The sequence below is a fragment of the Pseudogracilibacillus auburnensis genome, from assembly GCF_003201975.1.
In the GTDB taxonomy this organism is placed as follows: Bacteria; Bacillota; Bacilli; order Bacillales; family Amphibacillaceae; genus Pseudogracilibacillus; species Pseudogracilibacillus auburnensis.
The window spans coordinates 576,715-634,385 of sequence record NZ_QJJQ01000001.1 but is presented as its reverse complement, the minus strand read 5'-3'; the positions used below and the strand labels follow the sequence as shown (position 1 = coordinate 634,385).

Sequence of the window (57,671 nt, the reverse complement as noted above, 5' to 3'; positions counted from 1 at the left end):
ATCAAGAAGTTCCACTGGCTAAAAACGCCACGTCCTCGGACTGCGCTAAATGCTCATCCCATCGAAAAGCATTGGGACTCCGCTAAATGCTCGTCCCATCAAAGACATTGGGACTCCGCTAAATGCTCGTCCCATCGAAGACACTGCTCCTGCGAATACTCGTCGCAATAAACATTGCTCGTCGAAGGCGGCGTAGCTATGAGGAACGGAGCGTATGCTTTTACATACGTGAGTACCTAAAAAAGCAAGCTTAGAAAACTTGGCATTCGCAACGCCTTTACTGCGAATACCTTAGTTGCACTTATGCGAGTCAAGAAAGGATGTATCCTTTCCTAACTGCCAACGCAGAAATTCGATGCGTCATTTTTTTTGGACTTTTTGAACATCCTCTAAAAGCACAATGACCGTCTCGTCACTGTGCTTTCATTTCATTATCTTTTAATTGGGATCCATATCTCACTATAGTAGTCCTCTGATGAAGGATCGGCATCACTTAGATAAACTTCCATCTCAGGGCCACCAGCATGTTCATAACCTGTTGCTGGAAACCATTCAGAAAAAATTCGCTCCCAAACTTTTGGCATTGCATCTGGCATTGCACCATGCACTGGAAACACTGCCCAACTCGCAGCAGGAATCTCCTTTTCCTCCCAATCAGATGGCACATTTTCCATCTGTTTTTCAGCACAAATTAAATATGTTAAATTTTCTTGTTGTTTGTCAAAGTCCATGCAAATACCAATCAATCCTAAAGAACCACAGTTTTTAGCGAGCTCTTCTGTAAATCCATTCTCATGCGATTCATTCCAAAAAGCAGCTATCCTCTTGTTGTTTTCTCCTTCTAAAGTGGTTGTCCGAATACTTTTCCCTACCACAGTAAAAGTTTTTTTCTCGACAATCTTGTAATCCATTTCTACATCTCCCTTTAACTGAATTTGAAAAGAAAGCTTTGGATAGGCTTTTAACGATTGGCTATTTTTCTTAGCAACCGTCGGATTAATACCATGAATTTTCCGAAATGCTTTTGTAAAAGCTTCTGGACTTTCATATCCATACTTCATCGCAACATCAATCACTTTAGAGTTAGAATAAACTAATTCCTGTGCTGCGACTGTAATACGACGATTTCGGATATATTCGCTCACAGTATAGCTCGTTAACATATGGAACATTCTTTGGAAATGAAATTTAGACATGCAAGCACTTCTAGCAATATCTTCAATAAATAGATCATTATCTAAATTTTTTTCCACAAATTCGATTGCATGTAACATTCTTTGCAGCCCTTCCATGTAAAACGCTCCTTTCACTATTCAGTCTATCAACCTCATATAGAACAATCCTGTTAATCTGTGCTCTCTTTTGACAGATGTTTTTTGTATCGTACTCACTCTATAAACCATAATACCATGTATTTCTGATGCTTTACTGTTTAAGTATTTTAATATTTATGTAAATTAAGCTGTTAATTTTCAATTCCACTTGAAAATTTTATTTTACCCTTGAATCACACGTTACGTTATGTTTTATACTGTAAATGAAAGGAGGTAAAAAAAGTGTATTCCATTGGTCAGCTTTCTAAAAAAACCGGCGTGACAGTCCGCACCCTCGATTATTATGATGAAATTGGTCTTATCACCCCCTCTTCCAAAACAGAAGGTGGTCATCGATTATATAGTGACGACGATGTTATGCGACTGGAGCAAGTTTTAGCCTTAAAGTTTATGGGTTTTTCACTTCAACAAATACAAGAAGTTTTAGATCGCCCTACCGCAACATGGGAAGATTCTTTGGAAAAACAATTAAAAATGATCCGTCAACAACAAAAACAATTAAAAGAATTAGAACGAGCGGTGCAAAGTGTCCTTTATTCTGTTCAGTTTGAGGATGCAATAAATTGGGCTATTATTTTTGAGATCATTCAAATGTTTAAACAAAGCAAAGAATCTGTACAGGATTTATTTGAACATTACTTCAATCCCAATGAATATAAAGAAATTCAGGATATGGGAAAGCGGATGGATGAACAAGATCTTCAAGAGTGGCAAGATATCTATCATGATGTTCGGGCAAATATACATGTACATCCGGGATCCGATACAGCACAACGTTTAGCCCGAAGATGGATGGATAAAGTGGATGAAATGTTTGCAGGGAACAAAGAGATCGAAGCTAAAATGTGGCATGCAATGAAGGATCACAAAGACGATATCACGTTTTATCCAATCGATAAAGATATGGTTAACTTTATAGATAGTGCCGTTACTATTATGTATCAAGAAAACGATCAGAACAATAATCGTTCCAAGAGGGAGGCAGAAGATGAATAACGTACACCAAACAAAATGTGCGAAAGAACCGGTAGCGATTAAAGTTGAAAATCTAGTCAAGACATATGGCAATGACGTTAAAGCGCTCGATGGATTAACGTTTTCAGTGAAAGCAGGGGCGATTTTTGGTTTCCTGGGACCAAATGGTGCGGGAAAATCAACTGCTGTTCACATTATGACTACTCTTGTAAACCCCGATCATGGAAAAGTAACAATAGCTGGAATGGATATCATTTCCAACCAAGCGGTCATACGGCAAACCATTGGGTGTGTTGCTCAGAAATCAGGTGTAGACCTGCTAAGTACAGGACGTGAAAACCTTACACTTCAAGGTCAGCTCTATGGTCTTCGCGGTTCACAGCTTCGAACAAGAGTCTCAGACTTACTAGAACGTTTTCATTTGACTAAAGTGGCCAAACGCCCAGCTAATACGTATTCAGGTGGAATGCAACGTAAATTAGACATAGCCATGGGTCTGATCCACCGTCCGCGGATTTTATTTCTTGATGAGCCGACAACAGGTCTTGACCCTGAATCTCGAACTGCCTTATGGGAGTCGATTAGAGAGTTAGCAAAAGAGGAAGGTTTAACCGTTTTAATCACAACCCATTATCTTGAAGAAGCAGATCAGCTTGCAGACGAAGTGGCGATCATCGATCATGGAAAGATAATTATTAAAGGAAATCCTGAAAAGTTAAAAGAAGAACTGCATGGTGATATTCTACAATTAGAATTATCTGAGACGAACAGTTTTGAAAATATAGAGCATATTATTAGTGATTTACCTGAAATTCAAGAAATTATGATCGAAAACGATTCGGTATATATACGAACAGATAGTAGCGCTAAAATTGTTGCTGTTGTCTTAGGTATTTTGGAAAAGGCAGGAGTTAACATCAAATCAACGACAATATCACGCCCTACACTTGATGATGTCTATATGAAATATACAGGGAAAACATTGAGTAAATCAGAAGGGGAGGTTGATTCATAATGAATATGCTTACTCATTCGTGGTATATGACTCTTCGTCATCTACGGAACACTTTACGTATGCCATTTGTGATCTTCATGAACCTTATTCAACCGATTATTTGGCTGTTTCTTTTCAGTTCACTTTTTAGCAGTATTATTCATATCCCTGGTTTTAACAGCAATTCTTATATTAATTATCTTGCTCCAGGCATTGTCATCATGAGTACCTTCATGGCAGGAAGTTATGCAGGTATGAGTATGATAGCAGACCATAATCATGGTGTTTTGAATCGTTTTCTTACTTCTCCTGTCAAACGTAGTGCATTAATTCTTGGCCCTTTAATTCAAAACGCTGTCACCATGATCATTCAAGCAACTATCATGATTCTTCTTTCGTTCATGCTTGGTGCTAATTTTGCTGGTGGGCTAGTAGGTATTTTCATTTTAATTATTTGTGGGGTAATGGTTGGCATTGGTTTTGGTGCTTTATCTCTATCGATCGCTTTACTTGTTAGAAATGAACAAGCATTAATGGCATTCGTCGGCTTTATTTCTATGCCTGTCATGTTTTTATCCAGTCTTTTTATGCCGTTACAGCTTGTACCAGATTGGATTCACAATATTGCTCGCTTTAATCCTGTTAATTGGGCAGGAGAGGCAGGGCGTGAAGCAATTAAGACAAATATCGATTGGGGAATAGTTCTGACTTATTCCGGATACTTACTTATCTTTTCGATTTTGTCCATTTTGCTTGCAACATTGAGTTTTCGTAAATATCAAAAAACAATATAAGTAAATTTAAAGAAGGAAGGCATTAAACGAACTGGTTTTACTGAAAAGAAGAAGAATTTTTCATGCTGATTTCTAATTGGAAGCAGGACAGGAATTAGTTTTCCCTGCTTCTCTTTCGATTTCTTACTCGAAATACAAAGGGATGAGATTTATGATAAGTAGTTTTGAAATACACTTAATTCTTATTTTTACACGTCTGCGTTTAACAACTCATAATAATCATCAAAATAAGCATGTATTCTATGTCCCCCAAATAAGTCTCCATCATCAAATTCACAATAAATATCATTTACTCTAATTACAATATCATATAAAGTAATTACTTCTGCAAATTTCTCCTTCGTTACATCATATTCACCTGCATCTACAACATCCCAATTTAAATTTTCATCATTCTCATCATATTCAGGCCAAGAGTCATTTTTATAATCAATCAATTTCTCTGCTATAGCTACTTTTGCCTTTTTATCAAAGTCTTCCATAAACAAAAATAGTTCTTCCGCTTTTTTTAACAACTTGTTAACATTAACACCTTCATTTCTGATGTCCAATGACCAGTGTATTTTCCCGTCATTTTGTTCATATGTTTTACAAATCTCATTATATGTAAATAGTCCAATTAACTCACTTTGTATTGTTTTTTCCATCTCTCATTTCCTTTCTATAAAGGTAATTCTATTGATTACATCACCATTCCCTATTCAAACATATGCAAATTCCTTTGTACAAGATGAATTGAAACAATCTTATCAGAAAATCGATCCTATCTTCCATACTTCTTTCGTTCCAATTTTTCGCTTCACCTTTCTATTACAAGTTTAACGAGAACATAGCTTAAGGTAAAGATATAGTATTGAGTCTTATGCATGAATGGAATTATCGATAGCAAGCATGCAATTACTTCCTGAAAAGGTATAGACATTCCTTATTAAACAAAGTCTTATAGAGAATCTTTTAGTAACAGCATATGCTATAAAAGAGAGGGGAATAAATAATGTAAAACAAAAAATATGACATTTATCTCAAGACCTAGATATTCATATTATGTTTTAAACGAATCATCTTGTGAAAAAATAAAGTTTAGTTTAGATGCCCAGAATATTAGCTCTCGCTATAATATCAGCGGAAGTACAATGCAATATGATTCTACACTAATTTAGAGGAAATGGAGAGCGGATCGAGATCACCGCGTGACCTTTTCGGTGTTTTTCCATTGTGAAGGGAACGAGGCGAGACTACCACGTGACCTTCATGACGATTTTCGACTGCGATGGGAACGCGGTGAGGCTACCACGTGACAAAAGATGAGAAACAATGGAACTTTTTAAGGTAGAATAGATGATAGGAACAAAAAGTAAACAGTGAGTAATTAAAAAAGTCATTCACAAAACGTTTTATAATATGTTAAGGAGATATCCCATGCTATATCCAATACTTCAACAATTTCTACCTGCAATTAAATCATTAAATACTAAAAAGCCTCTCACAAAAAATGATTTGCTAAATGAATCATTTTTATTAAATAATGATGGAGATATAAAGATATACTACGCCCCTCACAATGAATATATCAACAAGGAAGCGAAAATAATTATTGTTGGGATTACCCCTGGATGGCATCAAATGAAAACTGCTTTTGAGCAATTTGTAAAAGATCTTTCATCTAACAACAGTATAGAAGCAAGTTTGATTCAAGCAAAAATATCAGCAGGATTTGCTGGTTCAATGAGAACCAATCTTGTTGACATGCTTGACCAATGTTATATTCCAGAAGCTCTTCATATACAGAATTCATCCTCTTTATTTGGTGAAAATAGACAGCTTATTCATACAACATCAGTAATCAAATACCCGGTATTTTTTAAAGAAAAAAACTACACTGGATTTCAACCACCTATCGATCGTTCTCCTTTATTAAGGGATTATCCTTACAAGGTTTTTCCAAAGGAGTTAGCTCAAATTTCTCCAACTGCATTGGTAATTCCTCTAGGCAGAACAGTTGAGAATGTCATCTTTAAGCTAGGGAAAGAACGAAAGCTGCCCAACCATACCTATTTAATCGGTTTTCCACATCCATCTGGGGCAAATGGACATCGTATAGACCAATTCCACCAACAAAAGGATTATCTTCGTGAAAAAGTGAAAATATGGGCTGATCGGAGTTAAGTCTCATAAGTGAACCCTTAGATTTTCAGGCTTCAAAAACAAATAAAAACTCGGACACTGAGCTAATTGAGCAATGCACAGATGGGTTAATTCAATTGGATAAAGGACAATTAAAAGGAATCTATCAGTTATCACACTAATCCTGTAACAAAATGCCAGTTTAGCTTTGTCCAACTGGCATCTTATTTGGTTTAAAACTCATTTTTTACCAAGAAGCATCTATTTAGATAATGGGCTTCCTCCCATCTCCTTAAGTTTCATGCCAACTATTGACGTAATTCTTACTACATTTTTGGTTTCGAAAGATGATTATCTTATCGTTATACATTCCATATGTAGTAAAAAAATTAGGCTTCCCCACTTCTTCAAAATGTTTATTCCATTTGAACATATTCAAAAACACCTGGAATGTAGGTTTATAATTTGCATACTCTAACCGCATTTTTTGCTTTAAAAACCGCATGATAATACGATACGTTCTTATCGAATATTTTGTATCTAAAAAGATAATTAAATCTGCATGAAGAAAACTATTGGCAACCCATTCTTCGCTATGAACACCCTCAACAATCCAGCTATCAGATTGAATGATAGTATGTAAACATTCTTCTTTTTCATGTTCCGTTCTTCTTATATCCCCAGACTTATGTCTTACCCAAACAACGTTATCTAGTTCGTAAAATGGTATATCAAATTTTAATGACAGTTGTTTTGCGAGAGTAGTTTTTCCGCTTCCTACAGATCCAATAATATGTATTCTTTTAGGTATTTGCTTCAATTAATCACCCCATTAAAACCGCTCTATAATATTCCAAGTTTCATTTACAATAATCTTAACATAGACATTTGGCGAAAAACATTTTTCTGGAAATATGCTAACATACATTGAGGGGTGAATGTATTGTGATACATCAAATGGGTTTATACGAAGCATATTTTAATGCTATTAAAGAAGGAAAAAAGAAGGTTGAGGTTCGGCTGAACGATAAAAAAAGAAGAAAAATAAAAGTTGGGGATACGATCGAATTTATTAAACATCCTGAACAAAATGATACATTGCAAGTAAAAGTAACAGAGCTTAGAACATATGATACATTTAAAGATATGTATGAACATATACCTTTTGGTGATTTTGATTGTGAAGGCTGGACAATGAAAGAGATGATAGATGGGACATATGAAATATACAGTCTAGAACAGGAAAAGAAGTGGGGAACATTGGCGATTACAATAGAGTATTAAAAATGGATTCATCCACTAACTAGCGAATTGGTTGCCGAAGTCCCCCATGTTGATCAAAGCTGTAGTTGGAAAAAGTTGAAATAAACGACGCATCCTCTAGCTATTTATCCCGATACATATTTTGAAGTGTTTTTTCAAAATGTGCTTAGTCTTGAATAATCTGTTTTATTTCAATCCAAAAATTTCATCTCATTTTTCGATAGGTTCCTTAGGATACGTTTTAACATGTGTATAATCAATTACCTTACCATCAGTGCTTACAACAATGATATCTTCACCATAAGTAATATGAGCGTGATAATAGGGTGTAATTTTAAACGTAATTTCATACTCCCCACCTACACCGTATAACTGCTTGATTTTTAACATTTCTGTATCATATGAAGCCCATGTGAGATCGCTTGGTGCATTCGGGTCATTTTTATAAATTTCATTTATGGCCTTATCAATTGGCTCTCGAAGGCTATTTATTAATGCATATTTGACTGTTTCACATAATTCAGTATCCGCTTCATTTATTGTTTGAGCATGAAGTAGGGAAGTAGACCTCGTAATTCCTAACGCAAAAATAAATATCATAACTACGATTTTTTTCTGCAAAATGATCACCTCATTCTAGCTTTTGACACTAAACTGAACTTATTCATTTACGTTACAATGGATATATGCTAACAATAGAATCAATCCCCATTGATATTTATAGAACATGCCTCATCTTTTAGGATATTCTATTAATAAGAAGCCTGATATTGTAGTTTTATTGGTTGATTTTTTTCCATGGTGGCCTTGTATAAACGAATATTTCCTACTTTGTCTTCCAAAGCATCTGAATGAACGACAAAATTGTCATCTAAGGATATAGTCCAGGCGGCTTCGTTATTCTTTTTTAAAACAATAGCCAGTGTGCCAAACTGATGAATGTTTTCCCATTCAAATAATTCAGATCTACCATTTTCAGTTACAGTAATCCCGTCTGGATCACTAATCACCTCAACATTCTCTCCTTGCCATACCCCTTGCATCTCCGCTCCGACATAATAGTAAGCAATGCCACCACCCCGATCTCCATATGTCGCAATAAATTGCTGAATTGTATTTTCAGCTGTCTCATACGTAAATGCTGCAACATCTTTGGCTAACCATTCCACTTTATAGTCTTCCGCTATCTCATATGGCAAACTTTCTTTTGGTCGGGCTAAAATACCGTAATAGGATCTATAGTAAAAAGACTCGCCGCTATCTCTATTTTCTTTGATCGAGAAAACATGTTTGAAATTAGGGGATACACTTGTAATATTATTTATTTTTCTATCGCTATCAACAAGTAGTACTATTTGAATGATCATAAATATACCCACGACAATTGTCCCTATTAATTTAAATCTTTTTGTTAGCTTAAGTAGAAGTAAGATTGCTAGAGATAAACAGATGACACAAAAAATATTTATGATGTAAAATAAGCGATTGTCAATATACTCAACTTGATATCTATCCTGTATAAGTAAATATCCCATCTGCAAGCCAAAAAAGCCAATCGCACAAAGAAATAGAATCCATCCAATTCGTTTCATTAATCTATTTTTATTCCGTTTCATTTGGCTGTACCTCCGCTGAAAAGTTCCATGTTAAGCCATTATCTTCAGAGATAAATTCTCCTTTTACTAGCCCACCTTTATAATCACCATTTGGCCCTTGGTTCACTAAAACCACTAAATGATCTTCTTCTTTTACTGGAACCTCCGCTTGAACAAATACTCTATTATATTTTACTGGCATATTAAAAACTGCTTCATTCCATGTTTCTCCACTATCTTGAGTAACGTAAACGTCAGGTTCTTCTGGATTAATTGTCCCATAGGATAAAAATCCTGTCGTTTCATCTACAAAACCACCAAATGCAATTAGCCTCGTTGTGGGCGATTCAGCTGTAGCCTCCCAAGTCTCTCCACCATCATGAGTTATAAAGGCTCGCGAATACTCCTGCGACATCGTGCGATCACCTGAGATAATGGCATAACCAAACTGATCATTTAAGAAATCAACTTTTCTAAACCGCATGGGTGGAAATGGTTCAATAACAACTGATTCCTTCCACGTTATACCTTGATCACTTGAATAGATTAATCGTATTCTTTTTCCTTCCAAGTCAACTCCGTCCGAATATATAAATGCAACTCTGTTTTCTGTAAGCATATAGCTATTTTCGATCAATTCTTGTTTGTTTCCATTATATTCCCCTTCAAACAATTGATCCTTTTCAATCGGAACCTTTACCCAATCATTCCCATTATTGAATGTGATATTTAGTTCATCATTTTGTAATGTATACGTAATCGTGTCATTATTTACTGGTTGTAAAGGTTCTGGCTGTGGTTGTTCTTGTTCATCCGGTAAGGTAGTATTTTCTTGTAGATCATTGGGCTGGTTCGGTTGTGGAAGAGTAGCCGAAGCTTGATTATGGTAAAAGTACGTACCTATGATTAAACCCGCTATCATAAAACCGGACAGTACGAGAATTACATTTTTCATGAAGAAAGACTCCTTAATGTAAAAGTTGTTTTTTGGTTAGTTAAATGAATGGTAATGACCTTATACACTATACAATCAACACTTTTTTCACCTAAATTGTATCGTGATAATTCAATATCCTAACTATTTCATAATTTAAAATGTTACCTAGCTCTTTTTCGCTTTTATTGTATCAAAAAAAATGAGGTGTATCTTATTGATTTTTTCAAAAAAATTATCTTCTTAGTGAGCATGGGAGGATTGTCGTATTTAGAGCTCTATAAAACCATGTTCATAATGTTAAACCATAAATGTCCCATACCTATTCTCGGCATGAGCTATTTATTAAGCTGAACTTAGAGAAAATTGAAAACACATTTAAATGAACAAGACTTGGGTCTTGTTGCTTGTTCTTCTAAACAATTATTTAATTCTTCGAGACAACACGAATGCGATCATGGAAGTTCCACAAATAATGGATATAGGTACACCATACCCTAATAGATAATCTGGATGATAATCCGAAGTTAGAACAAAAACCAATGATCCTATGCTGATTATAAAAACGAATAAAATGAGGAGTGTTATTCTATTATTCATTTGATCCTCCTGACTTAGTTTCTATCTAAAGAGTTGCTTTTTATTGCTGGTACACCAACAGAATCATAATGAGTTTTAGTATCATAACCTTTTCGCTCTTTCTACAAACTTTTACAACTGTCTTTATGTTATGAATATCTTTTTCTTTTTTTTCATATGAAGCCTCTTGAACTATACCCTTTTTCAGACCTTGTTAATTGGTTTGAACACGACAAACAAGTACCAAACAAAAATAAATGATAAAGATACTGCGTAGCTCCCATCAAAACAAAAATTCATATCCAACGTAATTAAAGAGTCTAAAAAATCCTACATTTTCGGCAACTGCTATAGAAGGTTTATTCCCATCCATACAATCCCAATACGCAACCATATTATTCTCATAACAATCCTTTATAAAATGATGCGCTAATCTTTGAGCCAATTTTTTACCTTGATGGATTTCTAAAGTTTCAATATCTATACAATGAATATGATCAACAACAAAACCCGAAAAACAGACACTAACAATTTCGTTATCATGCACAATACAATAACCTATGCCCTTACGAAAAAAACAATCAGGTGAAGACCAAAATGCTAAGATTTTTGAATGTAGAAATTCTATGTTCTTAATTGAGTTATTTTTGTTCTCATAGAGAGGCTTGTTGATTTGATGAATCGTATACCTCTCTTCTATTTTAGGCACACTTTGATCTTTATAATTTTCCTTTTTAAACAGATAAACCCTTTGAAGCCAAATACCTAATGTACGATGTTCAAACAACATTTCGATCGTTTTATTCCATTGTTCATGATTGCCAATTCCCTCAAAATACGTTAACCCTATTTCCTTTGCTTCCGGTGCAATTACATGGTCAATAAATGGATTCAGCGCGTTATTAAATTGGTCATTTTTTTCATTTCCGATAAATATAAAACCATCATTATTACCTAACCAAATAAGCCCGGATTTAGGTGTTTCAACATTATCAACAAATATACGCCCAGGATTGATCCCTGTCACGATAGCTTTAGCTTCTAACTGTCCTTGTTCATTGAGTATTCCTAAACATTTATGAAAATCATCTTTATGTAATTCAGCAATCATTCTTTTCCCTCCTTTCAAGATCATTATTTCTATTATTCTTATTTAGCTCCATCCCAAATTCACTCGTTTAATATACTACATTTTAACAAACAGTTTAATCCAATTCTAGGGACTTTTAAAAACTTCTACTAAACTATGTAATCTAATTCATCTTAATTAGACATATTGTGTACCTAGTTTAGTTTCTTCTAAACGACACTTTTTATTTTTGAATTTAGTTTTCACAAATATTATTGGCCTTTGGACAGTTGTTACATTTGATACTTCTTCGCAAAAAAAAGACCCTTAAATTCTTTGATAGAACACAGGGTTGAACTAGTAAATATTAAATAAAAAATTTTCAAGTTACAATTTGTTTTATGCCTTGAAATTTTCTGATATTCCACTTTTAAATATATTTAACTATTTCTCTCCTTTCTAATGTCTCTGATTAGGATTTAAATGAAGATACCGTTTTAATAATTTTTGTCATGGCTCTAAAAGCTAAGTTGTGCCCCATTCCACTAGCTTGATTGACTGTGCCCGTAAAATATAATTCCTGTTTAGGGTGATAAAAAGCAAAAGCACCTGATTGCCCCCAAAAGCCTATAATATCTCCAATAGGTTTAAAGGGTGAAACGATTCGAGGCACCCATAACTTCTCCAACCCGATCCCATAATAGAATTGTGAGGGCCAAAAAATGAAATGCCACTTTTTCAAACCCTCGATTTCCTCTTTCGGAAAAAAGTACCCTGTGAAAAAAGCTTTAAGAAAGATCATCGTTTCATGAGCCGTGGATACGATGCCTCCTTCAGGTGTAAAGGAAGGACATGAAATAAATTTGGGAACATGAAGAGGTTGAGACTTATAGTAAAGTGAAATGGGCTTCGTATCGTTTTCATCTTTATAAACATATGTTTTAGTCAAATTTAATTTGTCAAAAATGTAAGATTTAAAGACTTCTTTTATTGGCATGTCTGTAAGATTTTCTATGATTCTACCTAGGAGCTGATAATTTGTTCCACAATAGCTAGCTTTTTGCCCTGGTTTAAATTGAGGTTTGATTTTCTTGATGCTTGCAAGTGTTTTCTCTAAAGGCCAGGCTTCATCCCGACCGTTAAAAAGATCCGATCCTCCCGCTTCACCATTAGCTTGCTTTTGCTTGAAATAATCGGCAATGCCTGATGTATTGGAAATTAGATGCTGAATCGTGATGTCGTATGAATAATCAACCCCATTCAATACGTGTAAGCCATCCATCATATCATCTGCAAGATATTTTGATATTTTATCCTCCAAATGCAAACGATTGTCTGCTTTTAATTTTAAAATGACAGCTGTTACATACAATTTTGTTACACTCGTCATAAAATACTGATTATCGAATTGAAGATTCCCTGCCGAACCGATCCAGGAAAAGTCATCGTTCCCTTGTTCTACACACAACACAGCACCAAAGTTTTTTCCCTTTTTCACCATTTGATTCACCGTATCGTTCAAAAACGATTGATCTAACATTGACTTCCCTAACGTCACCATAGTAATTCCTCCTATTTATAAAAAAATGACTAGTTTCTTTTTCTTTCTTCTTTTCTCGAACGAGTTCCTAAGACGATATCTCCAGCAACACTATCTGACAATTCAAGCATTTTATCTAAATCAAATTCCTTAGGAAGCAACCCATTGGCTACCATAAGGGTGAGTCCTGTTTGGAAAATCCTCATTTTTAATAAGATGGTCATCAATTCATCATCCGTAAAACCTTTAAGTTCAGGATCTTGTTTCATGAGTTCGGTAAAATTCCCACCCATTTCTTGGTCATACTCTTTCAAATATTCATTTGGTTTCAAAACAAAATCTCGTATCAAAACAGGATATTCCGTTGCCATTTTAAGACTAGCGATCCCTATATCTGCAAATGGGTTTCCTGTATTTTGTTCCTTGATCATCCGTTGACTTAGCTCAACTATTTTATTTATAACTGCTTGTTTGAGCTCTTCTACATCATTAAAATTCACATAAATAGGTGCACTAGAACTACCCAGATGGGCAGCTACTTTTCTGATGGTAATCCGATCGATCCCTTCTGATTTGGCAATAAAAAAAGCTGAATCGATAATTTGTTCCTTAGAAAATTTCGTTCGTGGTGCCATTGTACAGTCTCCCCCCTTATAAAACACACGTTATATAACCAATGTTATATAACTGATTATATACATCATACTAATGTTTGTAAAGTCTATTTTCAGAATTAAAATGTGCGCATACTATTCTTGCGTGAAATTTTTTCTCTACTGAACATCTCAGTTTACTGAAATGGACTTTTTCCAGAGGGAAAACTTCCTATGTTTTGATGGAATTGAGATGGTGATACACCTACACACTGTTAGGGGCTATTATCATGGGAAAAAGAATGTTTAATAGTGAAGTGAATTATTTGGGGAGATCATGCTACTTTCCATATGCCGGTTTTTGTATTCGCACATAAAAAAATAGAAAACTAATAAAGCAGGGGGTACAACGTTTGTTTTTGTCAATGATGGAATTGAAAGCGCACTTCATCATCCAAAAGCAGCTGCAAATGGAAAGGTGTCTCAATTGCAGTTGAAGCATATGGGGATTCATAGTTTTTTAAATGTATCGATGAAATTACAGATTCATCTTAGTCCTTTAAATGGAAAGAAAATAGGGTTACTTACAACCAGATTGAAAAGGTACAAATCAAGGATAATTGTGTCCTTGTAGTAGATTTTTTCACTTTATAAAACGATGATCCACTTAAATATAAATGGCGCGTTCCTATATAGACGCGCCAAAAATTACAGCTTTACGGTAAATCCATTCAGAAATACAATTTAGTTGTCTATGCAAAATTTAAACCGTTAGTGAGCCACGGAAACCCCTGGCAGCATAGTAGGATTCTGCTCCATTATGGTACACAAAGACAGTGTCATAGCGCCGATCACAAAAGATGGCTCCACCGAGTTTTCGAATATTTGCAGGTGTTTGCACCCAGCTCGATGTTTTCATATCGAAATTTTCAAGCTTCTGCAGCTCCTGATATTGGTCTTCCGTTAAAAGTTCAATGCCCATGGAAGTTGCCATATCAATAGCACTATTTTCTGGTTTGTGTTTTTTTCTTGACTCCAGTGCTTCCCGATCGTAACAAACGCTTCTACGCCCTTTAGGACTTTCCGTAGAACAATCATAAAAAATGTATTCGTCCTTCTCTTTAACATAACCGACAACATCCGGTTCACCGCCAGTTCTTTCCATTTCACTGAGCGACCACAATTTTTCAGTATTAGCTTCTAGTTTTTCTTGGACTCTAGCCCATTCAAGCCCTTCATGGCGGTGCATATTTTTTTCAAAACGGGCTTTCAATGCTCCTAGTAATTCTTCACATTGCTCTTGTGCCAGTGCCTTATTATTATTTTCATTTGCCATATTTATTTTCTCCCTTATTGTTTTATTTATCATGGTCTAAATAGAATATAAATAGTTATCATCTTATGTAATTCAGTTTACAACAGATTATCCGATTAAGTAAATCCATTTCTTCACAATCTAGCTCTTAAGAAAGTGAATCTCCCCTTTAACAATTTGGAGGTAAAAAGAATAGGAAATGATAAAATACATCAATCACTTCTCTCACCTTTTCTTCTGTCCATGTCTCTTTTTCATTATTTTCTTCAACGGCTCGCTTAAATCAATTTTGGTTCCAGTAAAAAATGAGTCCGCTTTATAAAAACCTTCAACATTCTAATCGCCACGTCTAATGTAAAAACGAAAACCAAGCAGGACGCTAAAACGTTCGAATTCTGCTTTTACCGTAGAAACTACAGGTAGATCCTACTTAGATAACTAAACGTTAATCGGGTGTTCGTAGAAATCCCCACTTCTAGTAGTGGAGGTAGTTCAAATTTGGTATACTACCTCAAAGTCTTCAAAAACCACTGGCATATCATTTCTAAACTCATAACCAAGTGCCTTCCCTTCTTCCTTAAAGAAACGAATATGACCATCACGCCAGGATTCCAATGTGTCGTCCTCTCCCTCACGTTTACAAATATCATATGTAATATCTGAAAACGGAAGAATTGTTATCGCGATTGTTTGAATAACACACCGTGGTACACCTTCCCAATCAGTAACAATACTAAAATCACCAATCTCAGGCATATGCTCATCTTCAAGTCCATAACTCCATAAACTACTTGCTGTTGCTTTCTTTTGTCCAATGAGTACTAATCGTAATAATTCATTGGCCCACTTTTCAGTTAATTCAAAATGAAAGACTTCTAAATATTTTGTTGTTTTAGGTCTGCCAGTTTCCTTTAAAAATGTTTTCCAAAATATATCAACTTTTTCCTCTGAATGTTTTTGTTTTTCCATTTCCCTATCTAACTCCTATCACATCATATTTCGATAAAATTCAGTGATGAATAACTTTATTCCAAATGCGTTTCATTCTTGAGCGTTTGAATGATTCATGGTAAAGATCAACGTCTTTAGCAAAGGAGGAACTGTTTTATTTCACAATCACATCGTAAAGTAGTAAATGAATTTATCTATGCCCATCTTTACGTGCTTGTATATACCCGTAATACGCACAGGTGCCATTTTTAGATCGATCTTTTACTTCGAACCCACACCTTTCATAGAAATTAAAATTGTCAGTAGAGGTATGAGCAAACCAATCTCCGTGCGGGAGCTTTTGAACACAAAGTTCTACAAGCTTTTTTCCTATTCCTTTTCCACGATATTCCGATAAAACAACCAAATCCATCACGTTAGCTACCATTATTTTATCTGAGATAACCCTAACCATACCAATCATATTGTTATGATCCCAAACAGTAAACGCCCAAGTTGAGTTCTTAAATATTAAGGAAAACTTTTCTTTCTGCCAAGCTGGAGTATTTTTCGCCCATCCAGCGTCTTCAAAAAGAGCCTCAACATAGTCGGCCGGAACTCCCTCAGTGCCTTCTCTAATTACTAAGCCATTATAATATTGATACACAATAAACTCCTCCTTTTTAATACTTGCACCCGTTAACGAAAGAATAGAGTATATGCCGCGTTAGCTTAATAATTCTTTCTTTTAATCTCTGCACCTTTAAACATATATCTAATACCTTTACCAGCAAGTGGTTCATCTTCATATCTCGGTAATACATGAAAATGAGAGTGAAATATATGTTGTCCCCCTATTTCACCACAATTCCATCCAAGGTTATATCCTTGAGGTTTATATTTCTCATCTAAGTATTTTTTCACATCTTGAAGAAGTGTATATGTTGCATTCCATTCTTCGAGCGTTAAATCAAATGCTGTTTCTCTATGTAGGATTGGTATGATTAGCCCCGCACCTTCAAGTTGATTACCTTTTATTTGAGCTTGCTCTAACTGTAAAAACATACAGTGATCGTTACTTAAAATGATATTTTGATTTGGTTCTAATTCAAGATTACAAAATATACAATCCTTCACTATCAACTCCTCCTCTACTAACACAACCTAATCTCTAACATCTCGCAAATATTTTAAGAAACTTACTAAGCCAATAACGACTAAAGCTGTCATAGCGACACCATAAAAAATTGACTTAAGAGTGTAACTAAGCGAACCAAGACTACTTACTATTGCAGAGCCTAAAACAAAGAATAATACTACTAACAACAATCTATCTTTCATTTTCTTTCTCCTTACAAAATTATTGAATTCCAAAGAAATTCCTATTAAAACATCCATCACTTCCTAGCAAGAAAACAAGACTACCTTAAATGGTTTGTACAATTATAAAGTTTACAGTCCCATACTCCTTTTATATTATGAAGAATTGTTATAGCCGTATTATCAATATAGGTAGTTGGAAACCTTTCAGGTAACAAACGTTGTAAGGTAAGACCAATCAAAGCACCATGGCTTACCACTAAAATCCTTTTGTCCTTATGTAAATGTACTATTTCTTCTATAAATTTAATTCCTCTTTTTGCTACATCTTCAAACCTTTCCATTCCAAGATCCAAATCACGCCAATTCCTTCCCCATTTGATTAGCCTTTCTTCCTCCGTTGTTCCTTCAATTTCTCCACAGTCTATCTCACGAATTCTATCATCAAAAGAACTAATAGGTATATCTATTAGAGTGCCAATAATTTCTGCAGTTTCACTGGCTCTTGATAAATCACTTGTGATAATCATATCCCAATCTTGATGTGAAAGCCTATGGCCAAGTTCCAAAGCTTGTTTTCTACCTACTTCATTTAACGGAATATCAGATCTACCTTGTGCCTTCTTCAGTTCATTCCACTCAGTAATTCCATGTCTTATAAAACCTATGGTTGTCAATACTTCTCCCCTCACTCCAAATCTGTTTGAGGATGCAAAACAGCTCTGCAAAATCTACTACAGCTGTTTATCAAGCTTAGTTTTGATATCGTATCTAATTCTTTCTAATCCTTCTCTGTAATCTCTGATTAAACCGATTAATTCGTTAAAAATGACTTATCCTAAAACCATTTTAAATCTTCACAAAAGGAAAATAACCTCTGGAATAGCTTTGTAATTATTTCACAACTGGGTGAATAAATATCGTGTCCTAGTTGAAGTAGTTTTTAAAAATTTAAAGGATTACACCTGAAAAATCCCCTTTTAATACATCTTTTTCATGCTGATTTTTACATAAAAAAGATGCTATTATTGCTATTCTATTATTTTTATTTTCTTGTTTTTCGTATTTTTCAATTTTAACTTCACAAATTATCGTATCCCCCGTAAATACAGGTCTTAAAAACTCAAAATTCATCGTACGGGCTAGCACGTTATTATCTCCACCTACTTTTGTTGGGAGAGTTGCCGTTAATAACCCTTGAACGACAAGCCTTCCCTGTTCATCTGGAGTTAGATGATGAATCCCTTCATCTCCTGAAATTTTAGTAAACAATTCAACATCTTCTACTGTGAAAGTTCGTTCAAATACAATAATATCTCCTGTTTTTAAAGACAATTCTTATTTCTCCTTTTTAAAGTGACAAATATTCAATTGCTGTTGCTCCATATATCCCTTTTAAAGGTTCTTTTTAAATGGGTTAAATCAACAATGAATATAGTATATTATTGCAGGATTATATAATGCTATGAATATGTTAGAAATCACTGACCAATGGTTGATAACGTTTCTTTCAAATAGTTCATTGTCATAATCCTTTCTTGCTCATTTTGTTCGTCAAACAAAAGTTGTTCAAGAAACTCCCATAAATCTTCTAATTTGCGCCGACCTAGATAAAACTGTAAAGCATCAGGGTTAATGGAAAAATTGCTATGGGTTTTCTGATAGATGTTGATAAATTGATTAAAGTATGGCTTGTCAACTAAAAACATTAAGTCGGCTTCAACAGGTGCTAATTTCAACCCTTCCCAGTCTATCAACATCAGTTGTTTTCCAGATTCCATTAGATTCCAATAGTGCAAATCTGTATGGCATAAAACCATTCTTACTTCACTATTTTTTAAGCGTACGGATAACTTTTCGATTGTATGAATCAAATCATTGATTTGGTTAACATGGGGATTGATCAACTCTCTTACATCGCTTGGAAAATTGTTCATTTTCTTGTTCAATATGTCTCGTAATGCTTGTAAAAAAGGAACATAAAAATCCTCTTTTATAGTAGCCGTTTCAATAGGAATTTCTTCCCCATACAAATGAAGCTCTGTAATGATTTCCGCAAGTTGGTGAACTTGATCTCCCCTTAAATCTCGATTTCCAATGGTTTCTCCGTCAATATAGTCATAAAGTAGATAAATTCCATCTTCATCCTCACACTTATATCCCCCATCTCTAGTTATAAATGGAACAGAAATTTTTCCTTTTAAACGAGTATTATTCAAGATCCATACCATTATGGGAACATATTTATCTATAAGAGCAGTCAAATTTGGAGTAGACGCTCTTCTTTTTTCATATACCTTCAAGAAGTAGCTTTGATTTCTATCAAATACTTTATAAGCTAGTGATGCCCATCCTCCTTTTTGTTTAACAATGTTTTCTATATCTACATGATAATTTTCTTTCACAATTTTTTTCATCTTATCCATAAGGAACCTCCGATAAATTCTACAGCTTAAAATTTCAAAAAAATTCTCTTGTGTTCCCACAATTTAGGCAGATAACTACTGAAACATTGATGTAATTCCTTCATATCTCCAATAAAATAAATTTATCATCACTGCAAGGCGGGCAATCTACAACTTGATAATTTCCATCTGTTTAACATCCTATTAAAATATTGTATATGTAAATTATCAACGATGTAATGCCAGAATAATTCCAACAACCATATACCTGCTATTTATGCGCTCTAACAAAGAACGAATGATTGCAATCCTCTCTATTGTGCTCTCTGTCTTCTATTTAGTTACTATACATAAAACGAAGTGCTTCGCTCAATATCGTGGGAACGATAGACATATGATTTTCCCCTGCTGGTGAACGAAAAGCAATACAATCTGGATTACTTATTTTTAATCTCTCAAAAAGAGCAAATGCATGATCATGCATGTTCATTTTTTTTGCATTTTCCGCAGCTATGAACAGTTTTCTGTTAGGTGAAAGACAACCTTTTTGTTCATAGGTCAAAATTTGACACTCATTCCACCAGATGGATGGACTGCAACTGATATAGTTGTTAAATAAACTAGGACACTCAAATAATGTATACAAAACAAATAATCCTCCCAACGAATGGCCAAATAATATTTGGTTATCCGCATGAACAGGAGCCTTTTCGTAAACGTATGGTTGAACTACTTTTTCTAAAAATTGCAGAAACCCTTCCGCTCCGCCATGTGCTGGCCATGAAGTCCCATCTGGTCTTGGTGGTAGCGATGTAGTAGATGAAAAAGGCGTAAAGTCATATACACGCAAGGGTGGGAAAACTTCGTTAAAATCGTACCCAATACTTACAATGACCGTTGGGGAAACCTTTGTTTTCTCTGGGCGGCGCCACTGTAGCTTTACTATTTCCTTAAACATGGTGCCATAAGCATTTCCATCCAGCACATACAATACCGGGAAACCTTCCGAAGGCACTTTTTCATCTGGAATCGACACCGTTACTTTATATGGAATATCAGAGATTGGGTGTTGAAATGTTTGAGAAAAATTACGAAGCATAGACATCCGCTCCATTCTTTTAGAATTGATCACAATAAACTTACAGAATATATTAATAGTATACAAGATATCGCTAATTATGAAAGGTACTCTACATAGATAATCCTATAACTTGGCGAGTGCTAAGACCCCTTGCAATATAATCAATTAAATATTATTAGAATTATAGGAATTAATTAATGCAACACTAGTGTTAGATAAGGTATTAAGATTTTTGAAGCTACTAAAATTTATGTTAGGATAGATAAAACATAAGTTTTCATCAAACGGTCATTTAATGAATAAACTATGTTAAATAGGATCAATTAAAAAGTGAAAAAGGGAGGGTTCTAATTGGGATTAGCTTTGGAAATTGCCCGTATTTTACTACCTCTTATAATAGTGTGTGGGATTGCAGTATTTGTAGTTTTTAGAATGAAACATAAATATAAGAAAGGTACCTTGGGTAAGAAAAAATCAAAAGGTGCTCAAAATTTATTAGATAGTCTAATACCACTTGGAATGATGATTGGTTGTGCTGTTGCTATACTTTTTAGCATATTTTTCCCAATTTCCTCACTATTTACAATTAGTTTGGGTGCTGGAATAGGTTTATTATTTGGATATTTTGCTTATGAAATTTATAGCAAAAAAGGAGAAAATTATGAATAATTAAAGGTGATTTAAGTTTATTGGATAAACTTTTGAAGAAGGATTTTTTGTGGTTTTCCAAATAAGGAAATAGAGACACCAAGAAATGGTATACTTAACCTAATGAAGCGATTTGTACATACGTATAGAAATCAACCATTACAGGGGAACCTTGGAACAAAAGAGGTGATTTAAATGAAAAAGTGGGTTGAAGGTATTACCAATTTTACTTATATTGATAATGTTTACGGGCTGTTCAGTAGACGAAGTGATTAGGGTAGGCACTCCTTTTGGTGATAATGGAACTGAAGGAGTAAAATTTCATAATGAAATGAAGGATTCAGAATCAATCGAAGCCTTAAGGAAGGTCATTGACAAAGTTAAGGAGATAGAAAAACCGGAAGATCTGGATAAAGAACCAAAAATCTTTTTTTCACTTGACATACCCAAAGAAGGGATTGCCGAAATAAGATTATATGTCTGGTACCAAGATGATGGTAGTTCAATTTTATATAACGATGGCTCAGATAGTTACTTTACTCTTACTAAAAAGCAAACTAAAGAGTTAAAAAGTATATTAGAATAATAACAATTATGTGAAAGCATAACGTATACTTATACATAAATCACAAACCTTTCGATAATTCCCTTTCATCTAAAATCCAGAATTTTTTTATACCATTATATCACCATGTACCAATGATAGTATACAATCGTATTGATTACAGCGAATACACTCATTTCCACTAAAATTTTTTGTCCTTATGTAAATGCACGATTTATTCTATACATTTAATCCCTTTTTTATCCAAACTTTCAACATTTCCCATGCTGAGATCCAAAGATTATCATATCGATGAATTCCGCTTTATTTATTTGATCACGTTTGCTACACTAAATTCCGTGTGAAATACTTAATTTATGTTGAATCCTTGTTCATTTAAAGTGATCCGCTCGCCACTTGCCAGTATAATTTCAACAGGAAACACAGCAGAAATTTTATCAGAAAATATCCACCTTCGACCTGGTTGTACCAATAATATAAATGCTCCAGTCGTTTTATCTCCCATGAAATTTAGAGAAGTAGTACTCAATGGTCTATTATTACGTTCATTAATTCCTATATCAATCAATTGTTGCCCAACATATTGTACATCAGGAACCGTAAGACTTATTTCACCAATGTTTAAGACACTCTTAGATGAAAATAGCTTGTCACCCGCTTCAGATATCGCATGTCTTGAGATAAATTCTACGATATTACCAGAAGGGTCATAAAAATAGAGTGAATGTGCTTGAAGAAACGAAAAATCCGCTTCATCTTTCCCATCTTCTGTATTTAAGTTTACTCTTTCTTTAATCCATGACTTTGCTTCATCAAATTTATTGCTTTGAATATTAAAGGCAAAGTGGTAGTACGGACTTACTTTTTCGTCTGTTTTCGCAAACACCATTTCGCTTGATCCTATCGCTACGCAAAACATTTCCTCTTCTTCTTTAATTAATGAGAAGCCAAGCGTGTCCGTATAAAAGCGCTTCGTTTCATTCATTTTATTCGTTTGTAGTATTACTTGCTTAATTTCCATCCTTTTCCCTCCAATGCTTTTTGTAAAATTATGCTGTTCACGCTCAAATTATTACACCCGTATTTTCATTTATCCCAGTTTGGTAATGCGCGACCCCAATCAAAGCTATAGTTGCTTTAGAATGAAAACGGATCCTACTTCATTGTGGCAATGCGGAATAGTCCAATTGTAATTCCGATATTTAATGCACAAGCGAGTAGTGAAAGAATCCATTTATCATCTAATGACAATTGCATCATAAGAGGAAGTATGAAAAGCTACATCCCCCAATGAACATTAGAAAAGGTACGTTCTTACCTGTTGACTCCTGATAACTTTAATCTTCATGTTAGCATAAATGCTTTTATTATTTTCAGATATTTATAGCATGACATTTTCCCCGTATAATTGGCAATAAGGATAGTAAGCCGATCCGGAGCATGAATATCGCTGTGAAGTTTGCTCTCTATATGACGTTGCTAATCAGTGAAACCTATGTAATAGACTTTGGCAACACAAGCACAATACCGCTATAGACTACAGTTTAGTCCAGACCGAATCCATCCTCTACGGTGCGGACAGGATTATCACTCTCGCCATTTGTGACTACACCTATAATAATGCCCGAATGGAGCCTCATGTAGTACTGTGCTAATAGACAAAATACCAACGTTAAACCTCCATAGTGTTGATCTTTTGGGAAAGCCTCGTTATTAAAGCCAAAGCAACTAATGTACTCCCTGCTGCAATTACTACAAGAATCATCAGATTATGGGTTATTCCTCCCGATAAAAGAATTTCAGAAGAAAAACTGCCAAAAATGCTTGAAACAATTACACTAGATACAATCGTCACGGAAGCGGATTTTTTCCAATATCCAAACCATAAAGAAATGACGGCCAATGCTGCCGATGTAATGGAGTAAGCTACAAGGGATGCTACTATTCCAAATATAGTTGACAGTGTTAAAACATCTTGACAGAGAGGAAAGAACGATTCGGTGATAAAAAATATTGAGAATACAATCATACCGCTAAATATCATGGAAATGACTATAAAAAGAAACACAGTTATTATTTTTACCCATAATACCCGGTTTCTCTCAACAGGGTACGAGAAAAGTAAAAAGACCTTTTTACTGGTATATTCCTCAATGATAAATCTGTTATACATCACCGATGACAGGATTGAAAAACAAGCCGTAGCAACCACTAACGACAGTGTAGATATGCCATTATATGTCATAAATATTTGTACATCCTTATCCGAAGCGTCAAGGTACGGAATTGCAGCAAATAAGTAGACAAGACCTATCAACGTAACCGTAATAACAAGCCCCGCAGTTATATATCCTTTCAATCGGTTACGTTTGATTTCAAGTTTTATCAGTTTAAGCATTATCTTTCCCCTCCTTCACAATTGAAATGAAATATTCTTCAAGGTTAAAAGAACTGCCTTTTTTTAGTTCATGGAGCGTCATTTCCCGTACAACCGTACCGTTTGAAATAACGCCAATCTTCTCCGCTATGTGTTCGACTTCGGATAAAATATGACTTGAAAATAAAATTGTTACTTTATGGTTTTCTACAAGACTCTTGAATAAATCACGCATTTCACGGATCCCTACAGGGTCAAGCCCATTAACGGGTTCATCCAATATAAGCAATTGGGGTTGATGAATCATAGCACGAGCAATAGCTAAGCGTTGCCTCATACCAAGAGAAAACTCTGAAACGGGCTGATTTTCGGTTCTCTGCAATCCGACCTTGGATAAGGTCTCTTCTATATCAGCACGTTCGACATCCATATAGGCAAGATGTATCTCTAGGTTTTCTCTGGCGGATAAATGCTCATAAAAAACAGGCATATCAATTAAACTGCCAATATGTTTTAATATATCAGTTTTCTGTGTCACAACATCTTTCCCCAGTACTTGTACTTCCCCCTTTGTAGGAATTAATAAACCAGTCAGTATTTTAAACATAGTAGTCTTTCCTGCTCCATTTATACCCAAAAAGCCATAAATTGTTCCTCGTTCTACGGCTAAAGAGCAGTTACAAAGCACTTCATTTTTGCCAAATGATTTATACAGTCCTTTTGTGCGAATTGCCCACTCCGTTGACATTAGATTCCCTCCTTTTAGTAATGAAGAAGTTAATATTCCTATGACAATTTACGATTATAAACCTGTGTTGAGGCAGTGAAAGCTACAATAATGATACCCACAGACCAAGCCAAAGCTATCCATAAGCTGTTGCCTAAAGGCAAATCGAGCATCAAGGCTCGAATACTGTTAATAATCGGCGTCATGGGTTGTATTTCTGCAAACCACCTAATGCCGCTGGACATGGTATCAGTGGGAGCGAAGCCGGAACTGAGGAAAGGCAGAATAAAGAGTGGAAACATTAGTCCGCTGGAGCCTTCCGGCGTCTTTGAGATTAACCCACACAGTACGGCAATCAATGAAATTGCAATGTTTACTAACATAAGAAGTCCTACAACAATAAGCCAATCCACAAAGCCTCCCTGTGGTCTGAAACCGAGAATGAATGCAGAGCCAATGATCACAGTGGTTGAAATTGTATTTCTCACCCCCCCTGCACCGGTATGACCTATAAGCACGGCATATTTTGAAATAGACATGGAACGAAAGCGGTCTATTATACCCTTTGTCATATCTGTTGCAACATTTATTGCTGAATGTTGGGAGGCTTGACCAAGACTTTGCATAATAATTCCCGGCACAATGAAATCAATGTAGTTAAGATCTCCTACATCTGCGATATTCCCAAATACAGTCCCAAACAAGAACATTAGGAAGAATGGCGTTATTGTGGCCATTAACAGTGCTTCGGGATTTCGCAGAGAAATAAGTAAACAGCGTTTGAACATGATCCACGAATCAAAAAATATACTTGTCTTTGGCTTATTCATGATTACTGTCCTCTTTTTTTTCATCAATTAACGTTAGAAATACTTCTTCTATAGAGGGCAGCTTTTTCTCAATGCTATCAACGGTAATGCCCTTATCATTTAATAGTTTCATCGCTTCTACAGCTTTTCTTTCGTTTTGGAAATTTAGCTGTGCGCCTCGCTGCGGTATAATCTCTTTGAGATACTGTGGTGTGCCTTCTGCAAGTATCTTACCGCCATGAAGAATAGCGATATTGTCAGCAAGATACTCCGCTTCTTCTAAATATTGCGTAGTAAGAAACACCGTTGTTCCTTCTGCTACCAAACTCTTTACCAAATCCCACATAGCAATACGGTTTTGTGGATCTAGCCCTGTGGTGGGTTCGTCAAGGAAAAGCACTTGTGGGTTGCCCATAAGGCTCATGGCTATATCTAGTCTGCGGCGCATTCCACCAGAATAGGTAGATACTTTTCGGTCAGCCGCATCCTCCAAATCGAAAAAGGATAGCCACTCGTCTACCTTACTTTTAACATCCGTCAGACGCTTGAGTTGCCCGATAAGATATAAGTTTTCTCTGCCCGTTAAAACTTCATCTACTGCCACAAACTGCCCTGTTAGGCTACTACACCCACGCACATAGTCCCCTTGACATACTACATCAAAACCGCCAATGCTAACATTACCGCTGTCCGGCTTCAACAAAGTGGAAAGGATTTTTACGACGGTTGTTTTTCCCGCACCATTCGAACCGAGCAGGGCGAAGATATTACCTTTGTGTACGGTGAAACTGACATCCTTCAAAACATGGTTTGTCTTGAAAGATTTTTTCAAACCCGAAACTTCAATCATTTTTTTGATCATAAGTTCCTCCTTTTTATACATACGTATGTATGTAAATATCTCAAATTTTACTGCCTAATTAAAAGGCAGTAAATCTAAGGTTCTAGTTTTATCTTTTAAATTCCTGTTTACCTATTTCCAAAAAAATCTCTTTCATCTCCTTATCCATAAAAGGTACGCCCAATACATTCCCCAACTGTTCAAAAAATGAAACTTTATTGGCAAACTCTTGATATGGCACTGGAAATGCAAAAGGGCTTAACCATGAAGCAATCAACATGGAAATAATCTGTGACACTTGTTTTGGATATTTAACAGTAATTGATCCATCCTCATTTCCCTCGAGCAATAGTTTTTCAATATAAGGCGCTACCACATTTACTTGAGTAAGTAGTTCGTTCTTAAAGATAACAGGATTATCTGCCAGTTTTTTCATTTCAATTCTTAAACTATCACTCATATCCAAGCGGGGACGGAGATCCAATTTAAACAAAAAACGAAGTTTTTCAAGAGCATTAAGCCCTTCCTGTTTTTGGGCAAGGATAAACGGGTTACTCTCATTAAAAGACTTATACATAACGCTAGAAATCAGTTCTTCGCGGGATTTGAAATAGTGGTAAAAAGCCCCACGGGTTACACCAACTTCCTTTACAACATCTTCAACCTTCACATTTTCAAATCCCTTTTCCGAAAAAAGGCGTGTAGCAGTTTCCAATATATACTGCTTTGTTTTTTGGTCGGGGTCGTGAAGTGGCATATAATCACCTCCGAGCATATAATACATACGTATGTATTATATTATCTATCATTAATCCATTTTTTGTCAAGCTATATTATTGATTTTTCTAAATAGTATCACTACAATTGTAAGCGATGAAATGCGCTGATATAATTATCCTTTTTATTTTCTTCACTTGAGCAAACAAAATATTAATATACAATATCTTTATACAACCATTCCAATAAGTATCAAATTGTAGTTTCTAATTTTGCACAAAAAATAGACGTTCATTTTATTTGAACGTCTAAAAGTATCGCATCAATTTAAGATAGAATATTTAACTTCACATGTTCCCTCACACCAGATCAATTCCTACTGAAACATTAATGTGATTTTTCATCACTTTTCATCTGCCATTTTCACCATTTGTCTCAAAGTAAGAATGCTTGTAAAACGCCTTGAAACTAAGGATTTCTACATAGTGTGGCGACATAGCAACCCTATAGCCTCTACATGCCCCGTCTGTGGAAACATATCAACTGGCTGTACTTCCTGTGTTTCAAACCCAGCATCTTCCAAAATCCGCAAGTCACGGGCTAAAGTGGAAGGATTACAAGATACATACACAATCCGCTTCGGTGCCATATCAACCATCGCTTGAAGTAATGCTTCATCACACCCTTTTCGTGGCGGATCTACAACGATAACATCTGGGCGCAACCCTTGTGCTGTCCACCAAGGCATGACTTTTTCCGCTTCCCCGACAACAAATTCTGCGTTCGTTAATCCGTTTAGTTGTGCGTTCTCTTTTGCGTCACGAATTGCTTCTGGAACTATCTCAACACCGTAGACTTTTTTCGCCTTTTGCGCTAAAAATAGAGAAATGGTACCAATCCCGCAATAAGCATCAATGACAACATCTTCAGAACCTACATTGGCATATTCCAGTGCCTTATCATAGAGCACTTTCGTCTGGGTTGGATTCACTTGATAAAACGAGCGAGGTGAGATTTTAAACTTCAAGTCACCAATAGTATCAAAAATATAGTCTTCACCATATATTGTTCTCGTCTTTTTTCCTAAAATGACGTTCGTCTTTTCTTTATTGATGTTATGAATAATCGATTTTATCGCCGGATATGTCTCTGTTAATTGTTTAATTAATTCCGCCTGTTGAGGGATCTTTTCCGTTCGTGTAATAAGGATAATCATCGTGTCATTCGTCCAAAAGGCAGTGCGCACGATAATATGGCGTAATACACCTTGATGTGTTTTCTCATCATATGACACAATACCTAAATCTGTCGCAATCCTTCTTACAGCCTCCACCATCCGGTCCCCAAGTTCATTTTGAATGAGACAGGTATCCATATCATCAATAATTCTGTGGCTTCGTGCTTGATAAAAGCCAGTTATTAGCTTTCCGTCTTTTTCACCAATGGGGATTTGAATTTTATTACGATAGCGCCACGGATCTTCCATTCCTAAAACAGGATGGACAGGCACATGATCCAAGTGGGCCACTTTTCGCATGACATTGCGAACTTGATTTCGTTTCATCTCAAGCTGCATATCATAACTCATATGTTGCAACTGACATCCGCCACATTTGTAAAAAACATCACATGGTGGTGTAACTCGTTCTTGGCTCACCTTTTTTATATCGAGAAGTTTTCCGTATCCGAAACGTTTATTTACTTTCACTATTTTTACATTCGCTTCTTCACCCGGTAAGGCATGTGGTACAAAAATGGGGTATCCACTAATTTTACCGACACCATTGCCTTCATGTGTTAAGTCTTCAAATAGAAGTGTCACTGTTTCATTCTTTTTCACAGGGACTTTTTGCTTTACCATATGGATTAATCTTCCTTTTGTAATTACTATTTTGCTTTTTTCTATTCTATATCTTATCATAGTTTGGTTCATGGGAAGTAAAAGAACAATATGAAATGCCTAACGTATTTATCGTGAATGATATTACACAGAGTCAGGATCATGAATGTTGAAGTTAATATCGCGGATGTGTCCTGTTATATGTCGTTCCTATGACGCATTTCCACCAAATGTATGGTTAATCGCAAGGTTAAATGGAGCTTGCCCCGCAATTATATGGCGGATCTTCGTGATTATATGGCGATTCTTCTCCATAATATGGCGATTTTCCGTGGTTATATGGCGATTCTCAACCATAATATGGCGCATCTCCCCATTTATATGGCGAATGTACAAAACCCTCTGCTGATTTCAACAGTAAAACCAAAATGTTGATCCAACCAAACTGCCACTTACCCACCAAATATTTTATCTCGTAAAAATCTCCCTGTCGGTGTATCGGCAAGTCCGCCTTCTCCCGTTTCGCGGAGTTGGACAGGCATCGTTTTTCCAATTCGGTACATTGCTCCGATTACTTCATCACATGGTATGCGGCTTTTCACACCTGCAAGTGCGAGATCAGCAGAGACGATTGCTAATGATGAACCAGCCGCATTCCTTTTTACACATGGTACTTCGACAAGTCCTGCTACAGGGTCACAAACGAGTCCGAGCATGTTTTTCAGTGTAATTGCAAATGCTTCAGCGGATTGCTGTGGGGTTCCTCCCGCCATCTCGACGACTGCGGCGGCAGCCATGGCACCAGCGGAACCGACTTCTGCTTGACATCCGCCTGCCGCCCCTGAAATAAAGGCATTGTTTGCAACGACAAATCCGAATGCTCCCGCTGTAAATAAAAAGCGTATCATCTGTTCTCTCGTCGGGTGTAATTGCTCTTGAACAGCAAATAACACGCCCGGAACACAGCCCGCACTTCCGGCTGTAGGGGTTGCACAAATAACTCCCATTGCAGCGTTAACTTCGTTTGTTGCCATCGCTTTACTGACTGCATCCAATAGGATATTCCCTGATAATGGTGTTTTTTCTTTTCTATATTGTTGCACTAAAACTGCATCACCACCAGTTAATCCTGTTACAGACTCGACTCCTTTTAATCCGGCTTCAACCGCTTCTTCCATAACTGTTAAATTCTTTTCCATCTGGGCAAAAATGTCTTCATACGACCGATTTTTCATCTCCATTTCCTGCCGAATCATTACTTCAGAAATTGGCATTTTTTCTTGCTCCGCTATTTCAACTAATTCCGTCACTGTTCGAAACATCGACACACACTTCTCCTCCTTATGTGACTATTTTTGATACTTGTATAATGTGGTCAGCTTCTTCAAGCTCAGTTAAAATTGTATCACTCACATTTTGATCTACTTCGATCACCATTAACGCTTCCTTGCCAACATCTTTTCTGTTTACTTCCATATGTCCGATGTTTATCTGATGTTTTGCTAAAATTTTCGTTACAGAAGCAATTGCTCCTGCTCGGTCATTATGCATAATTAATACGGCTGGATGGTTGCCAGAGAGGCGTAGCGAAAATCCGTTTAACTCGATAATTTGTACTTTTCCCCCACCGATTGAAATACCGACAACTTCGACATCGTCATGATCATTCCCTATTTTAATCCTAACTGTATTCGGATGGTCGGTTGCAGCCGTATCTTCTAAAAAGTCAATTTTTATCCCTTTATTTCGAGCAAGATCAAGTGACTGACGCATTCTCCGATCATCTGTTGCAAAGCCTAATAGACCACCAACAAGTGCAACATCTGTCCCATGCCCTTTATATGTTTTAGCAAAAGATCCGTATAATTGAATACGTGCCCACCTACAATCTTCACCTAAAAAGTCACGGGCAATTTTTCCGATACGAACTGCTCCAGCTGTGTGAGAGCTGGATGGGCCGATCATTACTGGTCCAATAATGTCAAAAACAGAATTAAATTTCATCCATTTTCACCTCCAAAAAAATACTCCTTTTGCATCTATTATAAGTGTATAGATTGAGACAAAAGGAGTATGATGATTATTTAAATAATTCCTTGAAATCGTAAAATAATTTCAGCGATTAAAGCGGACCCGAGAAACGTACCTAACATAACTAAGCTCGCAACGACGATTGAACGCCAGCCTAGTTTCATAAAATCTGTCCATGAACGTCCAATGGCAATACCTGCATATGCTAAAATTGGTGTTGCCAGAGCAAGAAGTTGAACCTCGCTTGTCCACTCAACAATTTTTTCAGAGCCGGGCATCCATGGCATGGAAACGAGTACTCCAATAATAGAAATATAAGCGATACTCGGGAAATTAATTGGAATCAATTCTCTTAAAATAAATCCTGCTAAACAAATTAAAATGAGTACGATCATTCCTGGAATTGCTTTTAACGGTAAAATTTCATATCCTGCCCAATTCCCTATAAGGGCAGTGAATCCAAAAATAACTAATAATAATGTCCATTCTTGTATATTTTTTAATAACATGTTGGAAGCCCCCTCTTTATTTCGATTTCTTTCGGGTCATCATAGTATAAATTTTTTCTGTTAAAGGTAAGCCAATAAAAATACTCACCCATAACCCTGTTGACAAGGATAGTAAATTACTTGCCCCTGCAAAAGCAACGATCTGTGTTTCTAGTTCAGGAAACGCTGCGACTAATGAACCACTTGCTGCCGCCATCATACTTCCACTTCCTACTCCTGAAGCCATTGCAAATGACAGTGGATGAAGTGGTGTAATCGTTGCTAGGAAACCAGAAATAAGTCCTAAAAATACAGCTCCAAAAACGGTTCCAAAAATATACATCGCCATTACTCCACGGCCTTCTGGTGAATTAATCCCAAACTTGTCCATAATGAGACCAACGTTTGGCTCACGGCCGATTGAGTGTGTCATTCCTACCGCTTCACGTTTTAATCCTAGCCAAATTGCAACAGGTAGCGCAAGTAGGATGGTTCCTAAGTTTCCTAATTCCTGTAAGACTAAAGCAGGTCCCGCTTCAATCACTTCTGGTAAAGAAGGTCCAATAATGACTCCAATTTTTGCTAATAGTAAAGCAACTCCTAAAACAATAATCGGTTCCGCATTTTTAGATTGTTTTTCTTTTACGAGAGGTGTGAAATATAATACGAGTCCGATAATTAATGCGTAAAGCATTGGTAAAAGTAAAATAACTCCTGGTCCAATTGGAATGCTAAATGTACCAATTGCCTCGGTAATAATAACAGTAATGAATACTAACGCATGTAAACGCCAATCTTTCCAAAGTCCAAAAATTGGATTTGAGTTCTCACTCATTTTTTATCCCCCTTTTAATGTCACAATATTGTCTTTCAATCTAATTAGTTTTTTGTCTCCCCCTTTTGTAATTGTTTAATTATTTCATAAACTGCTGTAGAGTCTTTCTGCCCCTTGTCTTGATAGCTTGCTAGTTGATAAAGTTGATGAGCAGATTGGCTAGCTAAAGCAGGAACTTCTACATTTTCGGCTAAATATTGATACAAGTTCATATCTTTCATCATATTGGCCAGTGAAAATTTTACCTCATCAAATGTGTCAGCTATTATATTCGGTCCAAATACATCCATCACTTTCGTCTGGGCGGAACCTTTCTGAAAAATAGCAGCCATTTTTTCTTTTGGAACTCCTGCTTTTTCTCCTGTTAAAAGTGCTTCACTTACTAATGATATAATGCCACCAACAATCATATTATTGCACAATTTTACAATTTGACCTGCTCCACTTGCTCCGACATAGTCGATTTTTTCACCAACTGCTTGTAAAACTGGTAAAATGGTAGAAAATTTTTCTTCTTTTCCTCCTACCATAATCGTTAATGTCCCATCATTTGCTCCAGCTGGTCCGCCACTTAAAGGACAATCATAATAATCAATTTCTTGTTGCTTTGCTTTATCATATAATTTTCTCGTTAATTCGACATCATTTGTGCTCATATCTAAAATGACTGTACCTTTTTTCATCACGTCAAAAGCACCATCTTTACTATCAGTCATTAGCTTTTCAATTAATGGAGGAGAAGGTAAAGAAAGAATAAGTACATCGACTTCTTTTGCTAATGTTCTGACACTTTCTGCCGATTGAGCTCCTTCATTTTCTAATTTTTTTACTGCTTCTTTATTAATATCAAATACTGCCACGTTATAGCTATGTTTTAATAGATTTTTGGCTATGCCAAAACCCATAAGACCACAACCAACTACTCCGATGTTTTTCACGTCTTGTTCTTCCTCTCTATGTTGTAACGATTTGGATGGAGGCTGGGACAAAAGTGTTTTCACCAAAGAAAAATCCGAACTATGGTAGCTGCATGTAACCCGCTCTGGAACTATACTTCGCGCATCCTAAGGCGGTTGGTGAGCCTCCGACGTACAGGACGTACTAGTGTTGATGACGTCACAGGACGTGGCGTTTGTCATCGACCTCTTGCTAGCGCACTGTGGTGCCTCACCGCTGCCTTTCCTCCCTACGCCGCTCAGTACGTACTAGTGTCGGCGTAGGTCACAAATCTTTACGGTGGGACGAGCATTTAGCACAGTCCCAGGACGTGACCGCTTTTAGCCGACTAGGAGTCTACGGATATTTCCTCCGCTCAGATAATGCATGGTTCGTCTATAGATTTGGTTGTTTTAGTGATGTCTCAGCCTCGTCATTTTACGCTTTAATATATACTGTTTTGTAATCTGTCCAAAAGTCTAATGTAGTCGAACCTTGTTCACGTGGTCCAATACTAGATGCTTTTTTCCCTCCAAATGGATACTGATTTTCAAAGTAATTGGATGGAATATTGACATGGGTTACCCCTGATTCAACATTGCGAACGAAATGAAATGCTTTATTTAAGTCATTCGTATAGATCGTTGAAGAAAGACCAAATTCACTGTCATTTGCAAGCTCTAATGCTTCTTCATACGTATCTACCGTTGTAATCCCGATCACCGGTCCAAAAATTTCTTCACGGAAAATCGTCATCTCTTTTGTCACATTGCTAAAGATTGTCGGTGCGACGAAATATCCTTTATCTAATCCATTTTTTGTTAAACGTTTTCCACCATATTCAAGGGTTGCTCCTTCATCAATAGCCGATTGGACGTAATGTAAATACGTATTTAATTGTCCTTCATCAACGACTGGTCCATTATCGACATTTTCGCCAAACCCTTCACCAATGACTAATTTGTCAGCTCGGGCTACTAGTTTTTCCGTTAATTCTTTGGCGATTGATTTTAAAACGATCACACGGCTTGTCCCTGTACAACGTTGTCCATTATCTAAAAAGCCACTAATGACTAGATTTTCTACTGTCTCATCAATATTTGCATCTTCTAAAATAATGGAAGGGTTTTTCCCACCCATTTCTGCTTGCATTTTCGCACCACGTGTACTCACCGCTTTACCTAGTGCTAAACCAACATTTGTTGATCCTGTAAAAGAAACTGCTTTTATTTTTGGATGATTTCCTATCGCATTCCCAATGACACTACCAGAACCTGTTACCATATTGATAACCCCTGCTGGTACTCCCGCTTCTTCAAAAAGCTCGATAATTTTGATACTAATTAATGATGTGTTACTAGCCGGTTTAAAGATGACCGTATTTCCGGCAATGATAGCGGGTGCAATTTTCCAAATGCCAATTCCAAGTGGGAAATTGTAAGGTGCGATGACGCCAACAACACCAAGTGGTTCACGAATTGTATAGCCAAAAATCTCACTACTGTTGGAAGGTACTGTTTCACCTGTCATCCGATTGGCTTCTCCACTAAATTGCTTCATTGCTTCAATTGTTTTGTTTACTTCCCCATTTGCTTCACGAAAAGATTTTCCTACTTCTTTCGTTATAATCGTTGCTAGTTCTTCTTTTTTCTCCTCTAGTAGTTGAATTAATGTAAATAAAACGTTTCCTCTTTTAGGAACTGCTGTGTTCGCCCAATCTGCGAAAGCGTTCTCAGCTGATTGAATAGCAAGTTCTACATCTTCTTCATTCGATGACTGAAAGTATCCGAGCACTTCCTCCGTATTTGCTGGATTAATACTGGCATATGTTTCATTTGTTTTGGATGAAACCCATTCTCCATTTATATAGTTGTAATACGTATGACTCATGATGATAAAATCCTCCTCAAAAATGATGATTACCTATTATCATAAGGATAAATTGTGACAAAATAAATGTGGCAAGTAACAAAGATTAATCATCTTTTTTGTTACTCGCCACATATAAGCGAAAAGCGACCACTAAGTCAATCCAGTCTTTTTCATCATTAAAATCGATTTGTAATACCTCTTCGATTTTTCTGAGCCGATAGTATAATGTATTTGCATGAATGTGCAAATACTCTGCTGTCTGTTTATGATTTTTATTTAATTTAATAAATATCCGTAATGTTTCCAAATAACTTTCATCCAGCGTATAAAGTTTATGCAATTTATCATTCATAAACATATCTAAAATATCTTCATCCACTTCATATAATAATCGTTCAATCCCAAGCATCGCATATTCGACGACTTGTATATGATGCATTTTTGCATACCCGATTGAACGTACCGCTTCATGATAAGAAATAGATAATTCTTGAATCGTCGTTTCCCTACCAATTCCGAATAAAATATGTTTATCGTTCTTCCAGTGCATTTGAATTTGCTTGATCAATTTATTTAAGGTATGTTTACTTTGAGTAGGAATGATCATAATCAATTGAAAAGCTTTCGTGAAAATTAAACTGTGTAAACCGATCGTATAAGTAATTCGTTCAATCGATTGGACAAATCGTTCTTTATCAATTAAACGATCAATTTCCCATAATGGATGATCCTGTCCTTCTAAAATAATACACTGGACATGTGAACCTTCATTCCACTTTACGTATTGAAGCGCATGATGTAAATCTCTCCCAGAGATCCCTTCCATTAACTGATTAAAAACTTCTTCTCGAAAATGAATTTCTTTTTCAAAAATTGCATTGTTCTTGATCAGTTCAAGTGCAATGGATAGACTTGCTTGCTCAATTGCAATTTGATCCATTTCTACAAACGACTGGAATGGTTTGGTAAGTTTTAAATGACCTAACACATCGTTTCCTCTAACGATTGGAAATGTATGTTCATCTTGGTCGTAAATATTTGCATCAAATGTAACGGGAGACGAAATGATTCTTTCTAGCAAAGAGATGAAATGATCAATCCCTCGTCCTTCAATGATTAATTGATAGAATTGATTATGAATCGAAATCGATTGTTTTAGTAATCTGTTTTTTTCTTTTAAATGTTGGTACATATTCGAATTATCGATAGCGATGGCACTTTGATCAGCAACGAATTCGATTACTTCTATATCTTCTTTTGTGAAAACATTATTTTGATTAAAGTTATCGACGACGACTACACCTAAGCAGCGATCCTTGTTTAAAATTGGAACACAAAAGGCACTTTTTATTTTTCTCTTTTTAACCCCTTCATAATAATAACGGTAATTTTCTGGGGTCATATTTTTCATAAATGCATCAATTTCTTGTTCAGAAGTAAATAATTTCGATTTTTTTTCGGTGAAAATTTTCCCTGAAATCGATTCGCCCGGAGAAAAGGCTATTTTACTCAATTTCTCTTTATGAATCCCTTCCCCTTCTGCAAATCGCAATGTGTTCGTTTTTTCATCATATAAATAAATAATGAGCACATCAGAAACCTCGATTAATTCACTTGCAGCAACAATGACATTTTGTAGGACCTTTTCAATTTTTAATGACTGCGTTAATATTTTATTTATTTCTAATAGTTTCTTTGCTTTATGAATATCCAATAAAAACACCACTTTATCGAGTAAACGAAGTTGTCGTTCCACACATGATACTTCCTATTTTAACATACATTATTTGTATTTAATAACACGATTAATTTCGTTGTTTAGGTGATCTTCTGTTTTTATTGCGCTTCTTTTTCTTATCGAAACTTGATAGAAAACAACTCCTATCATCATCCAAATAATAACAATGATCCACTCATACGGCCATATTAAGGCTGAAGGCATTCCAGGCATATATAAAATTCCGACTCCAATTGCCATGACGATCGCAATCCAGCCAATGACTGGACCACCTTTTAGCTGGAATGGACGAACCATCTTCGGCTCTTTTTTTCGTAAAATTAAAAAGGAAACCGCCACCATAAACCAAGCGATAACAAGGCCAAAACCACCAGCATCAACGAGCCAAACTAATGCGGGACGACCGAATAATGGAGCAATCGCAGACAACATACCAATTAATAAAATTGCTTTATATGGTGTTTTATATGTTGGATGGAGATCACCGAGAGCTTTAGGTAACATTCCTGCCCGGGCAAGTGCATAAATCGCCCGACTTCCACCAATATAAAAACCGATCCAACTCGTTAAAATTCCACCTATTCCACCGAGCACTAATATATTACCCATCATTTTACTGTTACCAAACGCTTTTGCCATCGCATCAGCTGTCACAAGATTCGAAGCGCTAATTTCTTCGGGTGTTAAAATTCGTGACACGCCAAAAATAATGGAAACATACCAAATAACAGCAAGGATAACGGAAAAAATTAATAATTGTCCAATTCTTTTTTGTGGCAAATTTATTTCTTCTGCCGCCTGTGGAATAACATCAAAGCCGACAAACATAAAAGGTGTCATAATAATAACTGTCAGAATTCCCGCTGTACCGTTTTCAAATAATGGTTGCATATTGGCGGAAGACCCTGAGACTCCGCTTCCAGTAATTAATAAAACTCCTGCAATGACAATCAGTAACGTTAATATAAACATAATCGCCGTTGAAAATTTAATCCCTCGATAATTAATCCACGTAATAAGGATAGAGCCCAGAATTCCAACTCCTGCCCATGTAGCCGTCACTTCCCAATCTGCAATGGTATATAAATACCCAACACTATAATCCGGGATTAAATATTCAAACACGGTTGGCAATGCGACAGCTTCAAAGGCTACAACAGAAACATAACCAAGTATAAGTGCCCAAGTTGTTACATAAGAAGCAACCCTTCCCATTGCTTTAAAACTGTAGATTAATTCCCCACCTGCAAGTGGCAGTGATGACGCAAGTTCCGCATACGTTAGTCCAATTAAAACAACTAAAATACCGCCAATAACAAAAGCAAGTATCGCGCCAAGTGACCCTGCTTCAGTAATCCATAGTCCTGCTGTCACTACCCAGCCCCAACCAATCATTGCTCCAAAAGCAAGTGTGAGCACATCTTTATTTTTTAATATTTTTACAAGTTTCACATCTTCCATTTGGTTTTCCCCTTTCATAATAGGACTTGTCTTTACATTTTTATGATTGGTGAAAGAGACTTATTCATCAACTTTTATGGAATGGTCTTAACTTAAAAGAATTTTATCGTGACATAGTGAAGGTTAAAAAGGACGAGGCAATGGCAGAAGGTATCACAAATTAGGTCGTCGTAGAGAGGCGGGATGTGTAAAGGAAATACAGGATGTGCCGATTTCATAAATTACGTGCCGCAGAAATGCGAGATATGCCTATACCATAAATTATGTGCCATGAACAAGCTCTAAAAGAAGAACGCTCCCTCCTTTATGCACAAACAAAAAAACGAAACCATTTTAGTCTCGTTTTTCCAATAATCGGTTTTTTATTTCGGCTTCTCTAGCAAGAAATTCATCACTGACAAAAAACTGAATATGTTTGTTCAAATTCACAATTTCGCCTGGTAATAAACCGCCAAATTCTCCGTCCACATTTAATTGCATTTTCTCTTTTGGTGTAACTTTTATCCGTTTTGCCTGTGTATAAATAATATTCTCATCTTCAATATGTGCACCACGTATTCCAGCTGTTGCAATTCGTAAAAATTCTGCTAAATTCGTCTTTTTCAAGATAAGTAAGTCAAAATAACCGTCATCTATTAATGCGTCAGGGGCGAGCTTTTCAAACCCACCAACCGAATTCGTGTTTGCCACTAAAAACAGCATGATATCGCCTTCGAAAATTTGATCATCATATTCAATTGTTGTCGAAACAGGTCTTAAGAAAGGAAGCATTTCAATTCCTTTCATATAATAAGCTAATTGACCAATTGCTGATTTTAATTTGATTGGCACATCATACGTTAATTCGGTTAAATCTCCACCACCAGCAATATTAATAAAATAATGATCATTTACTTTTCCGATATCGAGTGCTTTTGCATTATTTTTTAAGATAATATCGACTGCCTTTTTAATGTCACGTGGAATGGATAATGCTCTTGCAAAATCATTTGTCGTTCCAACTGGAATGATTCCTAGTTTAGGTCGATATTCTGATCCAGCAATCCCATGAACAACCTCATTAATTGTACCATCTCCACCAGCTACAATAACGATATCATACTCTCTTTCCACAGCAATTTCGGCAGCATTTGTTGCATCTCCCTCACCAACGGTTGCATGGGCAGATGTCTCATAACCAGCTTGTTCAAATCGCTCAAGTACTTTTGGCAACTCCTTCCGAAATAATTCTCGACCAGCAGTTGGGTTATAAATAATTCGAGCCCTTTTCACAAGATGACCTCCTTTAAACAAAACAAATAACAATGTTCCGTTTACTATGTTCCTATACAAGAAGAAGACTACTACTCGAGGGCAGTAGTCTCATTTGTATAGCTATGTTAAAAAGCGTAATAGTATAGAGTAATTAATCCAAGCGAATAACTAGTGAACTAGCGGATAAGAATTCGCTGGGTAGCTTCTGCTTCTGAGAATTTGTCGATTCGCGGATTCGATGCGGAAGCCACCGCGCCGCATTGCAATCGATTCTCGCTAAAATTAAATGCGGGAGCGCTGATTTACGATCGATTATCGCTGAATTAAACGCCGAAGCGCTGAATCACGATCGATTACCGCTGAATTAATGCGGGAGCGCTGAATCACGATCGATTACCGCTGAATTAAACGCCGAAGCGCTGAATTCTCCTCCATAACCGTAAATTCCAAACCGCACATCCCTAGCACTACAAGCTCTAATTTTTATCGCTTTTCAATCTCTTCTTTCAAAATTTTATTAACAAGTTGTGGGTTTGCTTGACCTTTTGTTGCTTTCATTACTTGTCCAACTAAAAATCCAAGCGCCCGTCCTTTCCCATCTTTAAAATCAACAATCGATTGTTCATTTTCATCTAGTACGTTGCCAACAATTTCACGTAATTGTCCTTCATCAGAAATTTGGACGAGTCCTTTTTCTTTCACGAATACTTCCGGATCACCGCCATTTTCAACAAGTTCAGCAAAAACTTGTTTTGCAATTTTAGATGAGATGGTTCCATTTTCAATGAGCTTAATCATTTTTGCTAGACCGTCTGGAGTGATGGCTAATTCGTGTACTTCTTTTAAATGTTTATTCATATACGCTGAGACATCGCCCATAAGCCAGTTTGAAGCTTGTTTTACATCGGCACCAAAGTCGACGGTCGCTTCAAAAAAGTCTGCCATTTCCTTCGTTGCTGTAATAACGCCTGCATCATATTCTGGTAAGTCAAGTTCTTCCACATAGCGCTTTTTACGTGCATCTGGGAGCTCAGGGATTTCCTTACGAATTCGCTCTTTCCATTCGTCATCAATATAAATTGGAACGAGATCCGGATCAGGGAAAAGGCGATAATCATCCGCATCACCTTTCACTCGCATTAAAATTGTTTTTTTCGTTTTTTCATCATAACGGCGAGTTTCTTGCTGGATTCCGCCGCCTTCTGATAAAATTTTTGTTTGACGCTTTACTTCATATTCGAGCCCTGCGCGAACAAAAGCAAAAGAATTTAAATTCTTTAATTCTGTTTTCGTTCCAAATTCTTTTTGACCAACAGGTCGTAAAGAAATATTGGCATCACACCGAAGAGAGCCTTCCTCCATTCGAACATCCGAAACTCCAGTATATTGAATAATACTTTTTACCTTTTCTAAATAAGCATATGCTTCTTCTGGTGAACGAATATCTGGTTCGGAAACAATTTCAATTAATGGTGTTCCTTGACGGTTATAGTCAACGAGCGAGCCATCCGCTGCATGAGTTAACTTACCTGCATCTTCCTCTAAATGAATTCGTTCAATACCAATTTTCTTTTTATTCCCATCTACTTCAATTTCGATCCAGCCATGCTCCCCAATCGGTTGTTCATCTTGAGAAATTTGATAAGCTGCTGGGTTGTCTGGATAGAAATAATGTTTACGGTCAAACACTGTTTCAGATGCAATATCACAATTAAGTGCCATCGATGCTTTCATGCCATAGTTAACTGCCTCTTCATTTAAGACCGGCAGTGTACCAGGATACCCTAAATCTTTCGGATTTACATTCGCATTTGGTTCACTTCCAAACGCATTTGGGCTTGATGAAAATATTTTTGATTTCGTCTTTAATTCCACATGAATTTCAAGTCCAATTACTGTTTCAAATTTCATTCACTAGCACCCCCAAAGTTTGGACGCTTTTTATGATGATTTGTCGCTTTTTCGTATGCATATGCTGCACGATAAATCGTTTGTTCATCAAAATGTTTTCCAATAATTTGTAAGCCTAACGGTAAGCCTGCTTCTGTATACCCATTTGGAACAGATAATGCCGGAAGTCCAGCCAAGTTTACAGGTACTGTTAAAATATCGCTCGTATACATTGTTAAAGGATCGTCTATTTTTTCACCAAATTTAAAAGCTGGTGTCGGTGTAGTAGGTCCAATAATAACATCATATTGTTCAAAAGCGGCTTTAAAGTCATTCGCTATTAAAGTACGAACTTTTTGAGCTTTTCTAAAATAGGCTTCGTTAAAATTATCACGTCCGCTCAAAACAGTCGTCCCCATTAAGATACGACGTTTTACTTCTTCACCAAAGCCTTCAGTACGAGATTGTTTAAACATATCAATCATATCTGTTGCATTGTCGGAACGGTTGCCAAAACGAACGCCATCAAATCGTGCAAGACTTGAAGATGCTTCGCCATTTGCAATTAAATAATATGCAGCATCCGCATACGGTAAATGTGGTAATGATACTTCCTCCCACGTTGCACCGAGTAATTCATACATTTGGAGTGCATTTTTAACTGATTCTTTTACTTCTTCCGATACACCTTCACTTAAAAATTGCTTTGGAACCGCAATTTTTAACCCTTTGACATCTTCAACTAAAGCATCAACATAAGAAGGTATGGCATTTTTACTACTTGTTGAGTCATTTGCATCATGACCTGCAATTACTTCTAATACCCGTGCATTGTCTTCAACCGTTCTTGTTAATGGGCCGATTTGATCAAGTGATGGTGCAAATGCAACAAGTCCGAAACGTGATACAAGTCCATATGTTGGCTTCATCCCAACGATTCCACAAAAGGCAGCTGGCTGACGAATCGATCCGCCTGTATCTGTACCGAGAGAAAACATTACCTCTCCCGCCGCAACTGCTGCAGCCGATCCTCCACTCGAGCCACCTGGCACATGATCAAGATTCCATGGGTTGTATGTTTTTTGAAAGCTCGATGTTTCCGTAGATGAACCCATCGCAAACTCGTCCATGTTGAGTTTCCCAATCATAAGTGAATCTTCATTTGCTAGCTTTTCCGTTACTGTTGCATCATAAAGAGGATCATCAAAATTTGCCAACATCTGACTTGCACATGTTGTCCGAATTCCTTTTGTCACAATATTATCTTTGATAGCCCCTGGTATAGCTGCCAATTTTTTACCATACGTTTTTTCTTCATCGAGTTTTTTCGCTTTTGCTTTTACATTTTCTTCATTTAATGTCAGGAATGCTTTAACATCTCCATCAACAGCCCGAATTTGTTCAAACGATAAATTTGCTAATTCTTCGGCAGAGATTTCTTTTTTATGTAGCATGTTTTCGACTTGTTTAATTGTATAATTGTATAGAGCCATTCATTGTCCCTCCTTAATCCATTATTGCCGGTACTTTAAATTGGTTATCCTCGTGTTCTGGTGCATTTTCAAGCGCCTCATCCTGTTTTTCCCATTGTACTGGTTTGTCTTTCCGTAGAACATTCGTTATTTGATTTCCATTCGTCGTAGGTGTCACGTCGTCTGTATTTATTTCATTTATTTTTTCAGTAAATGTTAAAATCTCACTTAATTGCTCACTATACATTTGAGCTTCTTCATCTGTAAGTACAAGTCTTGCTAAATCTGCAGTTCTAATGATATCTTCTTTAGAAATTGTAGCCATTTCATTCACCTCCATAAAATCTTGCTAGTACAGTTTGTTCATCATTAAATTTTATCATAATTTTTTGTGAAAATCGTTTACTACAACTTAGAAAATGTCGTATTAGTTTGTCACACTTCTATTAATAAAGCATTAATATAAAAAGGTAGCAACACTCTTGATAATAGCAGAATAATGATTGATATAGCAACTAATCCTATCACATAAAGATCGCACGTTCTTATTTAGCTACTTCCCCCTACATTTTTTCTACATAATCATGCGAAAGAAATATACTATATAACTGGATAATTTTAGAAACCAAAAAGCCTACACTAAATGCATAGGCTTGTTGTTCACCCGAAATGTTATGCTCTTTCTTTTTTCAATAATCGTAACGTTTCATCAAATTCTTCGGTTATTTCCTTATCTTCTTTATATGTCATTAAACTAACAAGAACGGTGACGATTAGGTTAAGTAAAAACCCTGGGACAATTTCATATAATGTTCCTGTAAGAGCTTCTACATTCCCCCAAATAATGACGGTAATTGCTCCAACAACCATCCCGGCTAAAGCACCTTTATTCGTAATTTTTCTCCAATAAAGTGAAAGGATAATAATCGGTCCAAACGAAGCTCCAAATCCTGCCCAAGCAAAAGATACAAGCTTTAAAATCGTATTTGTTTTCGTCCACGCAAAAAGCATGGCAACGACTGACACGAATAGAACCGACATTCTACCGAGGAAAACATATCTTTTATCTGTTGCATCTACTTTAATCACTGCTTTATATAAATCTTCAATTAATGCAGATGATGTAACAATTAATTGAGATGAAATCGTACTCATAACAGCTGCTAGGATAGCTGCAAGCATGATTCCTGCAATAAACGGATGGAAAATAATTTGGCCAAGTTCGATAAACACTGCTTCAGGATCTGTTATTGTTACATCTGGATTTTGCTGAAAATAAGCAATTCCTATCAATGCTGTAGCAATAGCCCCAATTAAACTTAAAGCCATCCAACTAATCCCGATTCTTCTAGCTTCCTTCGTTTCCTTTACTGACTTAATAGCCATAAATCGGACGATAATATGTGGCTGTCCAAAATATCCAAGTCCCCAGGCTGCAGCAGAAATAACTCCGATAAATGAAGCACCTTGTATTAAGCTTAGTCTTGTCGGATCTACTGCTCGAATGGACTCAGCCGTTTCAGAAAAACCACCTGTTAAAAAGATACCGAAAACAGGAACGAGAATTAATGCTAAAAACATAATAAGTCCTTGAACAAAGTCAGTATAACTTACTGCAAGGAATCCACCAAATAGTGTATAAGCGATAACAACAATCGAAACGATAATTAGGCCAGTATGGTAAGGTAGACCAAAGGAACTTTCAAAAAACACTCCACCTGCAACCATCCCAGATGACACATAGAATGTAAAGAAAATCAAAATAATAATTCCTGATGCGATACGCAAAATTCTTGAAGTATCTTTTAACCTATTTTCTAGATAACTTGGTATTGTAATGGAGTCATTTGATACTTGTGTATATACACGAAGTCGCGGTGCTACAAATAGCCAGTTTAAATAGGCTCCTATCGTTAGTCCAATCGCTATCCACGCCTCAACTAGTCCAGCCGCGTAAATCGCACCTGGTAATCCCATCAGTAGCCATCCTGACATATCGGCAGCTCCAGCACTTAATGCGGTTACTGCTGGTCCTAATGATCGCCCACCTAACATATAATCCGTTAAGTTAACTGTTCGTCTAAATGCATACCAACCGATGAATAACATTGCTACCATATATAGGATTATTGAAATTAATTGATAAATATGATCTACAGACATACCCATTCCCTCCTCTTTGTTTTAATTTGAAGCTTGATATTCTTGATAAAATCGCCTCCCATATCACCTGATTTTTTCCAATTTTTAACTATAATATCACACAACAAATCTTTTCGCATTATGTTTATCACACAATGAATGAGTAACCTGTTTATGGAAGAAACACAAGAACTAGGTTAATTTGGTGACAGATGATGGATGTAAGTATATACAATTATTGTAATCAACCGTTTCAGATTTATTCTATATTGCAATTGAATTTGGTTTATTCATACTCGTATTAATCAATTAAAGGAAATAAGTCATGCGTTAAGTTGAAAGTACTTAAATGAACTTTATGATAATTACTCCACCTGAAGAGTAAATTGAACCAAAAAGCTTTTGTCGAGTGAAATAGGATGAAGATACAATGCTCAAATTGACTTTAGGTGAGCGGTTGCCTAAGGTATAAGCACGTATCTTTAGACTCCATTGCTCTTTTCGTTACGTAGTTGCTATTATCACGCATTTGAAAAAAACTGCGCAGTAACTTAATTTGACATTTCGAGTAGAACCAGTCACAGCACCGTTGATTTTCGCTACGGACAGTCGCTTTCCATGGGCACGGCTTCAGAGGACGTGCTAGTGCAAATCTTTACGGTGGGACGAACGGAAGTGCAGTCCCAGGAGTCGACTGTCCTATACTTCAATCAACTATACTTAAGGTAAATGATAATTATGTGATTACACCCATAAATAACTGTAATAAGTGACAACACCCACCTGAGGGAAGGAAATACACGGAGACTCCTGCAGGTGAAAAGGGAGGCCACTGAAAAACTATCCGAAATGATGCCAAAAAGATAGGTTGTTTTAATGGCCAAAAGGCATATTTTCCATCCCTTTGTATCACTCATCCAATAGGATAAAGAAAAAGTCAACATTCCATATTTGTGTAGAATCCGAATGCACGATAACTCCTGGGACTGCGCTAAATGCTCGTCCCATCGTAAATATTTGCTGGAAAAGCAACAGCCGAAAATCCATTTCAAACGTTTTGAATAAAACGTTTGAAATTAGTTGAGACGTTGCCCGCGGAAAGCGAAGTGTAATTTCCGTAGCGGTAAGCCATCCACTAATCAAAGTTTCTGTGCAGTTTATATCTTATATGTAACAAAAAACATATCTTTTTAGTAGGAGAAATATTCGTAGTCTCACAAGTCATCAAGAGAATAATTAGAATCGTCTCAGACTTAACTAAGCGAACTGTTTACACTCATTTTATCGGTGCGAAAGTGAGATAATAAAAAAATATGTATCAGTGAAAGAGGATGAATTCTTGACCATTGAAACTAATATTTTCATCACATGATTCTTTCACCGATATTTTAACACTCAAAGCACATCTGTAAAGAATAAAAAACACTTTCTTTAAATTTGTTCAATCATGCTGTTCATTTCAATTTTAAAGCATCCCTTAACTTTTTCATCTCCGTTTGATTTAATTGTAATATGTTTGGCTCCATCTAAACATATTATTTTAGATTTTAAGCTTGTAATGGAATGCACATAACCGTTTTGAATGATAACCTTAACAGGTGAAGATATTTTATCTTTTAATTGTATTTGAAGTGTACCCGATTGTTTATTAGCCATATTTGATTTCCATATGGTTGCTTCGTTATTCCCAGGCAATAATGTAAAGTGACCAATTAAACAATCACTAAAGCAACAAATATGATGTTTGCATTTTCGAATACATACATCATTCAGGATATGGTAGGCACAAAAAACGCTTTTTTCCATCGTTATATATTCATAAGTTGGTTCGAACGAATAGTTATTGTAACAAATATAACAAGGGCGCAATTGCATAAATGTGATACATGTTTTATCAATAGAAGTAATTAAAAAAAATTTCGTTATTACATTATTTTTCATACTTCTCGTTTTGAACACTTCCCCATTTCGTAAAAAGAACATGATTGGTTTATTTACACAATTTTGCTTTAGATACATCAATGAAACTAAACTCCTTTCTTAATGGAGTATGTTTGAAATGGTTCGAATTGAATGAAGAAGGCGGGGATAAAATACTTTTTTCTTTTGAACAATTTTATCTACTATTTCATGGTAGTATTCAAACGTATTATTCACTAAATGAATAACTTTATCTGCTGTAACTTCGTCAGTTGCAATGGCATGATCCGCACATTGAACTGTTTCAGCAAAATCAAAACATTTTCCCCGATAAGCCAATGAAATAAATGGTCTATTTACAGAAGCAGACATAATATTTGCATGTAGTTTAAAGTTAATCGTTATATAACTTTTTTCAATCATTTGTTGAGTCGTTCTAGCATCATAAACAACTGTCTGTATTTCACATCGACGATCAGATACTTTTTCCTTCAGTCGTTTTACTGCATCAATATCCTCCGTCCAAATTGGATAAATTTTCACACGATACCCTTTGTCGAGTAAATAATGAATAACTTTCACTAGTTCATTCTCTACATAAAGTTCATTATTTCCAAAAATATTATTAAAGGATGTACCCCAATTGATCAATATTTGTTTGTCGTTTTTATCTGTGTTGACAAATGATTTCCCAAATGTTTCTGATGCATAAAATAAGGCAGGATCCCCTATTTCATGAATTTCTTTTTCGACTCCAATATCAGTTAATAACTTTTTAGTAAAAGGTCCACGAACACTTAAATAGGTGAAACTGTCGTATATAGACTTATATTGATTAATATGTTGAAATAAATGAAGGGAATGATCTGATTTGTATTTATGATCAAAACCTGTGCCCCACGATACGATAGGAATCCCTTTATCTGAAGCTTCCTTACATATTTTCAACCAATAAGGTAGGTGAATTAATGAACCGCCACCTAGCACGATAAGATCATATGCAGATACATCTATTTTATAATTGTTAACGATTGGAAATGTGTCAAAATTTACAGCAATATTATTTTGGTTGGAAGTAGCATATTTATAAAACATCTTTTTGAACAATTCAAATAATACATCATCGCCTACATTTCCTTTCCCTAACCAGCCTAGATATAAAACATTTTTTATCTTAATCATTGTTAGCCTCTCTTTTATTCATTTTTTTGCTGTCCCATTAAAAAATTGTTCATTATATAAGACTTTGGGGTCATTTGGACGAATGTTTTTTACGATCTCATGGTGGTAAATAGACTTTTCCTTATTTCCAATTCTCCAATAAGAAAAACATAGTGACAGATGAGGGTACCATGTTGAAAATGCTTCGTGATGAAAGCCTTGGGGATTCTTATATTTAGTTCGTACAGCCGTTTCAAACCAATATATTGCTGGATAATACAATTTCTTCCGTAAAAAGTAGTCTCCCAATTTACAACATGTTTCGGGTCGTGGTTTATCATATTTAAATGTTTGTAATAATAGTTTACATTCATTTTCATGTTCTTTTTTTACTCGGTAAATATCTGACATATAAAGACACGCTCTAATTTTATCTTCATACCAACCTTGATCGCAATTTATAAACTTTTGATAATACTGAATTGCTTTATTGTATTGCCGATGATCCTTTAATTCATTGGCATAATAATATAAATCTCGTGGACTAAATTTTTCATTTTTTTCTAATCTTTTTTCGTATATTTTTATATTTCGATCACTTGATTGTTGATCTTTATTTTTTTTATTTTTTCGGTGAGTTACAGCGATATCGGCTTGTAAAATATTCCCCCCTACTTCTAAATATTCATGAACTTGCCCTTTCCATTGAAAGTTATTGATTCTTTTAACTAGACGATGTCTTCGAAAGTAAAATGATGGTTTACCATATTCATCAAATTGTAAAATATAATTCATGGAGACAGCATCGATATCGGTATTTAATGATTTTTTTAAATTTCTTAGTTTTTTTTGATCATTTTCAAGTAAGATATCATCTGCATCTAGCCAAAAAATAAAATCCATTCTTGCTTTACTAAACGCAAAGTTTCTAGCTGCGGAAAAATCGTCTATCCATTTAAAATCATAAATCTTTTTTGTAAATTTACTTGCAATCTTTTTAGTTTCATCTGTTGATCCCGTGTCTACAATAATTATTTCATCACAATATTCCTTTACACTATTTAAACATCCTGCCAACACCTCTTCTTCATTCTTTACAATCATACAAAGACTAATTGTTATCATATGAACACCCCATTATGTTAATGAATACATTAAACTATACCTACTATCATGATGAATTTATACGTTTGGGAAAGAATAATTTATTCTTTCCCAAACAATGAGCAAGTAGTTATTCAAACGTAATTCCAGCACTGGCAAATCCAGTAACAGCAGAAGCTAAATCAATTCCGGCTGTATTTGTTAAAAATGCTAATATTATTTTTTCACCAGCCGCAACAGGAATAGATGTTGTCATAGAATTACTTCGATTTGTTCCAATTGCAATAATTGGACCTAGTGCAGGTGGTAGTGATAATGGTGTCCCTACAGCTGTAAAAGTACTACTATTTGCTGCCGCTCGATATATTTGTACTTGGACTGTGACCGTTGATAATAAAGTCACGGCTGCTGTTGTACTGAAGAACCCTGAAATGGAGGTAATTGTTCCAGCTCTTGGTGCAACGAAAGCAAAATCAAGTAATGTTCCTACTCCTAAGTTAATATTCGCTCCAACGACATTTACTCCTTCAAATGAACTACCAAAACCTAAAACTGCACCAGTATTAGTTAATCCACCAAGCACTGTCGTAAGGGCAACAGGAATACCTGATGCATACGGGATAATAGCACTTGCTCCCGTTGCTCCGGTCGCTCCTGTGGCTCCAGTAGCTCCAGTTGGACCTGTGGCTCCGGTCGCTCCTGTGGCTCCGGTAGCTCCGGTCGCTCCAGTGGCTCCGGTCGCTCCAGTAGCTCCAGTAGCTCCAGTAGCTCCAGTAGCTCCAGTAGCTCCAGTTGGACCTGTGGCTCCGGTCGCTCCAGTAGCTCCAGTAGCTCCAGTAGCTCCGGTGGCTCCAGTAGCTCCAGTAGCTCCGGTAGCTCCTGTGGCTCCGGTCGCTCCAGTAGCTCCAGTAGCTCCAGTTGGACCTGTGGCTCCGGTCGCTCCTGTGGCTCCAGTAGCTCCAGTAGCTCCTGTGGCTCCAGTAGCTCCAGTAGCTCCTGTGGCTCCAGTAGCTCCGGTTGCTCCTGTGGCTCCGGTGGCTCCGGTCGCTCCTGTGGCTCCTGTGGCTCCTGTGGCTCCTGTGGCTCCGGTCGCTCCTGTGGCTCCTGTGGCTCCGGTCGCTCCTGTGGCTCCGGTGGCTCCGGTAGCTCCGGTGGCTCCTGTGGCTCCGGTCGCTCCTGTGGCTCCAGTAGCTCCGGTAGCTCCTGTGGCTCCAGTAGCTCCAGTAGCTCCAGTAGCTCCAGTAGCTCCGGTCGCTCCAGTAGCTCCAGTGGCTCCGGTCGCTCCTGTGGCTCCGGTAGCTCCAGTAGCTCCAGTAGCTCCGGTCGCTCCAGTGGCTCCAGTAGCTCCGGTAGCTCCAGTAGCTCCAGTAGCTCCAGTAGCTCCAGTTGGACCTGTGGCTCCGGTCGCTCCTGTGGCTCCAGTAGCTCCAGTAGCTCCGGTTGCTCCAGTAGCTCCAGTAGCTCCAGTAGCTCCAGTTGGACCTGTGGCTCCGGTCGCTCCTGTGGCTCCGGTAGCTCCGATGGCTCCAGTAGCTCCAGTAGCTCCGGTTGGACCTGTGGCTCCGGTGGCTCCGGTTGCTCCAGTTGGACCTGTGGCTCCGGTCGCTCCAGTAGCTCCTGTGGCTCCAGTAGCTCCAGTAGCTCCTGTGGCTCCAGTAGCTCCGGTTGCTCCAGTAGCTCCGGTCGCTCCTGTGGCTCCGGTCGCTCCAGTAGCTCCAGTAGCTCCAGTTGGACCTGTGGCTCCGGTCGCTCCAGTAGCTCCAGTAGCTCCAGTAGCTCCTGTGGCTCCAGTAGCTCCGGTAGCTCCTGTGGCTCCGGTAGCTCCAGTAGCTCCAGTAGCTCCAGTTGGACCTGTGGCTCCGGTCGCTCCTGTGGCTCCAGTAGCTCCTGTGGCTCCTGTGGCTCCAGTAGCTCCGGTAGCTCCTGTGGCTCCTGTGGCTCCGGTAGCTCCTGTGGCTCCTGTGGCTCCGGTGGCTCCTGTGGCTCCGGTAGCTCCTGTGGCTCCAGTAGCTCCGGTAGCTCCTGTGGCTCCAGTAGCTCCAGTAGCTCCGGTTGGACCGGTCGCCCCTCTTGGACCGGTCGCGCCGGTCGGTCCCCTACGGTATTTTCTACCTTTATTCGTTCGTAAACAACTGCTATCAACACAATCACAATCGTGTTTGTTACATTTACTACACGACAAAGAAATACACCTCTTTCTTTTCTGAATAACAAATCCTACATTGGAGACCTAACTGTTAAACAAATCTCTCCTTCACATCTTTCTTCCACATCATTAGCATTTGCACATTCAACAGTTATTCGATCAAATTTTGTAAGCGAAAACGCAACACTACTATCCTTAAATACTCTTATTGGTGCTCCCACTTCATATCCATCTAGAAAAAACCTTGCAGTTACATAATCTGAATGGCTATCTTGCAAAGTAATAAATCCAGAAGCAAAAATTTGTCTATGCCCAGAAGTTTGGAAAACCGTTTGACTCTGTCCTGATGGTATAGTCCACTCTGCACATATACAATCTTTTAGTAGTTTTTGGTGATGATCACAATGATCCTTCTTTCGACAAGTGCAATGACATCTTAGTTCATGACACCTTTTATCGTGGCAACATCCTCTACAACTTCCCACTTCATTCAACTCCTCCCTAAATATTTACCGTTCACTACTAAGCTATTAAAATTGGAAAACAGTTGCTACGGCTACTATCGTAGACATACTATTCATTTTTATATAAAAGAATAGTTGTACTTGAAAACTATTAAAAATGTCTATACGTAACTATCAGCTAAGTGAAGCCACCTAAAACTGCTTCCTTAGATAAATAAAAATCAAATTAGTGAAAATAGAATATCGTTCTATCGATTCCTAACTGAAAATAACTCATCTTTTGGATAGTAGATTTATATGATAAATACGGTAAAGATAATGTAGACGTTTTTCATCTCCAAAAAAGTTACCTTATTTCATTTTTTATATAAATCGAAATAGAAGAAGTAAAATTGAGAGAAAGACCAGTATAAAATAGATACATATACCATTTATAAATGATAATAAAAATAAACGACTCTAGCTCAATTGAATGAAGAGCTAAAGCCGTTTAATAAATTTCCCTTTAAATCTAGGCTATTTCCCAATTAAATGGGTCAGGTAATTGTTCCCATTCTGATTCATGTTCTGTTTCTGTTAATAAACAACGATCCAATTCTTCCGATATTTCTTGTTGATCTAAATCAACTCCAATAAAAACTAGTCTTGTTAAACGGTCGCCGTATTCATCATCCCAGTCATCTAAAACATCTGGATTTTCCTTCATTATTTCTTCTTGCTCCAATTTTGGCAAAGAAGCGACCCAGTAAGTAACTGGCTCAAGTGAAACGGACGGTCCAGCTTGTGACATAAGTAAGGCAACATCATTTCTTGTCGCACACCATGCAATCCCTTTTGCTCGAACAATACTTTTAGGCATATGTTCTAACCAATCAGCCAAACGCGCGGTGTGAAATGGCTCTCGTCTTACATAAACAAAGGATGAGATTCCATATTCATCAGTTTCCGGAACGTGATTTTCATGCCCCAACTCAAGTTCTTTAATCCAACCAGCCGATGAACTTGCTTTATCAAAATCAAATAAATTCGTTCCTAAAATATCTGCAGGATCTACTTGTCCGTGTGAAGTGACAATTACTTTTGCATCAGGCTGTAATGTATGCAGTACTCGTTTTAATTTTTCCAGTTCTTCTTTACTAATAAGATCACTTTTGTTAATAATTAAAACATCACAGAACTCTATTTGGTCTAATAGTAAATCAGCTATTTCTCTTTCATCTTCTTCACTGATTGCTTCTTTTCGGTCTAATAAACTATCTCCAGATTCAAAATCATGCCAGAATCGATTGGCATCAACAACTGTTACCATCGTATCTAAACGAGTAAATTGTGATAAATCTATATTTAATTCTTCGTCTTCATATGTAAATGTATGTGCGACAGGAATCGGTTCAGATATTCCAGATGATTCAATAATGATATAGTCAATTCCACCATTTTCTACGATTCGTTGAACTTCTACTAATAAATCTTCACGTAATGTACAGCAAATACAACCATTTGATATTTCCACTAATTTTTCTTCAGTACGCGAAAGGGAACTTTCTTGCTTTACTAACTCTGCATCAATATTGATTTCACTCATATCGTTTACGATGACTGCAACCTTTAGACCTTCCTTATTGTTTAAAATATGATTTAATAATGTCGTCTTACCAGATCCTAAATAACCGCTTAATACTGTTACTGGAACTTGTTTTTTCATTTAAAGCACTCCTTTTCAATCGTAATGATTACGATTTAATTTGTAAAAAAAATAAATTACTCTTTCATGCAATATTCGAATCCTTTACGAAATTCTTCCACATCCAAATCTTTCCCAATAAAAACGATCTCACTTTGTTTTTTTTCATCCTTTTTCCATGGCCGATCTTGTTTTCCACTAAACAACATATGAACACCTTGAAAAACGACTCGTTCTTTATAATCTTTTATATATAGAATTCCTTTATATCGGAACAAGTTCTCACCCTTTATTTGTACAAGATATGAGAACCATTGATTCACCTTATTAATATGGAGTGGCCGATCATCCTTTAACACAAATGAACGGACATCACTATGGTGGTGGTGATGGTGAGAATCTAGTAAGTTCGGATTTAGTTCTAGTTTTTGTCCGAGTTGAAAGGAATCAATATCAATAATCTGCTTTGTATCAATTTCACTATTGACTGAAAACAATTGTTTCGCGGTTTGGTTCATATCGGAAACTTTTTCGACTAAATTATCTAATTTATTTAATGATACTAGATCTGTTTTATTAAATAGTAACACATCACTAAATGCAATTTGTTCTTTCGCTTCAGGCTCATCTAGATGATATGGAAGATGTTTAACATCTAGCACTGTTACAACAGCATCAATTTTAAACCACTGGGCCATCACATCATCCATTAAAAACGTTTGAATAACAGGACCTGGATTCGCAAGACCTGTAGTCTCAATAATGACTCGATTAAAATAGACTTTGTTTCGCTGCATTCTTTTTAATAATTTAGTTAATAAACGAATTAAGTCACTACGAACATTGCAACAGATACACCCTTTGTTTATTTCAATTATTTCTTCTTCCGTGGTCGAAACGAGCTGACTATCAATCCCTATATCTCCAAACTCATTGACAATCACAGCCGATTTTTCTCCTACCTTATCAGCTAAAACCCGATTAAGTAATGTTGTTTTCCCCGACCCTAAATAACCAGTAATAATCGTTACAGGAATTTTATTTTGCCACACCTTTTAACCTCCATTTTAATTTCTATGCCATCACAAATCGTAATCATTACGATTTAATTAATTTTACATTACCTTTAATAGATTGGCAAGTAAATTAATTTTTATGTAGTACATTGAATTAGAAAAAATAGATAATGATTAAACATAACTTTAATGTGACTCTCTTTAAAGGTGGAATAGTAAAATGTTTGGTATCGATTAAAAATGTGATTTATTTTAACCTTAAGCAATAGTAGGTACAAATATTTTTGAGAAAGTTCAGAAGTTTGACTGCATTGGAGAAAATTTCATAGAAAGTGCGGAAAGTTTGGTGCTATTGCGGAAAGTTTATAGAAAGTGCGGAAACGGAGGTATTCTTATTCCATCATAAAAAAACCTCATCCGAATAGATGAGGTTTCTCTAGTTAATTTAAAACATTTCTGAAGTTGATTTCCCTTGCATATGTTGGATTAAATAATCTGGGCCACCAGCTTTTGAGTCTGTTCCTGACATATTAAATCCACCAAATGGTTGGTACCCAACAATTGCAGCTGTACATCCACGGTTGAAGTATAAGTTTCCAACATGGAAATCTTCACGTGCTTGCTCCAAATGCTCCCGATTATTCGTAATAACGGCTCCTGTTAAGCCGTATTCTGTGTTATTCGCAATTTCGATCGCTTCATCAAAGCTCTTTGCACTTGTTAAAGCGACAACCGGTCCAAAAATTTCTTCTTGCATAATCCGCGCTTTTGGATCGACATCAGCAAATACAGTCGGTTGTACGAACCAGCCTTTTGAATCATCGCCACCGCCACCGACGAGTAATTTTCCTTCTTCTTTCCCAATATTGATATAGTCCATAATTTTATCATATGCTGCCTGATCAATAACTGGTCCTGTAAAATGTTCGTTTGTTGCAGGGTCTCCAGCTTTCATTTCATTGGTAAGTTCAACAACACGATTTTTTACTACATCATACACTTCCTCATGGATGACTGCTCTTGAACATGCAGAACATTTTTGTCCTGAAAATCCGAATGCTGAATAAACGATTGATTGAGCTGCTAATTCAAGATCTGCTTCACTATCAACGACGATTGTATCTTTTCCGCCCATTTCAATGATCGTACGTTTCAGCCATTTTTGCCCTTTATCTTCATGAACAACCCCAGCACGTTCAAAGATTCGTGTTCCTACTTCACGAGAACCTGTGAAGCTAATAAAACGTGTGCGAGGATGATCAACTAAGTAATCGCCGACTTCACTGCCTGGCCCCGGAATATAGTTAATGACTCCTTTCGGCAGACCCGCTTCCTCTAACACTTCCATAAATTTATACGCAATGACTGGAGTTGCACTGGCAGGTTTTAATAACACAGTATTTCCTGTCACCATTGCTGCAACTGTTGTTCCCGCCATAATTGCAAATAGGAAGTTCCATGGAGAAATAACAACACCGACGCCAAGTGGAATATAGTGAAACTGATTTCGCTCAATTGGACGACTTTCCACTGGAATCCCATCTTTTAAGCGCAACATTTGTCGTCCATAATATTCTAAGAAATCAATTGCTTCTGCAGTATCGCCATCCGCTTCATTCCAAGGCTTTCCACCTTCTTTTACGAGTAAAGCACTAAATTCATGCTTACGACGACGGACAATTGCTGCTGCACGGAATAAAATATCGGCACGGAATTTCGGATCAGACTTCTTCCACGTTTCAAATGTTTGATCAGCAACTTGCATCGCACGCTCCGCTAAATCTTTGTTTGCTTTTGACACATATCCAATCACTTCTTCTTTATTTGCCGGGTTAACCGAAACGAGTTTTTCTTCTGTCGTAACCCTTTCTCCATTGATAATAAGTGGATATTCTTTACCAAGGTACCCTTCTACTTTTTTTAATGCTTCTTCCATTTGGCGCTTATTTTCCTCAATTGAAAAATCTGTAAATGGTTCATGTTTATATGGGACAACCATTGTGTATAGCCTCCTTTAAATATTTCTGTTTATCATAATTCCCTTAGCCCCATTGCTTAATCCAAGTAATGGATATTAAATTAAGGACTTTTTGTAGAACTCCTCAAAATCAGGTACATGATAAAAAATGAGTAGTTGTGTATATAACTCTGTTTTTTGATGAACATTGGAAAAATCTATCCCTGTCATATCAACAATCTGTTTGAGACGATAATTTAATGTATTTGGATGGATAAATAGTTTTTCAGCAGTTTGACCGACTTTGCAATCATTTTTTAAAAAATACCATAATGTTTTAAGTAGCTCACTATTATTTTCCGTATCCTTTTTCATCAATTGGATGATACGATTATTTCTATATTGTTCGCTTATATTTTTCTTATACATTGATTTAACATAGCGGAACATACCTAAATGATCAAAATGATACGTAAATTGTTCTTCAATATGTAAAAAGACCATCGTCTCGATTACTTCTAATGCCTCGAGGTAGCTTTTACGAATATGATGAATTTGCTTATATTCGTTTCCTATTCCAATAGACAATACAGATCGTTCTTTCTCACTTAATCTTTCCTTAACAGTTTTTACCAATTTCATTGATTTTTGCATGGATTGCTCGGAATAATCACTATGAACGATGCCAATAATTTCGGTTCCCTTTCCTAGGTAACAGGCAATTTCAGCAT

At 36.6% G+C, this 57,671-nt stretch carries 55 protein-coding genes (1 of these 55 running past the window's edge); 7 read left to right on the top strand and 48 right to left on the bottom strand.

Translation table 11 applies throughout. The annotated features are described in order from the left end of the window. Positions 1–431: 431 nt before the first annotated feature. The gene (locus tag DFR56_RS03000) at positions 432–1,292 is read right to left on the bottom strand and encodes an AraC family transcriptional regulator (protein ID WP_110393913.1); all 861 of its coding nucleotides are present in this window, start codon (positions 1,290–1,292) and stop codon (positions 432–434) included. A gap of 264 nt (positions 1,293–1,556) precedes the next feature. Here DFR56_RS03000 and DFR56_RS02995 point away from each other — a divergent pair, with 264 nt between their 5' ends. The 3 genes from DFR56_RS02995 to DFR56_RS02985 are packed head-to-tail and all read left to right on the top strand — an operon-like array spanning position 1,557 to position 4,097. Then, positions 1,557–2,330, top strand: a complete 774-nt coding sequence (locus tag DFR56_RS02995) for a MerR family transcriptional regulator (RefSeq protein ID WP_110393912.1) — start codon at positions 1,557–1,559, stop codon at positions 2,328–2,330. Next, complete coding sequence (locus DFR56_RS02990) at positions 2,323–3,324, top strand: ATP-binding cassette domain-containing protein (RefSeq protein ID WP_110393911.1); 1,002 nt, start codon at positions 2,323–2,325, stop codon at positions 3,322–3,324. Before DFR56_RS02995 ends, DFR56_RS02990 begins: the two co-directional genes overlap by 8 nt. Continuing rightward, complete coding sequence (locus DFR56_RS02985) at positions 3,324–4,097, top strand: ABC transporter permease (protein WP_110393910.1); 774 nt, start codon at positions 3,324–3,326, stop codon at positions 4,095–4,097. Before DFR56_RS02990 ends, DFR56_RS02985 begins: the two co-directional genes overlap by 1 nt. A 188-nt stretch (positions 4,098–4,285) precedes the next feature. Here DFR56_RS02985 and DFR56_RS02980 read toward each other — a convergent pair whose 3' ends face one another. Next, a complete protein-coding gene (locus DFR56_RS02980; protein ID WP_110393909.1) occupies positions 4,286–4,744 on the bottom strand; it encodes a DUF2262 domain-containing protein in 459 nt (152 codons plus the stop codon). 772 nt (positions 4,745–5,516) lie between these two features. On the opposite strand from DFR56_RS02980, the gene DFR56_RS02975 reads away from it, so the two are divergent. Beyond that, positions 5,517–6,263, top strand: a complete 747-nt coding sequence (locus DFR56_RS02975; RefSeq protein ID WP_110393908.1) for a hypothetical protein — start codon at positions 5,517–5,519, stop codon at positions 6,261–6,263. Between the two features lie 250 nt (positions 6,264–6,513). Here DFR56_RS02975 and DFR56_RS02970 read toward each other — a convergent pair whose 3' ends face one another. Then, on the bottom strand, positions 6,514–7,041 hold the full coding sequence (locus DFR56_RS02970; protein WP_110393907.1) for a P-loop NTPase family protein: 528 nt from the start codon (positions 7,039–7,041) through the stop codon (positions 6,514–6,516). 125 nt (positions 7,042–7,166) lie between these two features. Here DFR56_RS02970 and DFR56_RS02965 point away from each other — a divergent pair, with 125 nt between their 5' ends. Then, a complete protein-coding gene (locus tag DFR56_RS02965; protein WP_110393906.1) occupies positions 7,167–7,505 on the top strand; it encodes an ASCH domain-containing protein in 339 nt (112 codons plus the stop codon). A 189-nt stretch (positions 7,506–7,694) separates the two neighbouring features. On the opposite strand, the gene DFR56_RS02960 is transcribed toward DFR56_RS02965, so the two are convergent. The 16 genes from DFR56_RS02960 to DFR56_RS02895 all read right to left on the bottom strand — a co-directional run bounded on the left by DFR56_RS02960 (position 7,695) and on the right by DFR56_RS02895 (position 20,863). After that, positions 7,695–8,105, bottom strand: coding sequence for a DUF3888 domain-containing protein (locus DFR56_RS02960; protein ID WP_244916403.1), 411 nt, complete (start codon positions 8,103–8,105; stop codon positions 7,695–7,697). 131 nt (positions 8,106–8,236) lie between these two features. Then, complete coding sequence (locus DFR56_RS02955) at positions 8,237–9,100, bottom strand: hypothetical protein (RefSeq protein WP_110393905.1); 864 nt, start codon at positions 9,098–9,100, stop codon at positions 8,237–8,239. Beyond that, positions 9,087–10,034: a WD40/YVTN/BNR-like repeat-containing protein gene (locus tag DFR56_RS02950; protein ID WP_110393904.1), complete on the bottom strand. Its 948-nt coding sequence runs from the start codon at positions 10,032–10,034 to the stop codon at positions 9,087–9,089. Before DFR56_RS02950 ends, DFR56_RS02955 begins: the two co-directional genes overlap by 14 nt. Before the next feature lie 402 nt (positions 10,035–10,436). Then, positions 10,437–10,613, bottom strand: a complete 177-nt coding sequence (locus DFR56_RS22780; protein ID WP_158525477.1) for a hypothetical protein — start codon at positions 10,611–10,613, stop codon at positions 10,437–10,439. A 262-nt stretch (positions 10,614–10,875) separates the two neighbouring features. After that, positions 10,876–11,703, bottom strand: a complete 828-nt coding sequence (locus DFR56_RS02945) for a GNAT family N-acetyltransferase (RefSeq protein ID WP_110393903.1) — start codon at positions 11,701–11,703, stop codon at positions 10,876–10,878. 430 nt (positions 11,704–12,133) lie between these two features. Continuing rightward, positions 12,134–13,201 carry a serine hydrolase domain-containing protein gene (locus tag DFR56_RS02940; RefSeq protein WP_110393961.1) on the bottom strand — a complete coding sequence of 356 codons (1,068 nt, stop codon included), beginning with the start codon at positions 13,199–13,201 and terminating at the stop codon, positions 12,134–12,136. Positions 13,202–13,251: 50 nt separating this feature from the next. Continuing rightward, positions 13,252–13,836, bottom strand: coding sequence for a TetR/AcrR family transcriptional regulator (locus DFR56_RS02935; RefSeq protein ID WP_110393902.1), 585 nt, complete (start codon positions 13,834–13,836; stop codon positions 13,252–13,254). A gap of 721 nt (positions 13,837–14,557) precedes the next feature. Continuing rightward, complete coding sequence (locus DFR56_RS02930) at positions 14,558–15,130, bottom strand: DUF4256 domain-containing protein (RefSeq protein WP_211320596.1); 573 nt, start codon at positions 15,128–15,130, stop codon at positions 14,558–14,560. A gap of 471 nt (positions 15,131–15,601) precedes the next feature. Then, complete coding sequence (locus tag DFR56_RS02925) at positions 15,602–16,078, bottom strand: ASCH domain-containing protein (protein ID WP_110393901.1); 477 nt, start codon at positions 16,076–16,078, stop codon at positions 15,602–15,604. A gap of 172 nt (positions 16,079–16,250) precedes the next feature. Beyond that, on the bottom strand, positions 16,251–16,706 hold the full coding sequence (locus DFR56_RS02920) for a GNAT family N-acetyltransferase (RefSeq protein ID WP_110393900.1): 456 nt from the start codon (positions 16,704–16,706) through the stop codon (positions 16,251–16,253). 65 nt (positions 16,707–16,771) lie between these two features. Beyond that, positions 16,772–17,176 (bottom strand): HIT family protein, encoded by a 405-nt coding sequence (locus tag DFR56_RS02915; protein WP_110393899.1) that lies wholly within the window; start codon positions 17,174–17,176, stop codon positions 16,772–16,774. Between the two features lie 27 nt (positions 17,177–17,203). Continuing rightward, entirely contained in the window at positions 17,204–17,380 is a 177-nt protein-coding gene (locus tag DFR56_RS23235) for a hypothetical protein (RefSeq protein WP_170124486.1), read from the bottom strand. Between the two features lie 80 nt (positions 17,381–17,460). Then, positions 17,461–18,036, bottom strand: coding sequence for a histidine phosphatase family protein (locus tag DFR56_RS02910; RefSeq protein WP_110393898.1), 576 nt, complete (start codon positions 18,034–18,036; stop codon positions 17,461–17,463). 274 nt (positions 18,037–18,310) lie between these two features. Then, positions 18,311–18,694 (bottom strand): hotdog domain-containing protein, encoded by a 384-nt coding sequence (locus tag DFR56_RS02905; RefSeq protein ID WP_110393897.1) that lies wholly within the window; start codon positions 18,692–18,694, stop codon positions 18,311–18,313. Positions 18,695–18,840: 146 nt separating this feature from the next. After that, positions 18,841–19,785, bottom strand: coding sequence for an aminoglycoside phosphotransferase family protein (locus DFR56_RS02900; RefSeq protein ID WP_110393896.1), 945 nt, complete (start codon positions 19,783–19,785; stop codon positions 18,841–18,843). A 316-nt stretch (positions 19,786–20,101) separates the two neighbouring features. Continuing rightward, positions 20,102–20,863, bottom strand: a complete 762-nt coding sequence (locus DFR56_RS02895; RefSeq protein WP_211320595.1) for an alpha/beta hydrolase — start codon at positions 20,861–20,863, stop codon at positions 20,102–20,104. A gap of 345 nt (positions 20,864–21,208) precedes the next feature. On the opposite strand from DFR56_RS02895, the gene DFR56_RS02890 reads away from it, so the two are divergent. Both DFR56_RS02890 and DFR56_RS02885 read left to right on the top strand, forming a co-directional pair. After that, positions 21,209–21,514 (top strand): hypothetical protein, encoded by a 306-nt coding sequence (locus tag DFR56_RS02890; protein ID WP_110393959.1) that lies wholly within the window; start codon positions 21,209–21,211, stop codon positions 21,512–21,514. Between the two features lie 187 nt (positions 21,515–21,701). Continuing rightward, entirely contained in the window at positions 21,702–22,079 is a 378-nt protein-coding gene (locus tag DFR56_RS02885) for a hypothetical protein (RefSeq protein ID WP_110393894.1), read from the top strand. 328 nt (positions 22,080–22,407) lie between these two features. Here the strand turns inward: DFR56_RS02885 and DFR56_RS02880 are convergent, their stop codons facing one another. From DFR56_RS02880 to DFR56_RS02740, 29 genes are all read right to left on the bottom strand, one after another. Then, positions 22,408–23,079, bottom strand: a complete 672-nt coding sequence (locus DFR56_RS02880; protein WP_110393893.1) for a VOC family protein — start codon at positions 23,077–23,079, stop codon at positions 22,408–22,410. Between the two features lie 651 nt (positions 23,080–23,730). Beyond that, on the bottom strand, positions 23,731–24,456 hold the full coding sequence (locus DFR56_RS02875; RefSeq protein ID WP_110393892.1) for an ABC transporter permease: 726 nt from the start codon (positions 24,454–24,456) through the stop codon (positions 23,731–23,733). Beyond that, entirely contained in the window at positions 24,449–25,183 is a 735-nt protein-coding gene (locus DFR56_RS02870) for an ABC transporter ATP-binding protein (RefSeq protein ID WP_110393891.1), read from the bottom strand. Before DFR56_RS02870 ends, DFR56_RS02875 begins: the two co-directional genes overlap by 8 nt. 38 nt (positions 25,184–25,221) lie before the next feature. Next, positions 25,222–25,992, bottom strand: a complete 771-nt coding sequence (locus DFR56_RS02865) for an ABC transporter permease (RefSeq protein ID WP_110393890.1) — start codon at positions 25,990–25,992, stop codon at positions 25,222–25,224. Next, positions 25,985–26,833 carry an ABC transporter ATP-binding protein gene (locus DFR56_RS02860; RefSeq protein ID WP_110393889.1) on the bottom strand — a complete coding sequence of 283 codons (849 nt, stop codon included), beginning with the start codon at positions 26,831–26,833 and terminating at the stop codon, positions 25,985–25,987. The genes DFR56_RS02865 and DFR56_RS02860 overlap by 8 nt, the downstream gene beginning before the upstream one ends. Before the next feature lie 88 nt (positions 26,834–26,921). Then, positions 26,922–27,569, bottom strand: a complete 648-nt coding sequence (locus DFR56_RS02855) for a TetR/AcrR family transcriptional regulator (protein ID WP_110393888.1) — start codon at positions 27,567–27,569, stop codon at positions 26,922–26,924. Between the two features lie 438 nt (positions 27,570–28,007). After that, entirely contained in the window at positions 28,008–29,390 is a 1,383-nt protein-coding gene (rlmD, locus tag DFR56_RS02850) for a 23S rRNA (uracil(1939)-C(5))-methyltransferase RlmD (protein ID WP_110393887.1), read from the bottom strand. Positions 29,391–29,821: 431 nt separating this feature from the next. Further along, on the bottom strand, positions 29,822–30,691 hold the full coding sequence (sdaAA, locus tag DFR56_RS02845) for an L-serine ammonia-lyase, iron-sulfur-dependent, subunit alpha (protein ID WP_110393958.1): 870 nt from the start codon (positions 30,689–30,691) through the stop codon (positions 29,822–29,824). A 19-nt stretch (positions 30,692–30,710) separates the two neighbouring features. Continuing rightward, a complete protein-coding gene (gene sdaAB / locus DFR56_RS02840; protein ID WP_110393886.1) occupies positions 30,711–31,373 on the bottom strand; it encodes an L-serine ammonia-lyase, iron-sulfur-dependent subunit beta in 663 nt (220 codons plus the stop codon). Between the two features lie 80 nt (positions 31,374–31,453). Further along, positions 31,454–31,909, bottom strand: a complete 456-nt coding sequence (locus tag DFR56_RS02835) for a hypothetical protein (protein ID WP_110393885.1) — start codon at positions 31,907–31,909, stop codon at positions 31,454–31,456. Between the two features lie 16 nt (positions 31,910–31,925). Beyond that, positions 31,926–32,723 carry a DUF3100 domain-containing protein gene (locus DFR56_RS02830; protein ID WP_110393884.1) on the bottom strand — a complete coding sequence of 266 codons (798 nt, stop codon included), beginning with the start codon at positions 32,721–32,723 and terminating at the stop codon, positions 31,926–31,928. 44 nt (positions 32,724–32,767) lie between these two features. Further along, positions 32,768–33,724 carry an NAD(P)-dependent oxidoreductase gene (locus DFR56_RS02825; protein WP_280523431.1) on the bottom strand — a complete coding sequence of 319 codons (957 nt, stop codon included), beginning with the start codon at positions 33,722–33,724 and terminating at the stop codon, positions 32,768–32,770. Between the two features lie 373 nt (positions 33,725–34,097). Next, a complete protein-coding gene (locus DFR56_RS02820) occupies positions 34,098–35,549 on the bottom strand; it encodes an aldehyde dehydrogenase family protein (RefSeq protein WP_110393882.1) in 1,452 nt (483 codons plus the stop codon). A gap of 85 nt (positions 35,550–35,634) precedes the next feature. Beyond that, a complete protein-coding gene (locus tag DFR56_RS02815) occupies positions 35,635–37,287 on the bottom strand; it encodes a helix-turn-helix domain-containing protein (RefSeq protein ID WP_110393881.1) in 1,653 nt (550 codons plus the stop codon). 27 nt (positions 37,288–37,314) lie between these two features. Continuing rightward, on the bottom strand, positions 37,315–38,730 hold the full coding sequence (locus DFR56_RS02810; protein ID WP_110393880.1) for an APC family permease: 1,416 nt from the start codon (positions 38,728–38,730) through the stop codon (positions 37,315–37,317). A gap of 333 nt (positions 38,731–39,063) precedes the next feature. Next, positions 39,064–40,002 (bottom strand): diacylglycerol kinase, encoded by a 939-nt coding sequence (locus tag DFR56_RS02805; RefSeq protein ID WP_110393879.1) that lies wholly within the window; start codon positions 40,000–40,002, stop codon positions 39,064–39,066. Between the two features lie 465 nt (positions 40,003–40,467). Then, the gene (gene gatB / locus DFR56_RS02800) at positions 40,468–41,895 is read right to left on the bottom strand and encodes an Asp-tRNA(Asn)/Glu-tRNA(Gln) amidotransferase subunit GatB (RefSeq protein ID WP_110393878.1); all 1,428 of its coding nucleotides are present in this window, start codon (positions 41,893–41,895) and stop codon (positions 40,468–40,470) included. Next, positions 41,892–43,367: an Asp-tRNA(Asn)/Glu-tRNA(Gln) amidotransferase subunit GatA gene (gene gatA / locus DFR56_RS02795; protein WP_110393877.1), complete on the bottom strand. Its 1,476-nt coding sequence runs from the start codon at positions 43,365–43,367 to the stop codon at positions 41,892–41,894. The genes gatB and gatA overlap by 4 nt, the downstream gene beginning before the upstream one ends. Positions 43,368–43,380: 13 nt before the next feature. Continuing rightward, positions 43,381–43,671: an Asp-tRNA(Asn)/Glu-tRNA(Gln) amidotransferase subunit GatC gene (gene gatC / locus DFR56_RS02790; RefSeq protein ID WP_110393876.1), complete on the bottom strand. Its 291-nt coding sequence runs from the start codon at positions 43,669–43,671 to the stop codon at positions 43,381–43,383. A gap of 347 nt (positions 43,672–44,018) precedes the next feature. Continuing rightward, a complete protein-coding gene (putP, locus tag DFR56_RS02785; protein ID WP_110393875.1) occupies positions 44,019–45,509 on the bottom strand; it encodes a sodium/proline symporter PutP in 1,491 nt (496 codons plus the stop codon). Between the two features lie 1,410 nt (positions 45,510–46,919). After that, the gene (locus DFR56_RS02780) at positions 46,920–47,507 is read right to left on the bottom strand and encodes an S-Ena type endospore appendage (protein ID WP_307786787.1); all 588 of its coding nucleotides are present in this window, start codon (positions 47,505–47,507) and stop codon (positions 46,920–46,922) included. A 21-nt stretch (positions 47,508–47,528) separates the two neighbouring features. Beyond that, entirely contained in the window at positions 47,529–48,590 is a 1,062-nt protein-coding gene (locus DFR56_RS02775; protein WP_110393873.1) for a polysaccharide pyruvyl transferase family protein, read from the bottom strand. An 18-nt stretch (positions 48,591–48,608) separates the two neighbouring features. Then, the gene (locus DFR56_RS02770; RefSeq protein ID WP_110393872.1) at positions 48,609–49,694 is read right to left on the bottom strand and encodes a tetratricopeptide repeat-containing glycosyltransferase family 2 protein; all 1,086 of its coding nucleotides are present in this window, start codon (positions 49,692–49,694) and stop codon (positions 48,609–48,611) included. Between the two features lie 109 nt (positions 49,695–49,803). Further along, positions 49,804–51,855 (bottom strand): collagen-like repeat preface domain-containing protein, encoded by a 2,052-nt coding sequence (locus tag DFR56_RS02765; RefSeq protein ID WP_280523430.1) that lies wholly within the window; start codon positions 51,853–51,855, stop codon positions 49,804–49,806. Positions 51,856–51,890: 35 nt separating this feature from the next. Then, on the bottom strand, positions 51,891–52,304 hold the full coding sequence (locus DFR56_RS02760; RefSeq protein ID WP_158525475.1) for an S-Ena type endospore appendage: 414 nt from the start codon (positions 52,302–52,304) through the stop codon (positions 51,891–51,893). Positions 52,305–52,794: 490 nt separating this feature from the next. Further along, entirely contained in the window at positions 52,795–53,988 is a 1,194-nt protein-coding gene (locus DFR56_RS02755; protein ID WP_110393870.1) for a GTP-binding protein, read from the bottom strand. 56 nt (positions 53,989–54,044) lie between these two features. Then, a complete protein-coding gene (locus DFR56_RS02750) occupies positions 54,045–55,019 on the bottom strand; it encodes a CobW family GTP-binding protein (protein WP_110393869.1) in 975 nt (324 codons plus the stop codon). 409 nt (positions 55,020–55,428) lie between these two features. Then, positions 55,429–56,982 (bottom strand): L-glutamate gamma-semialdehyde dehydrogenase, encoded by a 1,554-nt coding sequence (gene pruA / locus DFR56_RS02745; RefSeq protein WP_110393868.1) that lies wholly within the window; start codon positions 56,980–56,982, stop codon positions 55,429–55,431. A gap of 75 nt (positions 56,983–57,057) precedes the next feature. Beyond that, positions 57,058–57,671, bottom strand: partial view of a PucR family transcriptional regulator gene (locus tag DFR56_RS02740; protein WP_110393867.1) — the end only. The gene runs 631 nt beyond the window's last position; the window shows 614 of its 1,245 coding nt (coding positions 632–1,245); its start codon lies off the right edge, out of view; the stop codon is at positions 57,058–57,060.

Excerpts from the sequence above, each read along its gene's own strand:
- DFR56_RS23235 (WP_170124486.1), bottom strand. The coding sequence starts at position 17,380 with ATGAAAGATAGATTGTTGTTAGTAGTATTATTCTTTGTTTTAGGCTCT.
- DFR56_RS02875 (WP_110393892.1), bottom strand. The coding sequence starts at position 24,456 with ATGCTTAAACTGATAAAACTTGAAATCAAACGTAACCGATTGAAAGGA.
- DFR56_RS02955 (WP_110393905.1), bottom strand. The coding sequence starts at position 9,100 with ATGAAACGGAATAAAAATAGATTAATGAAACGAATTGGATGGATTCTA.
- DFR56_RS03000 (WP_110393913.1), bottom strand. The coding sequence starts at position 1,292 with ATGGAAGGGCTGCAAAGAATGTTACATGCAATCGAATTTGTGGAAAAA.
- pruA (WP_110393868.1), bottom strand. The coding sequence starts at position 56,982 with ATGGTTGTCCCATATAAACATGAACCATTTACAGATTTTTCAATTGAG.
- DFR56_RS02975 (WP_110393908.1), top strand. The coding sequence starts at position 5,517 with ATGCTATATCCAATACTTCAACAATTTCTACCTGCAATTAAATCATTA.
- DFR56_RS02895 (WP_211320595.1), bottom strand. The coding sequence starts at position 20,863 with ATGCTTCGTAATTTTTCTCAAACATTTCAACACCCAATCTCTGATATT.
- sdaAB (WP_110393886.1), bottom strand. The coding sequence starts at position 31,373 with ATGAAATTTAATTCTGTTTTTGACATTATTGGACCAGTAATGATCGGC.
- DFR56_RS02870 (WP_110393891.1), bottom strand. The coding sequence starts at position 25,183 with ATGTCAACGGAGTGGGCAATTCGCACAAAAGGACTGTATAAATCATTT.
- DFR56_RS02770 (WP_110393872.1), bottom strand. The coding sequence starts at position 49,694 with ATGATAACAATTAGTCTTTGTATGATTGTAAAGAATGAAGAAGAGGTG.
- DFR56_RS02835 (WP_110393885.1), bottom strand. The coding sequence starts at position 31,909 with ATGTTATTAAAAAATATACAAGAATGGACATTATTATTAGTTATTTTT.
- DFR56_RS02940 (WP_110393961.1), bottom strand. The coding sequence starts at position 13,201 with ATGTTAGATCAATCGTTTTTGAACGATACGGTGAATCAAATGGTGAAA.
- DFR56_RS02945 (WP_110393903.1), bottom strand. The coding sequence starts at position 11,703 with ATGATTGCTGAATTACATAAAGATGATTTTCATAAATGTTTAGGAATA.
- DFR56_RS02980 (WP_110393909.1), bottom strand. The coding sequence starts at position 4,744 with ATGGAAAAAACAATACAAAGTGAGTTAATTGGACTATTTACATATAAT.
- putP (WP_110393875.1), bottom strand. The coding sequence starts at position 45,509 with ATGTCTGTAGATCATATTTATCAATTAATTTCAATAATCCTATATATG.
- gatA (WP_110393877.1), bottom strand. The coding sequence starts at position 43,367 with ATGGCTCTATACAATTATACAATTAAACAAGTCGAAAACATGCTACAT.
- DFR56_RS02855 (WP_110393888.1), bottom strand. The coding sequence starts at position 27,569 with ATGCCACTTCACGACCCCGACCAAAAAACAAAGCAGTATATATTGGAA.
- gatB (WP_110393878.1), bottom strand. The coding sequence starts at position 41,895 with ATGAAATTTGAAACAGTAATTGGACTTGAAATTCATGTGGAATTAAAG.
- DFR56_RS02865 (WP_110393890.1), bottom strand. The coding sequence starts at position 25,992 with ATGAATAAGCCAAAGACAAGTATATTTTTTGATTCGTGGATCATGTTC.
- DFR56_RS22780 (WP_158525477.1), bottom strand. The coding sequence starts at position 10,613 with ATGAATAATAGAATAACACTCCTCATTTTATTCGTTTTTATAATCAGC.
- DFR56_RS02775 (WP_110393873.1), bottom strand. The coding sequence starts at position 48,590 with ATGATTAAGATAAAAAATGTTTTATATCTAGGCTGGTTAGGGAAAGGA.
- DFR56_RS02950 (WP_110393904.1), bottom strand. The coding sequence starts at position 10,034 with ATGAAAAATGTAATTCTCGTACTGTCCGGTTTTATGATAGCGGGTTTA.
- sdaAA (WP_110393958.1), bottom strand. The coding sequence starts at position 30,691 with ATGTTTCGAACAGTGACGGAATTAGTTGAAATAGCGGAGCAAGAAAAA.
- DFR56_RS02985 (WP_110393910.1), top strand. The coding sequence starts at position 3,324 with ATGAATATGCTTACTCATTCGTGGTATATGACTCTTCGTCATCTACGG.
- rlmD (WP_110393887.1), bottom strand. The coding sequence starts at position 29,390 with ATGGTAAAGCAAAAAGTCCCTGTGAAAAAGAATGAAACAGTGACACTT.
- DFR56_RS02780 (WP_307786787.1), bottom strand. The coding sequence starts at position 47,507 with ATGTATCTAAAGCAAAATTGTGTAAATAAACCAATCATGTTCTTTTTA.
- DFR56_RS02830 (WP_110393884.1), bottom strand. The coding sequence starts at position 32,723 with ATGAGTGAGAACTCAAATCCAATTTTTGGACTTTGGAAAGATTGGCGT.
- DFR56_RS02925 (WP_110393901.1), bottom strand. The coding sequence starts at position 16,078 with ATGGAAAAACAAAAACATTCAGAGGAAAAAGTTGATATATTTTGGAAA.
- DFR56_RS02935 (WP_110393902.1), bottom strand. The coding sequence starts at position 13,836 with ATGGCACCACGAACGAAATTTTCTAAGGAACAAATTATCGATTCAGCT.
- DFR56_RS02755 (WP_110393870.1), bottom strand. The coding sequence starts at position 53,988 with ATGAAAAAACAAGTTCCAGTAACAGTATTAAGCGGTTATTTAGGATCT.
- DFR56_RS02860 (WP_110393889.1), bottom strand. The coding sequence starts at position 26,833 with ATGATCAAAAAAATGATTGAAGTTTCGGGTTTGAAAAAATCTTTCAAG.
- DFR56_RS02930 (WP_211320596.1), bottom strand. The coding sequence starts at position 15,130 with ATGGCAAATGAAAATAATAATAAGGCACTGGCACAAGAGCAATGTGAA.
- DFR56_RS02820 (WP_110393882.1), bottom strand. The coding sequence starts at position 35,549 with ATGAGTCATACGTATTACAACTATATAAATGGAGAATGGGTTTCATCC.
- gatC (WP_110393876.1), bottom strand. The coding sequence starts at position 43,671 with ATGGCTACAATTTCTAAAGAAGATATCATTAGAACTGCAGATTTAGCA.
- DFR56_RS02810 (WP_110393880.1), bottom strand. The coding sequence starts at position 38,730 with ATGGAAGATGTGAAACTTGTAAAAATATTAAAAAATAAAGATGTGCTC.
- DFR56_RS02880 (WP_110393893.1), bottom strand. The coding sequence starts at position 23,079 with ATGGAAATTAAGCAAGTAATACTACAAACGAATAAAATGAATGAAACG.
- DFR56_RS02990 (WP_110393911.1), top strand. The coding sequence starts at position 2,323 with ATGAATAACGTACACCAAACAAAATGTGCGAAAGAACCGGTAGCGATT.
- DFR56_RS02900 (WP_110393896.1), bottom strand. The coding sequence starts at position 19,785 with ATGGATAAGATGAAAAAAATTGTGAAAGAAAATTATCATGTAGATATA.